This window comes from Calothrix anomala FACHB-343 (genome assembly GCF_014696435.1).
Taxonomy (GTDB): domain Bacteria; phylum Cyanobacteriota; class Cyanobacteriia; order Cyanobacteriales; family Nostocaceae; genus Aulosira; species Aulosira anomala_A.
In genome coordinates this window covers 1-57,671 of record NZ_JACJQG010000043.1, presented here as the reverse complement: position 1 = coordinate 57,671, position 57,671 = coordinate 1, and the positions used below count along the sequence as shown (strand labels likewise).

Below are 57,671 nucleotides of genomic sequence, written 5' to 3'. Positions count from 1 at the left end.
GGTACCATCAAATCGTCTACACTGATAGACACCCCTGCCCTGGTAGCATAGCGAAATCCCAAGTCTTTCAATTTGTCCGCCATGACTGCGGTACGCGCCGTACCATAATTTACAAAGGCCCAAGAAATCAAATTTCTCAATTGACCTTTATCAACTACGCGATTGCGAAAAACTGCCTTTTCGTTAGTCATTAGTCAATAGTCCTTAGTCAATGGTCAATAGTCATTGGTTAGTGGTCAGTAGTCAGTAGTCAGTAGCAAAAAGCAACTGTACGGGCGGGTTCACAAATATCCTCACTGAATCAACGATGATCTAAATAAACCCGCCCCTACTTACAAAGAACAGCTAACTAGCTAGTGCTTCTTGAATTGCCTTGTTGTAAATCACGCGACCTGGTGTCGTGCGGACATACTGAGACAACAAATTCCCTTGGGCGTCTTCTCTGACTCGGCGGTATTTATACAGCAGAGTCCGGGTACCATCGGTGTTTTCTGTAACTTCTAGCGCTTCTGTATCTGGCCCGTCTGATTCGACTTCGCCATCAAACCGCACGTAGATATAAGCGTGTAAGTCAATTTGCTCTTGCTGGAAAGCCATAATTACATCGTCAAGAGAAGCAAAATACCGTCCCGCCCCTTTGGTAGCACCTGGGTTTTCTGCGGTTAGGTAATATGCTCCCAAAACCATGTCTTGGCTGGGTGTGATAATCGGCTTACCTGTAGCTGGCGACAAGATATTATTAGAAGCCAGCATTAATAACCGCGCTTCTGCCTGACTTTCTAAAGACAGGGGAACGTGTACCGCCATTTGGTCGCCGTCAAAGTCAGCGTTAAATGCTGGACAGACTAGGGGATGGAGTTGAATGGCTCTACCTTCTACCAAAATTGGCTCGAATGCCTGAATCCCTAAGCGGTGCAGCGTTGGTGCCCGGTTGAGTAGTACTGGGTGTCCTTCAATCACTTCTTCCAGTACGTCCCACACACTGGGGTCGTTACGGGAGATCAGTTTTTTCGCAGCTTTGATGTTATTCACCATCCCGCTACGAATTAAGCGATTGATCACAAAGGGCTGAAATAGCTCAATCGCCATTTCTCTGGGCAAGCCGCATTGGTGGATATTTAATTTTGGCCCCACCACAATTACAGAACGACCAGAGTAGTCAACCCGCTTACCTAACAAGTTTTGCCGGAAACGTCCTTGCTTACCTTCAATAATGTCCGATAAGGATTTCAGAGGACGGTTATTGGCACCGACTACGGTGCGTCCCCGGCGTCCGTTGTCAATCAAAGCGTCTACTGCTTCTTGCAACATTCGCTTTTCGTTGCGGACAATAATTTCTGGTGCCAAAATTTCTTGTAATCTTGCCAGACGATTATTCCGGTTAATTACTCGACGATACAAATCATTCAAATCGCTGGTAGCAAACCGACCGCCATCCAGCTGCACCATTGGGCGTAAATCAGGGGGAATAACGGGGATTACCGCCATTACCATCCACTCTGGTTTAGAACCAGTAGCGATGAAGTTGTCAATTACCCGTAAGCGTTTAATTAACTTCGCTCGCTTTTGTCCTTTAGCATTGCCAATTTCTTCCCGGAGGCTTTCGGCTTCTTGCTCTAAATTAATATCAGCCAGTAAGTGTAACAGTGCCTCAGCACCAATACCTACTTCAACACCTTGTAGCTGGGAATCTTCACTATAAATTTGGTCTTCAATTTCCAGCCACTGGTCTTCACTCAATAGCTGTTTATAGGTTAAAGTTTCCGCATTACCTGGGCTAAGAACAACATAAGAGTTGAAATAGACAATTTGTTCTACATCCCGCAAAGGCATATCTAGCAGGATGGAAATATAGCTAGGAATCCCCTTGAGATACCAAACGTGAGCTACTGGTGCTGCTAGCTTGATATATCCCATGCGGTGACGCCGCACTCGTGATTCTGTAACTTCTACACCACAGCGTTCGCAAACAATACCTCTGTGGCGCACTCTTTTATATTTACCGCAGTGACATTCCCAGTCTTTTGCTGGGCCAAAAATGCGTTCGCAGAATAAACCGTCCATCTCTGGTTTGAGAGTCCGGTAGTTAATAGTTTCTGGTTTGGTAACTTCACCAACAACTTGACCGTTAGGTAAGGTGCGTTCGCCCCATTGCCGAATGCGTTCTGGTGATGCTAAACCGATTTTTACGTAGTCAAACTGATTGGTTTGGGCGTTTCTCATACTTAAGTGCTGAGTTTTGAGTTATGAGTATATTTAGTTTTTCGGTTGAAAATTGGGCATTGGGCATTGGGGAGCCACTGCGTTGGACGGGTTTCCCGGCTTGAAGCAAGTGGCGTCATTGGGCATTGGTGATTAGTCATGGCTGCCTCCCCTAGCCCCTAGCCCCTAGCCTCTATTCATCATCTTCCAGTGATTCACGGGAAAGAGATTCATAGGTTGGTCGCGGTGGTGTACGTCTGGCTGATTGGTCTGCCATTAAATCGACTTCCACATCTAAGGAACTGCCATCTGCTTGAGTTTCTACTTTGTGGACGGCAATATCTAAACCTAAGGATTGCAGTTCTCGCATCAATACCTTAAAGGATTCTGGCGTTCCTGGTCGAGGAATTGCTTTACCTTTAACAATGGCGTTGAGGGCTTCATTCCGTCCTTGCATATCGTCAGATTTAACTGTCAGCAATTCCTGCAAGGTGTAAGCTGCACCAAAGGCTTCCAATGCCCACACTTCCATTTCTCCGAAGCGCTGACCACCTTGTTGGGCTTTACCACCCAAGGGTTGCTGGGTAACCAAGGAGTAGGGGCCTGTAGACCGGGCGTGAATTTTGTCATCCACCAGATGCACCAGCTTCAGCATATAAGCTACGCCCACTGTTACCGGACGGTCAAAGGGTTCGCCTGTACGACCATCAAATACCATGATTTTGCCGGGGTTATCGGGGTTGTATAACCAATCTTTGCTGGTTTCATCACGTGCTTCTTGCAATTTGCCATGCACAATCCGGCGCGATGACTCTTCCCCATACATTTCGTCAAAGGGAGTAATCTTAAACCGCACGCCCAAGTTTTGACCAGCCCAGCCTAATAAACACTCAAATACTTGTCCGACGTTCATCCGGCTGGGTACGCCTAAGGGGTTGAGAACAATGTCTACTGGAGAACCATCTGGTAAATAGGGCATATCTTCCAACGGCAATATCCGGGAAATAATCCCCTTGTTACCGTGGCGTCCTGCCATTTTGTCGCCGACTTGAATCTTGCGTTTCTGGGCTACGTACACCCGGACTACCATGTTGGCTCCTGGTGGTAGTTCATCCCCTTGTTCGCGGGTAAATAAACGCACATCGACGACGCGACCTTTTTCACCGTTGGGCACTCGCAGGGAGTTATCACGCACATCCCGGGCTTTTTCACCGAAAATCGCCCGCAGTAGTTTTTCTTCTGGGGGTTGGTCAGATTCACCTTTAGGTGTAACTTTACCAACTAAGATATCCCCGGCTTCTACCCATGCACCAATGCGAATGATTCCTTGTTCGTCTAGTTGACGTAAAGCATCTTCCCCAACGTTGGGAATTTCTCGCGTAATTTCTTCAGGGCCTAGTTTTGTTTGTCTAGCCTCAATTTCATATTTTTCAATGTGAATTGAGGTGTAAACATCATCCTGAACTAATCTTTCGGAAATTAAAATCGCGTCTTCGTAGTTGTAGCCTTCCCAAGGCATGTAGGCGACGACGATATTTTGCCCCAGGGCTAATTCTCCGCCTTCTGTGGAGGAACCATCAGCTAATACTTGACCAGCAACTACGCGCTCGCCTATCCGTACTAGAGGTTTTTGGTTGAGGCAAGTATCTTGGTTAGAACGCTGATACTTAGAAAGGGTGTATTTAATTTCAGTTGTTGTGTTCTTAACCCGCACACGGATTTCTGTGGCATCCGCATAAACCACATCGCCATCGGTACGAGAGACGATTACCATCCCGGAGTCTCTTGCACCTTGGGCTTCTAAGCCTGTGCCGACTAAGGGACGTTCTGGCTTGAGCAGGGGTACTGCTTGCCGTTGCATGTTGGAACCCATCAGCGCCCGGTTAGCGTCGTCATGCTCCAGGAAGGGAATCATGCTTGTAGCTACCGATACAATCTGTACTGGTGATACTGCTACATAGTCCACTTGTTCTGGGGTGGTGGTGGAGAATTCCTGGCGATAACGTACTGGTACTTGAGGCCCAATAATCATGCCATTTTCATCAACAGGAATGTCACCGGGAGCAACGCGCAAGTCGTCTTCCTCATCGGCGGTCATGTAAACTGGCTGCAGGTCAAATCTCACCCTGGCATTTTCCACCGGTCTAAAGGGTGTTTCTAAAAAGCCGTATTGGTTTACCCGCGCATGGGTGGCTAGAGAGCCAATCAAACCCGCGTTGGGGCCTTCTGGGGTTTCAATGGGACAAATCCGTCCGTAGTGGCTGGGGTGGATATCCCGGACAGCAAACCCGGCTCTTTCTCTGGTTAAACCGCCAGGGCCTAAGGCTGAGAGACGGCGTTTGTGAGTCAGTTCTGCTAGGGGATTGGTTTGATCCATGAACTGACTTAATTGGCTGGAACCAAAGAATTCTTTAATTGCAGCTACTAGGGGTTTGGGGTTAACTAGGGAAGCTGGGGTGAGAACTTCAGCATCGGATACAGTCATCCGTTCCCGAATGATTCTTTCTAAGCGGTTTAAACCTACCCGGACTTGGTTTTGCAGCAATTCACCGACACTTCGTACTCGGCGATTACCCAGGTGGTCAATGTCATCGATGTTACCGATGTCATATTCTAGGTTAATCAGGTAATCTACCGCAGCCAAGATATCCCCAGGAGTTAAGACGCGCATGGTGTCGGGAACCGACAACCGTAATTTTTTGTTGAGTTTATAACGTCCGACACGCCCTAAATCGTAACGTTTGGGGTCGAAGAATCGCGAATCTAATAGCTGTTGTCCACCTAAGACTGTGGGTGGTTCACCAGGACGCAATTTGCGATATAACTCCATTAGGGCTTCTTCTTCAGAAAATTGCCCTTCTTTTTCAATGGTTTTTTGGAAGTACTCAGGATGGCGTAAGGCGTCAAAGATTTCGTTATCTGATAAACCTAGAGCTTTTAAAAGTACTTGGGCTGAAAGTTTGCGGGTTTTATCAATCCGTACCCACACGAGATCGTTACGGTCTGTTTCAAATTTTAGCCATGCACCCCGGTTAGGAATTAAGCTGGCTGAATAGGTACGGCGACCGTTTTTATCAATTTCTGATTTGTAATAAACTCCAGGCGATCGCACAATTTGGTTGACGATCACTCGCTCGGCTCCGTTAATAATAAAGGTGCCGCGATCGGTCATCAAGGGCAAATCGCCAATAAAGACTTCTTGTTCTTTAATATCCCCGGTTTCTTTGTTGAGTAGCCTTGTGGGAACATACATTTGGACGGCGTATGTACTATCTCGCCGCTTGGCTTCTTCGACACTGTACTTTGGTTCTTTAAGTTTGTAGTTTTGACCCAAAAAGTGCAGTTCTAGTTTGCCGGTGTAATCTGTAATCGGACTAAAGGAGTTAAGTTCTTCTATTAACCCTTCTTCTAAAAACCAACGGAAGCTAGAACGCTGGATTTCAATCAAGTCGGGCAACAGAAAGGCGGGTTCCATATAATTTTCGTTCGTCATGCCTCTACCTTTGTCAACCTGGTTAAACTTACCATTGGACACTGCTTTTTGACGGTTCCCACCGCTAGCCAGTGTCCGTAGCTGTTTGGGAACTTCTCCTTAACGCCACCTGCTATGTGCAGGTACGGGCAAACGCAGAAATTAAAGCTGGAAAGTGCTATCTTGGCAAGCGGGAAACTACTCCACTAAAAGTGACAATTATAACTAATAACCAGCTACTAGGTTGATTGCTCAAAAGTAGATGGTTGAGATAATCTGGAATTAAGTTGGCTTTTGTCACTTCTCCTCCCACAAGCGCGTTAATTAGCCGCCGCAGCTTTTTTCCTGTTGTGTTTTCAATACCCCTCTATATTTAGACTCACGGTGATATCCTAAAACTAAGGAACCGAGTGGCTCTGAATCGACTCTGGATTAGTATGGCTTTATCTTGGTGGGTGATACTCACAAGGCAATTATGTTTAACAGTTTTCTATAGATTAAATACGGAAAAGGTAGTTTTCTCAAAGTGTCTAGCTCAACTCATGATTGTCAGTCTTGGCGATCGCGGCGATTACATCCGCTTGTAGAGATTAGGAGGATGGTCAACCCCGGCAAATAATTAGCTTAGACACCTTAAGGGTGACTGCTTTGCGGGTAGCGATGGTCAAGTTAGTAACTGTGTAAAACCAATCTTAGGAGTTTTAATTTCCTTCCTTTATCATTATGGCGCAAGCAAAATGTTTTGGAGGAAATAATTTTAGCATATTTCCATCCTCCAAGGTGTTTATTTTTTTGTACACAGCCAACTACACTTAAATGTACACCTTATACTACCAGACTAAATAAGTCGCAAGCATTTTGGGTGGTTTGGGCGGCGATCGCTTCTACCGTCTGTTTACGCAGTTCGGCTATACTCTCTGCTACATAACGGACATAAGCTGGTTCATTGCGTCCTGCACCTCGTTTGGGGACGGGAGCCAGGAAAGGACAGTCTGTTTCAATTAGCAAGCGATCGCTCGGTACCATTGCGGCGGTAGCTTGGATTTGCTTGGCATTTTTGAAGGTAACTGTCCCGCTAAAACTTATGTAGAAGCCTAAATCAATGAACCATTGAGCTTCTTCGGGCGTTCCACCCCAACAATGCATTACACCCCGCACTCGTTCGCCTTTTTGTTCTCGCCATTTTTGCAACACTTCTCTTACCTGTGCGGCTGCATCGCGGCAGTGGATAATTACAGGTAAATTCAGTTCATAGGCGATCGCTAATTGCGCTTCAAACACCATGCGCTGTTGCTCATAGTTGTCTGCTTTACAAAAATCCAGTCCCATTTCCCCCATAGCGACTACTTTTGCATCTGATTTCGCCAATGTGAGAATTTCATCGGCTGTTCCATCAGTCCATTGTTTAGCATCTAGAGGATGTAACCCAACGGCAAAGCTGAGTTCGGGAAACTCGCGTGCTATGGCTTGGATACTGGCAAATTCTGCTGGTTCCACGCAGGAATGTATTAAATGCACTACACCTGCTTGTTGCCATCGCGATCGCACTGCTGCTAAATCTTGCTGAAAAACGTCAAAGTTGATGTGAACGTGAGTGTCAATTAGCTGCATTTTTGTTTTAGAGTCATTAGTCATTAGCCATTAGTCATTAGTAGCAGACTAATGACTAAATGATTTGGGACTACTGTGCCGTTTGTGTAAGTGGTTTGAGTTTACGAGCCAATCTTGACTTTTTCCTGGCTCCATTATTGGGATGAAGCACACCTCGCTTAACGGCTTTGTCGATTTTGCTGTAAGCCTCAGCTAATCGCTCCTGTACTTGTTGCTTTAATTCGGGAGTGGGATTAGCAGCATAGACTTCTACTGCATTCACGTACTTCTTCATCAGCGTATTGACAGCTGATTTATATGATTTATTACGCAGCCGATTGCGCTCTGCAATATGGGCGCGTTTGAGAGCAGACTTTGAATTCGCCACAGTCAGTTCCAGAAAGACTATTAATATGTACACACACTACTAGATTTACTAATATAGCATCCATATTGCCAATGTTAAGATTTCCCAAAAAAATATCGTGGGGCATTGGGCATGGGGCATTGGGCATGGGGCATTGGGCATGGGGCATTGGGCATTGGTTCAGTTACTATTTCTCCCCCTGCTCCCTGCCCCCTGCCCCCTGCTCCCTGCCTATCTGCATCAGATAATTGGCAACCTATTAACAACACTGGGAGTATCAAAAAAATCCAGGTTAAGCTAGAGAAGGGAATTAGACTCACCTCGGTACCTGTTTGGGTAAAGAGCAAGATTAATTCTCAGGCGGGAATATTCTAATTTTGGCATTGTGCTTACTCCATGCTGCGAATTATTACTCAGCAGGCAGACGTCAGAGCAGAACTACAACGGATCTGCGATCGCACCCATGACGAACACGTACTTCATAAAGAAGCCACGGTGCGGGAAGTGTTGCAAGCGGTGAAACGCCAAGGCGACAAGGCTGTATTGCATTACACAGATGAATTTGACAACCAAACTCTTAAGCAGGAGGAACTGCGGGTTACAGGCTCAGAATTGGATGCGGCTTATCAGCAGGTGTCTCAGGAGTTGATTGCGGCGATTCGGTTAGCTAGCCAAAAAATCGAAGCATTTCATCGTCAGCGAGTCCCGAAAAACTGGGTTAACTTTGCTGATGATGAGGTGGTATTAGGCAAACGCTACAATCCTGTAGATCGGGCGGGTTTATATGTCCCTGGTGGGCGTGCTGCTTATCCCAGTACTGTACTGATGAATGCCATTCCGGCAAGAGTGGCTGGTGTACCGCGAGTAGTCATGGTGACACCCCCAGGAGCAGGTAAAGCAATTCCTCCGGCTGTGCTAGTAGCCGCTCAAGAAGCTGGGGTACAGGAAATTTACCGAGTCGGGGGAGCGCAAGCGATCGCGGCTTTAGCTTACGGTACGGAAACGATTCCGAAAGTTAATGTCATTGTAGGCCCTGGTAATATTTATGTCACCCTGGCTAAAAAACTTGTCTACGGTAGCGTCGGGATTGACTGCCTATCAGGGCCGAGCGAAGTGCTAATTATTGCCGATGAAACCGCAAATGCCGTACATGTAGCTGCGGATATGCTAGCCAGAGCCGAACACGATCCAATGGCGGCGGCGGTTCTGCTGACTACGGATGCGGCTTTAGCAAAAAATGTCCAAGTAGCTGTGGAACGACAATTAGTAGATCATCCCCGACGCATTGACACCGAAAAAGCGATCGCTCACTATGGGTTGATTGTGATTGTCGAATCTCTCAAAGCAGCTGCAGAATTGACTAACGAATTTGCTCCCCAACATCTGGAATTAGCAATTGCCGAGCCTTGGGAGTTTCTACCACAAATTCGCCATGCTGGGGCAATTTTCTTAGGAGATGCTACACCACCAGCCGTTGGACAATATTTAGCAGGCCCCAACCATACCTTACCGACTTCGGGGGCTGCCCGTTATGCTTCAGCCTTGAGTGTGGAAACTTTTCTTAAACAATCAAGTATTATTCAATACTCCCAAAGTGCATTGCAAAAAGTGGCTGGGACAATTGACATTCTAGCATCAGTAGAGGATTTACCCTCCCATGCCGATTCTGTCAGACGGCGAATTCAGCATGAAGAGTGATTGAGAATGGTGAATTTTTGCTGATGATTTGCGAGAAAATCACCCATTAGATGCAAAATAAAAGCTTGGGAAATTGAGTATGATATAAACTCAATTTACGAATTCTCATGTCTAAAGCTCCCAAATAAAGTTGAGGGAAATTTAGCCACGAGCATTTTTTGATAACATACTCCTAGCGGTAAAACGCTAAAGAGATAAATATTGTTAAATCTGGGCAAAAATTGGTTTAGTTACCAATTAATTAACCAGGTATTTATTTAAGGGGTCTACTCTTGAGGAGACGAGAGCGGTGTTAAAAAATATCTTGGTAGCTCTAGACGGTTCGGAAATTTCAGAGCGAGTAATTGAGACTGTAAAAGAGTTGGTGCTGGCTCCAGATAGTAAAGTTATTCTTTGCCATGTTTTTCCACCGCCAGAGTTAGAGATGGATTTACCAGCAGATCGGCCTCATGCTGATTCACCAACATTGTCTTATTTTTATATTGAAAAACAACTGCAATCTTATCAAGAAAGTTTACCTGTTGCCAGCCAATTAGAATTAGTTACAGGCTATGCTGCAGACGAAATTATTCGCCTGGCTAATATTTATCAGGCTGATTTGATTGTCATTGGTAGTCGCGGGTTAACAGGAATGAAGCGAATTGTTCAAGGTTCTGTTAGTAGTCAAGTGGTTGAAGAAGCTAATTGTTCTGTATTAGTGGTTAAGCCAACTTAAAGTAGCTTGGTGTAATTAAAGATAACTAGTTAAGGTGGTCATTGGTCGTTAGTCATCTGTCATTGGTAAGAGTTGTAATACTAATTTAATATCAAGACGCGCGTAATTATATTGGAAGATATGGAACTGAAAAAACTCTGCGTACCTTTGCCTTCAAGAAAGGTAGAGTTTTGTGCAGCTTCACAAATAAATAGTATGAGAGCCAGCGAATTTAGTCAGAGAAATAACACCAATTTAAATAGTTTTTGCGGCACATCAATATATTCTAGAGGGCATGGCAATGCCCATACGTGTCAACTTAACGTAAAACCCCCATTCCATCTAGCTCCCATGCTCTGCGTGGGAGCTGAGATTTATGAGGCTCTGCCTCAATTTATTAGAAGACGAGGCGGCAGCCCACGAATACGCATTTCCAGCCTCCGGCTGGAAACGAGATAGAGAAGGGTTCTGAGCTTAAGTTGACACCAATGGGCAATGCCATACCCCTACGGTCGCATTCTTTTTTAAAATTGGTATAAGTTGGTGTAAATAAACCCAAATATGTTACTAAACATAACTAGGGTAGAAACGCTTACCAATGACCAATGACCAATGACAATCCCTACCGATTATATCTAATTGCACCAACCTACTTATTCTCAGATTTGTGACTTGCTAGAAACTGGCGCAAGCTTAATAGACTGAAAGTTTGTCCTATATTTAATGGTAATAGGGAGACTCCTTCTAGGCGTGACTGTACCCAACCTTCTCCCCAATACCATTCATGAAATCCATCAATTCCACCGCTAAGTAATAAGCGCAAACAGTTAGCTTTTGCCACCTTTACTTGATGATGAATTGCCACTGGGCCAGTCCAGGTGGTGAATTGAAAACCTGCTTGTAGTTCTTCTGGCATTCCTGGTGCGAAACGTTGTCCAATGAGCCATTTTTGTAATTGCGCTGGACGTAGCAGGCTATCGTGAATTGCACTGGCTGAAGCTTCGATTTCGATTCTGAGTTGGCTTTGTTGAAAAGTACCTAGCATTTTTTTAGATGATAATTATTGTAGGTTTGTTATAATTTTATTATGGCAAATATTCAGTTACTAAGTAGGGCGGTGAAATTAAATATGACTGGTGAGGGCTGTCATTTGTCATTTGTCATTGGTAAGGGTTTCAAGACAGTTTGCGTTTCGTAATATAGGTTGTTTTTTTCCCCAGACTTACTTATTTTTAAATAGTAATTAACAGACAGAATAATTAATCATTGATTTTTTCCTAATATTTACAGGGTATTTGTGAACGCTGCTGCCACTAGCACTGCGACAAAAAATATAAGTCCTAGCAATTGTCTGGGAAGATGTAGTTGATTTTGAAAATCAGCCTCCCAGTACACATGAGACTCGCAGCAGCTTTGTGCAGGATATGATGCCAACAAGAAAGTTAGAAGAGTCATTTAATTACTTTGTGCAGGTTTATACAAAATCGAGATGAGAGAAATTGGCAGTCTAGGAAATGGTTAAGTTTAGTTGAGATATACTAAGTTATACTAAATAAGGCTTTAATTTGCGACCCTCACAGCAGGGGCATTTAATAACATATTATTTGGTAAGGTTTTCATGGCGGATCAATTAATTCGCGCCACAGCAGCCGACGGTGGGATTCGAGCCGTAGGTTTAATTACTACGCGCCTCACTGAAGAAGCTAGACAGCGCCACAAACTTTCTTATGTAGCTACAGCTGCACTAGGACGGACAATGGCGGCTGGGTTGTTGATGGCTTCTAGTATGAAGCGAACTGGCTCTAGGGTCAATGTCCGTGTTAAGGGTGATGGGCCATTGGGCGGCATTTTAGTAGATGCGGGATTAGACGGTACGGTAAGGGGCTATGTTGGCAATTCATCTGTAGAATTACCACCCAATGCCAAAGGTAAGCTTGATGTTGGCGGTGCAGTGGGTAAGGGATTCCTTTACGTTGTGCGCGATATTGGTTATGGTTACCCTTACTCTAGTACTGTGGAACTAGTTTCGGGTGAAATTGGTGATGATGTGGCAAATTACCTGGTGAGTTCCGAACAAACGCCTTCGGCTGTAGTTTTAGGCGTATTTGTGGGCGCAGGTGGGGTAACGGCTGCTGGGGGTTTATTGGTACAGGTGTTACCGAAAGCGGCTAGAGATGAAGCTTTAGTAGCCACTTTAGAATCAAGGGTAGCTAGCCTGGCTGGATTTACGCCGTTATTGCAAGCTGGTAAGACTTTACCGACAATTTTGACAGATTTGTTGGGGGATATGGGGCTGACAATTTTCCCGGAAAACCAAATATTGCGCTTTCACTGTGGCTGTTCCTTTGACCGCATGTTGGGCGCATTAAAAATGTTGGGAGAAGCGGAACTACAAGATATGATCGTTAAAGATGATGGCGCTGAGGCAACTTGTGACTTTTGTGGTCAAGTTTACCAGGCCAGCAGCGATCAACTGGCTCAGCTGATTGTCGATTTGCAAACTGAATCTTCTGCTTCAGGATAAGAGTATAAAAGGGCACTAAAATTTTGCGTCTACTAGTGTATCTATGGAGATGATAAAAAAAGTAGCTTTTTAATGATGAGAAAGTTACTATGGCAACAATAGAATTATCGATCTATACAGATCGCTATTCAACTATTTTTTGGTGTGAGAGATGACAGAGCGGGATATTACAGACAGTTGGTCCCGAGGCAGAGCCAGAGATCAGGATGAAAGTCAGGGATTATCCGAAGCACAGCAATTCGGAGAAGCTCATTTATTTAATATTCCAGCGACTGGTTCTAACTCTAAGTCAGTGAAGCGGCAAACAGATCATAATTCCGAAGAATTACCTTTTAATAGTCAGTCTCAAAAAACTATTTCCCCCAATTTGATTCTCAGTAAATTACCTCGCTGGATGCAAAATTGGGTGTTGTGGTTAGTAATATTAACGTTAGTTCCTGGGGGAATAGCTTTTTTGGCAACAGCGATGCTTTTAAAGTTGCCAGCTGCCCCCAATTGTCCAAAAATTTTCTGGCCTTTGGCGAGTGAGTCGGTGCGGCTACATTGTGCGCAGTTGGCGGCTTCTAAGCAAACTGTCACCGATTTGCTGCAAGCGATTAATTTGGTGAAGCAGCTGGGTAAAAACCACCCGTTACGTGGCGAAGCCGATCGCTTTATTGAAAGATGGTCGAAGGATATCTTACAATTAGCCGATCAAAGTTTTCAAGCCGGAAACTTAGAGGAGGCGATCGCTACTGCGCAGAAAATACCTAGCGATGTACCTGTTTATAACAATGTAGAAGAACAAGTAGCAAAATGGCAATCAATTTGGTCAAAGGCTGAGGGAATTTATCAAGAAGCCGAAGCTGAATTGCGGCAAAGAAATTGGCAGTCAGCTTTTATGCTGTCTGCTAAATTGCTACGTGTGGATAATAAATATTGGGCGACTACTAAATACGATGAATTGAATCGGACAATTGCTACGGCTAGGGAAGATGGCGAGAAGTTAGCAAAAGCTGATAATTTAGCTGAGAGTGGCGTTGCTGAGAAAATCCTCGAAGCTATCAAACTAGCGGAATCAATTGGTCAAAATAGTTACCTGTATCAAAAAGCTCAAGAGTTAATTCCGGCTTATGGGCGCAAAATGCTGGATTTAGCCCAGGCGAAATTAGATAAACGGGATGCAGATACAGCTTTAGATATAGTTAGACAAATTCCCGAAAATACCAAGCTGCAAACCGAGGTTGAAGACTTTATCAGCTTGGCTGAAGCCCAAAGAAGTGCTTGGATCGGGACGATTGATTCTTTACAAACAGCAATTTCCCAAGCGCAACAAATTGACCCGTCGAGGGCTGTGTATAACAAAGCACAACAGTTGATTGCTCGCTGGCAGTTAGAAATTGAAGATGTTGCTCATTTAGAAAAAGCGCGAACATTAGCTAGTCAAGGATCAGTCACCGATTTAACAGCTGCGATCGCTCAAACTCAGCTGATTCCCAGAGGTAACCCCCGTGCTAGTGAAGCGAGACAAGAGGCGGGACGCTGGCAAGCGCAAGTTGAGACGATCCAAGATAGACCTTTCTTAGATCGGGCTGAACAGATAGCATATCTAGAAGATATCAATTCTTTACAAGCGGCGATCGCTGAAGCCAGTCAAATCCGTAGTGGTAGAGCATTATATTCTGAAGCACGGAGAAAAATTCAGAATTGGACAGCGAAGATCCAGCGCATTCAAGATCAGCCTTATTTAGATCAGGCGCGAGAACTAGCAGCTAGTGGTAATTTAGCGGGTGCGATTAGTGCGGCACAAAACATAGCTTCTTCGGGAAGGGCACTTTCTGGCGAAGCTCAAGAAGCGATCAATGATTGGCGAGAGCAAATTCGCGCGCGAGATAACTGGCAAAAAGCAAGAACCGCAGCGCTGACGGGTACGCCGGATGCGTTGGTAGAAGCAATCCGCCTAGCTCAACAGGTTCCCAGGCGTAATGCCTTGCGGATGGATGCGAATGTTGCCATCGATCAGTGGAGTCAGCAATTGTTAGATATTGCCCGCACTCAAGGACAATCTGATATCTATAAAGGTATTGAGATTGCCAAGTTGGTTCCTAGAGGTAGTTCTGCTTATAGTGCTGCACAACAACAGATTCAGACTTGGCGAGAATTTCTCAATCCCGAACCTCAGCCAGCAACTCCGCCAACTTTGTCACCGTCACCTAGTAGCACTGAAACGCCAAATTGACCGTTGGAACAACTCAATATATTCTCTGGGGACACAATATTTTGTGTCCCTATTTTTTGTAATTATTTGTAGAGGAGTGGGGGACAAGGAGGACAAGGGGGACAAGAAATTTTAGATTTGAGATTTGCGATAGCGCAGCGTAAAGCCTTCTCCTATCAAAGACGCTACGCGAACGGGAACGACTTCGTCGAACGAGAACGCCTACCCTGCGGGAAGGGCTTCGCCCAACGGCGAACGCTTAGAGCGAGTCATCGAGCGTCTTTTGGATTTCAATCTAAAATCTAAAATCCAAAATCCAAAATTGTTTCAATGCCCAATGCCCAATGCCCCATGCCCAATTAGCTATTCAAGATTTGCCGCACTACAGTTAAGGCTGAGTAACTGACGCCGGCTGTTCCTTCGCCGGGGTGGGTGGAGTCGCCAACTAGCCAGAGATGGTTGATGGGCGTGCGATTGGCAAAACCAAAGGGGCCGAAGGTGGGGATGCGTTGTCCGATACCGCCAACGATACCGCGATCGCGTGCTGTGAAATTGGCAAAGGTGCGGGGTGTGGCGGCTTCTTGGTGGATGATGGTTTCGGGTTTGAGGTAGAAGTATTGCCCTAAACGGGCGATCGCTTGTTCTGTATACTGCTGCTTGAGTTCAGCGTAATTTTCTGTGCGCCACCATCTCCGGGTATCTACGAAGGAAGAAGCAATAATTGTAGCTTTACCTTCGGGTGCGCGTCCATCGCCGGGATGGCTGACGGAGACAAATAGGGAATTATTCTCGCCAATCGGCCCTTCGGCATTGTATAAAAATTGCAGGTGAGGCGGACAATCAGCAGGAATGGCGCTGGCGTCTACGCCTAAATACACAACAAATGCACCGGAGGCTGGGGGTAATTTTTCTACGCGCTGTTTATAACCTGCTGGTGCTTGTTCGCCTAAAAGCTGTACGAGGTTTTGCACTGTGACATTGGCAACTATACGATCGGCGGTTTCTGTCCAAACTTCGCCGCTTTGCTGGTTGCGAATGGTGACGGATTTGGCTTGATGATTTTCGACGGTAATTTTTTCGACGGTGTGGCGTAGTAATAGTTTACCGCCATCTCTTTCTAAGGATTCTACCAGGCGATCGCTTAAGACTTGCATACTACCTTGGAGGTGAAATAAGCCTTGGGGTAGTTGGGATACACTTAACGCCGTAGCTGCATAAAGTAAGGCTGTTTCTTCGGCGTTGACTTGGGAATACAGCTTGAGTTGTAAATCTAAGAAAGTTCGTAAGCGATGGTCATTACCTAATCCATATAACCGTAAAGCATCGCCCACAGTAAATAAAGTAAACGGGACAGTAATTAATGTACTGGGGCGTACCGCTTGAGTTAGCTGCCACAAATCCCATAAACTGCGTGGTGGTAGCACCGGATCGCGTCCTTGGAATTCCCAACTAGCTTGAAATAAAGTTGCTAACAACTGCCAAAATGGTTCGCTACCAGGAAATTGTTTTTGTCGTTCTTCTCGCCATTTTTCGCGATCGCGCCAGACGTTGATCGGTGTGGATTCGCCAGGAAGATAAACAGCGCAAGCCGGATCGCAAGGTGTAGCTTCCGGTAAATCTATGCCCAATTCTGAGAAAATTCGGTGATGAATTCCCCCAGGTTCTAAGCCGGCGACTTGGGTTGCGCCGACATCAAAGGTAAATCCTCGGCGTTTAAAGGTGGAAGCACAACCCCCAGGAACCAAGGCTTGATCGACAATTAAAACGCTGTAACCTTTATGGGCTAATAATGCGCCAGCAGTTAGCCCGCCTATTCCCGCACCGACGACGATGACACGAGGCTGATTTTTGTTAACAGTTACACTGGGCATTGTTACTTTACTTTATATTTCTTAATATTATTCTTAATTTTAACAAAAGCCGGACTGACTGAAAAAGGTGAGGCGGAAATGCGATCGCGTCACCGTAAAGCATTAAAAATGTTTAGTGGTGTGTTTCACCGCATGGAAGTCAAAAGTCACAAAAGTCAGGAATCGGAACTTTGTCAGAAAGATCAATTTAATTACAACCGACCTACTGATAAGTATTTCAAAACTATGTAACCTAAAAAACAAATGATTTACTGCTGAGGCTGGGCTAAAATAGTAACTCCTGATACATACACTTGTAAAATCCGCAAGTACTATTAAAAAAAACTTCACTCTCAATCAAGGGAGAGGCGTGTAGGTTGGTTGACTCTATTTTTTTATCCTCCGGTTGGGTTCCGTGAGGTCAAATGTTTGTGGGTAATTATCTGCTCTCAAGCAGTACGAGATTTGAAAGTGAACTCAAATAAGTAACAAAAATTATCCCACAAGGGTGAGGCTGATATTGACAAAAATGTGCCAATATGCAATATATGCTTAACGCAAAGGAGTTTACCATGCAGCGACAAATGTGCTGGTTATCTGGTTTAGGTGATGATGGGGAAAAGATTTTGCATTTGCAAACTGCACCCGGCCAACCGTGGCGTCCTTATACAGCTTGTAGAGAATATGCAGTTCCTGATTATAAAATACCAGGTGGTTCAAAAGGTTGGGCAACTTATCAAAAATTACTCAAAGCAGGTTGGACTCTGATTCCTAGCTCTCGTGCCAATGAATTTGTTAACAATTTTTCAGACTCAATAATTCAAAATCAATAAGTCCACAGCGATTGAAAAATACTGTGGGCTTATATTTATAAATAGCTCAAAAACCGATTGGGGAACCTTCGCCCCGAGGATCGGCTGCTCCCTCTAAAGTCTTATCTGCTGTCACAACGATCGCATTTGCATTCCCCCAAGGAGTCGTCTCCTTGATGTTGTGTCCCCGGCGACGCAACTGTTGTAAAGTGACAGCATCAAAACCCCAAGGTTCAACTCGCAACTCATCGGGAAGCCACTGGTGATGTATGCGTGGCGCAGAAACAGCTGCACCAGCATCCATGCCATATACTAAAACGTTGAGAATAACTTGTAAAACTTGGGTAATAATTGTACTCCCGCCAGGGGCACCCACTACCATGCGTAAGTGACCGTTTTCGGTAACAATTGTTGGTGTCATGCTGGATAGAGGCGTTTTACGAGGTGCGATCGCATTCGCTTCAGTACCAACTAAACCAAAAAAGTTAGGTACTCCCGGTGCAGCAGCAAAATCATCCATTTCGTTGTTCAGCACAATTCCTGTTCCTGGTGTCACCACACCAGCACCAAAACCAAGGTTAATTGTAAAAGTTAGACTGACGGCATTGTGCTGCCCATCGACAACTACCAAATGGCTGGTTTCTGATGACTCGGACAATTTTGGATTTTGAATTTTGAATTTTGAATTTTGAATTGTTTCTAGCCCTGGCTTTACCTCTGTGGAAGGTGTAGCTTGTTCCATATTGATTTGTTGACGGCGCAATTTAGCGTAGGCTGGGCTGATTAGTTGCGTTGTGGGAACTTTGACAAAATCGGGATCGCCTAAATATTTTGCGCGATCGCTGTATGCAATCTTCATCGCCTCGGCAATTAAATGTAAACTATCAGGGTGATGCCATCCCCAAGATTTTAAATCGGTGTCCCCAATGATGTTTAAAATCTGCAATAGATGTACCCCTCCCGATGAAGGTGGTGGCATAGAGCAGATTTTAGCTTGACGAAAATCGCCACATACAGGAGTGCGCCAGATTGGTTTGTAAGCTTTTAAATCTGCCAGAGTAATTAAACCGCCGTTTTTTGCCATATCTGCAGCGATCGCTTGGGCAATGTTTCCGGTATAAAAACTTTGGGGATTCTGCGCGATCGCTTCTAGTGTCTGAGCTAAATCGCGCTGTACTAATTTTTCTCCTGATTGGTAATATTCGCCATTGCGAGTGAAAATTTCTCGCGCTGCTGGATTGCTGAGAATTATCGGTTTGCGATCTTCGTAAGCTGGTAAAGAACGGTAGGTGACTACCCGACTGAGAGTGAAGCCATTTTTTGCTAATGCGATCGCAGGTTTTACTAACTCCCGCCAAGGCAATTTACCATAACGACGATGCACTTCATACATCCCCGCCACTGTTCCTGGCGTAGCTACAGCTAAATAACCATTCACACTTGCATTCGGACGCACTTTACCTTGTGCATCTAAGTACATATTTCTGGTAGCTTTGAGTGGTGCGCGTTCCCGAAAATCCAGCGCTTTCATTTCGCCAGTTGTTTGCGAATACATCAACAAAAACCCACCGCCGCCAATTCCTGCCGAAAAAGGTTCTACCACAGAAATTGCAAAAGTTGTGGCAACTGCCGCATCAACTGCATTACCACCCTTACGTAATATAGATATACCCGCCTCACTCGCTAAGGGATGTGCTGATACCACCATCCCTTTTTTGCTGCGTAACGGTATAGTAAAAGCGGCTGATACAACTTGACTATGGAAAAATACGCCCAGAGAAAAGACTGCGATGCCTACGGCAACCCCTTTGGGGAACGCTACTCGTTGATATTTAGTAATAATTTTCATTTTGCTGTAACTTTAATGATGTATTTTTCAGCGTAGCTTTGGCAGTAAATTTTCTTATCATCTGTTATGTATGACAACGAGGTACGCGCTACTTTGACGCAACAGGATTTACCAAAATTACACTAGAATAATTCAGTTTGAATTTAGAAATTTGCAACCTTTACCAATGATAAATGACAGCTATATTTTACAAATATACACTTAATATTTATCGTACATAAAAGGGTTTAAGACCCCTACGTCTATACGTAGTATCATTTTCAGGCTGGGTTTAAATCCCCGTCTGAAAATGTCTTTAATTTTGAATTTTGAATTTTGAATTTTGAATTGTTAATGATTTATTGCTTACTTACAAATACAAAACCGCGAGTTTTACCTGAAGTAATATCATGTGTCGCCATTGCTTTCCATAACTCTTCTGCTTTCACCCAAACAGGCGGATATTTGTAACGAGAAACATCCAAAATTAAAAATCTATCTGTTTGTTGATTATATGCAGCTACAGGCGAAATATGACCGCCTCTTTCTTGCCCAATTGTTTTGCGTAAATAATTAACAATAATAAAATTACCCGGTTGTTGTAAATTCTCTGCCGCTAGTTTACGAAAGTTATCTAAACTAATATCAGCCCCATGATAAACTCTGACTTTGACACCATAACTTTCTAATAACCCACCTAATTGTTCTAAAGTTATACCTTTACGCGCCACATCTTCAGCCGAAATTACTTCCTTGGTTTTCTCATTGCTAAAAAAGTTTTCTTGGGTAAATACTCGATATGGTTTATATTGGGGGACTTCTGGTGCAGGAATTCCTAAACTGTTCAGCACCATTACCATACTAGCTACGCCACAATAGGCTTGATTGTTTTGAGTAATAAACTGACTGCTGAGGGGAAAAAAATCTTCTCGCGCTTGGCTTTCAATTAATAATTTTTCTCCTTCCTTAGAATTGAAATTAATTAGATTAGGTGACAATGTAAGAGTCTGAGCTAATACAGTACTGCCACTCAAGCAAATACTTAGTAAAAGAAATTTAATAAATGATTTTAGTATCATATTTTTAGCTTCACTCATCTGAGATTAAAGTGCATATTTAAGATGTTTAAAATGAAAAATTTTACCTAATTTATGAATAAATATAAAATAATTTATCATTCAAGATAGCAAAAGGTATGATACTTGCGAGAAATAAAATTAATTATAATTTATAGAATGTTGCAAAATTCGCGTTTCAAAATCTTTTTTGCTGTCAGTGCGATCGCATTAATCTTTCAGCCCATCACACCACTTTTAGCTGCACCGCCACAACCAAATAATTCTCAACCTGCTACCGCTAGCCCTAATACAGTAAATCAAGCTAAATTAAAAGTCTATGGTGCGCCAAGAACGCGCGTGTCAATTGTGCAGTGGTATTTAGCAGAATTAAACATTCCTTATGACTATATTTCACTCAATTTCAGTGCTAACGAACACAAGCAGCCTGAGTTTTTAGCCATTAATCCTATGGGGAAAGTGCCTGCTATAGTTGATGGCAACCTGAAATTATGGGAATCAGGGGCAATTTTGCTCTATTTAGCCGATAAATATAATCAAATGCCTAATTCCCTAGAAGAACGCGCCAAAATTACCCAGTGGGTGATTTTTGCTAATGCTACCTTGGGGCCTGGGTTATTTTTAGCAGATAGGCGAGAAAAAGAAATGCCAACTTTACTCGCGCCACTGAATCAAATTTTGCAGACACAGCCTTTTATCGCCAGTAATAAATTTACTGTGGCAGATATTGCAGTTGCTTCCTACTTGCACTACGCTAAATTGCTTTTATCATTAGACTTTAGTAAATATCCTGCGGTTGTCGCTTATCTTGATAGAGTTAGTGCTAGACAACCATTTAAAGATACTCTGGGTAAACGTTAATTTTTGATTTTACAATCAAGAATGGCGATCGCAGGGCACAATAAAAACAAACCACAGCGATTTTTTACGCTACCATGAGCTACTGCCTTAATCCCCATTGCCCAAAACCAGAAAATGCTAATGATGTTAAGTTTTGTCTAACTTGCGGTTCTAAGTTACTCCTCAAAGAACGTTACCGCGCAATTAAACCCATAGGACAAGGTGGTTTTGGGCGTACTTTCTTGGCGGTGGATGAAGATAAACCCTCAAAACCACGTTGTGTAATTAAGCAATTTTACCCCCAAGCCCAAGGCACGAATAATGTGCAAAAAGCTGTGGAGTTATTTAACCAGGAAGCTGTGCAATTAGATGAATTAGGACAGCATCCACAAATTCCTTCATTACTGGCATATTTTACCCAAGAAGATAGACAGTATCTTGTCCAAGAATTTATTGATGGGAGAAATTTAGCACAGGAATTAGTCGAACAAGGCGCTTTTAATGAAGTGCAAATTCGCCAGTTACTTAACGATTTATTGCCAGTATTGCAATTTTGTCATGCTAGACAAGTAATTCACCGCGATATTAAACCAGAAAATATTATTTTACGCAGTAGCGATCGCAAATTAGTTTTAGTAGATTTTGGGGCTTCTAAATCTGCTACCAGTACCGCCCTCAACCGCACAGGTACAAGTATAGGTAGTCCCGAATATGTTGCCCCAGAACAAATTAGAGGACGGGCGATTTTCGCCAGCGATATTTATAGTTTAGGTGCAACTTGTGTGCGACTATTAACAGAGCGATCGCCTTTTGATTCTTATGATGTGAATAGCGATACTTGGAATTGGCAGCAATATTTGAAAACTCCTGTGAGTCACGAATTAAGCCTCATTCTCAATAAAATGTTAGCCAGTATCCCTGTCAAACGCTATCAAACAGCAGATGAAGTTCTCAACGATTTGCAAAAGTTACCATTAAACGCCACACCAGCAACATCAGTTAAAGCTGTTACTATTTCACCATCTACACCTCAACCTGCGATTCCTCCGAAAAGTAACAGTCAAATTGATAAAGAATTAGAAGAAATGAAAACATTATTTTTAGGTGGCAATAAACCGCAAAAAAATTCAGTCAATCCACCAAATCCTAATCCTCAGTCTACTACTAAAAGTATCATTGATGATGAATTAGAAGAATTAAAAAATAAATATTTAGGTCAAAATAATATCTAAGAGTGTTTGCGGCACATCAATATAATTTAGAGGGCATGGCAGTGCCAGTGACCCTACCATTTATCGCATTCTATTTTCAAATTGGTATTATAAAAACCATAATAAAATTTAGAAACCCAACTTTTCAAATAAGTCGGGTTTCTGGAAAAAGTGAATTGACCGAGGCTTAAATAAACTCACCAATTAGATGTGTTTGTCTCATCCCAAATTTGCAAAGATAACTCTTTAAGATAATTTAATCCGCTTTGAATTTGGGCATCTGTTCCTTGCAATTCTAAGTCAAACCAACCATCACCAACAGCATTAGCTCCCAAAATTGCCGCAGTAATATTCACTACTAAACCATAATCAGAAACTAATTTAGAAATTACAGGTTCTTGGTGATAGTCTTTAGGAATTCTTAATCTGATTCGTTTATTGGTCATTAGTCATTAGTCATTGGTCATTGGTCATTTGTCATTTGTTAGTTATTATTTCTCCGCATCCCTAATTTCTACTCACTCGACATCTTTAATGCGGGTTTTGCGCTCTAAAATTTCTTTTAATACCAGGGTAACGACTGCTAGCAGCGCTAACAATACAGCAGCAGAGAAGGCGGCTTCGGTTTCATACTGTTTGTAAGCATCTTCAACAAACAGTGGTAAACTTTGGGTTTTATCGGCAATATTGCCAGATACAACGGAAACTGCGCCAAATTCACCCATTGCTCTCGCATTGGTTAAAATTAAGCCGTAGAGTAAACCCCAGCGAATACTGGGTAGGGTGACGCGCCAAAAAGTTTGCCATTCATTTGCGCCAAGTGTTCTGGCTGCTTCTTCTTGATCCTTACCAAATTCTTCTAAGACAGGAATGACTTCTCTGGCGACAAAGGGCATACTAACGAAGGCTGTAGCCAGTACCATTCCCGGAAAGGCGAAAATAATTTGGATATCATTTGCTTGTAGCCAAGGCCCAAACCAGCCATTTCGCCCGTAGAGGAGGACAATCATCAATCCGGCGACTACGGGGGAGATGGAGAAGGGAAGGTCAATAATACTTAAGACTACAGCTTTACCAGGGAAATTATGACGCGCGATCGCCCAAGCTGCACAAAGTCCAAAAACTGCATTGATGGGGACAGATATCAGCGCTAGTAATAATGTCAGCCAAGCTGCATGGAGAAACGCCGGTTTGGCTAAGTTGGCGAAGAAAGGGCCTACACCTTTAGCGAAAGCTTGGACAAATACATTGATTGCTGGGATATACTGCACCAAAGCTAAATAAGCGATCGCGATCGCAATTAATAGTGTCGGTACCCAACTTTTAGTTTGTTTCGGCTTGATTGTACTTTTCTCTGACTTAGAGGAGTGAAGACTTGGCTCATTTACTGTCATATCTTCTTGACCAGGCTTGTAAGAAATTAATCGCTAGCAGTAGCACTAAAGAAATTGCTAATAACACTACACCAATTACAGTTGCACCAGAATAGTCATACTGTTCTAGGCGTTGGAAAATTAATACAGGTGCAATTAAATCTTGGAAAGGTGTATTAGACGAGATAATGACGGTAGAGCCATATTCCCCAACTGCACGGGAAAAACCCAATGCTACACCAGTTAAAATTGTCGGGAATAAAGGCGGTAAAATCACTTTCCAAAAAGTCTGCCATTGAGAAGCACCTAAAGACCAAGCGGCTTCTTCTGTTTCATGTTCCATTTCTTGCAGTACAGGTTGCACTGTGCGCACCACAAACGGAAGGGAAATAAAAATCATCGCTACCCAAACACCCAAACGGGTAAAAGATACCTTAATTCCCAAGGGTGCTAATAGCGAACCAATCCAGCCATTATTACTGTACACCGTTGCCAGTGTTAAACCTGCTACTGATGTAGGTAAGGCAAATGGTAAATCTACGGTAGCGTCAATAATCCGCTTGAGGGGGAAATCATAGCGCACCAACACCCAAGCAATGAGTGTACCAAATACGCCATTGAGCAAAGCAGCAGATAGTGAAGTAACGAATGTGACATTGTATGTTGCTAAAGCAATATCGCTAGTAGCGATCGCCCAAAATTTCGCTGGCGGTTCCGTACTCGCTTTGAGAAACATCGCCGCGATAGGGATGAACAACATCAATGTCAGATATACCAAAGTAATGCGCCAAGTCCAGGGAATCCGACCCAATTTTTCGAGGAATTCCTTCCAAACGGGAGTTTTACTGTCAGCTTCTACAGAAGGGGATAGAGTCATAGTTAAGAGTCAAAAGTCAAAAGTCAAAAGTCAACAGTCAACAGTCAACAGTCAACCACTGACCATTGACCATTGACTAATTATCTATTTCTTTGCGGCTTGAATCTTATCGAAAATTCCGCCATCAGCGAAAAATTTCTTATCGATTTCTCCCCAACCACCAAAGTCTTGGACTGTACCTAAAGTTTTGACTGTGGGGAATTTATCGGCAATTTCTTTAGTGTTGGCTACTGTCTCATCTACAGGACGGAATCCCAATTTGGCAAACTCTTGTTGTGCTTCGGGAGTATACAGGTATTTTACAAAAGCTTCTGCAACTTCACGATTACCGTGTTTATCAACGTTTTTATCTACTACGGCGATGGGATTATCAATAGAGATATTCACATCAGGAATTATAGATGTGACTTTCTCACCCTTTTGTGATGCTAAAATAATTTCGTTTTCGTAATTGATTAAAACATCACCTTGACCTTGTTTAAAGAAAGCATCCGTAGCTTCACGAGCATCTCTAGCTAGAATAGGCACATTATTATAAACCTTCGTCACATAATCAAGTGCTTTAGCCTCATCTCCACCTGTTTTAATCACAGAATTCCACAGTGCCAAGAAATTCCAACGTGCTACCCCTGAGGTTTTGGGATCTGCGGTAATGAGTTTGACATCGTCTTTTGCTAAATCAGCCCAAGTTTTAATCCCTTTAGGATTATCTGGACGAGTTACTAATGCAGCTACTGATTTAGAGACAATGGCATTATTGGGGGCTTCTTTTTCCCATCCAGGTTCAATTAGTCCAGCCTTTTGAATTTTTTCTGTATCTCCAGCCAAGGCTAAATGAACAATGTCTGCTTCTAAACCATCAATTACAGCACGAGTTTGCGAACCAGAACCGCCATAGCTTTGTTTAAAGCTAACAGTTTGGTTGTGTTCTTGTTTCCATTTTTCAACAAATTTAGGAATAATAGCTTCGTGAGCTGCTTTGGTAACAGCAAAAGATACAAGCGTTAATTCTACATTTTGTTTATTGGCTGCAACAGGGCTAGCTGCTGGGTTTTCACTTGCAGAATTACCGCTATTTCCACCACCACAAGCAGCAAGGGTGACACTCAAGAATGTCCCCACCAAAAACATTGATACAAAGCCTTTGAGGGAATTTAACCTAAAGGGAGTGATAATTCGTTTAATACTCAGTTGCGATCGCTTTAGCTGGCGTGGCCACAGACTCATGACACATTCTCCTCTATAATTAGTATCTACGGTTATTCTCTAGAAATACCGTATACGCAGATGGTATATAAGATAATGGCAGGTATTCCCGATAAAAAGCAAGAGGAAAAACTACATATTCCTATCGGGAATATGGTGATTTTACCAGTTTCATTGGCAACTTCACTACAAAGAGTCAACTCGATCTGCCTTGCGAGGATACAGATTACATCTGTGAACATGAGGCGAGAAATCTCCAAGCAAAGACGCGCAAAGGATTGGCGACAAATTAATGAAATGCTGTACTCAGCAATTGTCACTTTCTCCAGTTATCTAGAATTGCATCGTTCTACTTATAACTTTTAACTCTCGGTAAAAGAAATTTTCTTGTGTTTCTTGTGCCCATTTTTTGTATCTGTCTTTGGTAGGCTGTAATCTTAAACTACTTTTATCTGAACCGACCCGTATATCTGCTAATTTGATAGAATCCTTGCTACTCTTATGTTTTTGAGTGCATAGTAAATTTCTAGTAAAAATACCAATTTAATAAATGAAGCTTACTAGAATAGTTGATTTGACATCGTTTGATGACAGCAGGAATGGGGTTGTTGAAATGGTCGAGCCATACAGCCAAACGCAGCAGACGCAGCAAGTTGTCTACCGCATTTTAGATGCTAATTTAGATCGCGCTCGTGAGGGTTTGCGAATTATTGAAGAATGGTGTCGCTTTGGGTTAAACAATTCTCAGTTTACCAACGAATGCAAGCGTCTGCGACAAGAGATAGCCCATTGGCATACGGCGGAACTCCGGGCGGCGCGGGATACTCCCGGTGACGCTGGAACTGAGTTAAGCCATCCCCAAGAGGAACAACGTACTAGTATCAAAGCTTTATTGCAAGCTAACTTTTGTCGCGTGCAAGAAGCAATGCGGGTGCTGGAAGAATACGGTAAACTGCATCATCCCCAGATGGGTAAAACTTTTAAGCAGATGCGGTATCAAATGTATACCCTAGAAAGTAATTTATTAGGTCATCAACGCCATCAACTGCTGTGGCGATCGCATTTGTATTTAGTTACCTCACCATCAGAAAATTTATTGACAACGGTGGAAGCTGCACTCAAAGGTGGATTGACTTTGTTACAATACCGTGACAAAACTGCCGATGATACTATTCGTCTCGAACAAGCGAAAAAACTGCGACAGTTATGTCACCTCTACGGCGCTCTGTTTATTATCAATGACCGTGTAGACTTAGCTTTAGCTGTAGATGCCGATGGGGTGCATCTAGGACAGCAAGATATGCCTATTGATCTGGCGAGACAGTTACTTGGTTCCCAGAGGATTATTGGTCGTTCTACCACAAATTTGGAAGAAATGCAAAGGGCAATTGCAGAAGGTGCTGATTATATTGGTGTGGGGCCAGTATATGAAACACCAACAAAAGCAGGTAAACCGGCGGCTGGCTTAGAATATGTCAGCTATGCGGCTAGAAACTGCTCGATTCCCTGGTTTGCGATTGGCGGCATAGATGCAAATAATATCAATGATGTAATTGATGCAGGTGCAGAACGTGTAGCTGTAGTGCGATCGCTCATGCAAGCAGAACAACCTACCCTGGTGGCGCAATATTTGCTTTCCCAGTTACATCGGATACAACCAGAACCTTGAATAATTCAAAATTCAAAATTCAAAATGTCTGAGTAGTAGTCTTTGCTACTCAGAATTTTTTCTACTTGCTGATGAATTTGTGAAAGCTGATGTCGAATGAAATTACACTCCAAGTCAATGGAGAAAACCACAGATGTTCATCCCAAACGCCGTTACCCGAACTCCTGCAACAACTAGGCTTTAATCCGCGTTTGGTAGCAGTCGAATATAACGGTGAGATTTTACACCGCCAGTTTTGGACAGAAACAAAAGTACAACCAGGCGATCGCTTGGAAGTTGTCACAATTGTCGGTGGGGGCTGAAGAGAGAGGCGATGAATCATTAATCGAGATCACAGACGCGATGAATCATCCATCGAGATCACAGACGCGATGAATCATCCATCGAGATCACAGACGCGATGAATCATCCATCGAGATCACAGACGCGATGAATCGCGTCTCTACAATTCCTCCAACCTGTATAATGAACGGTGAAAGGTCTTACGCTGGGCTAGTTCTTTACCTTTACGACCAAGTTTTTCTCGTAGTGCTTGGTCTTGGCATAAGCGAGTGAAGGCTTGAAATACTTCATAGCCAGATTTGGGGTTAACTAAGATACCGTTTTCTTCATGGTGAATGGTATCGATGACGCTACCTAAACGAGAGGCGATTACAGGTTTGCCAAAGTAACTCGCCTCTAGGTAGACAATACCAAAACCTTCTATATTCCTAGTTTGAGTATCCAAGAGATTGAGCATGGCAAATATATCACAGGCGGCATAATAACCAGCCAATTCGCGATCGCTCACATCTGCTGCAAAATGTACTCTTTGATCTACTCGTAAGCGTTGGGCGAGAGATTTCAGTTCTGCTTCACAAGGGCCTTGACCGCAGATTATATAATGTACATCTACCCCAATAGTCAGCAGCAGGGGTAAGTTATCAATCACGCGGTTAAAGCTTTTATTTTTGACTAGCTGTCCCACCGATAAAATAACTATTGCTGTCTCCGGAATGTTGTACATTTGGCGGACATCTGCGCGTAACTCACTCAAGTTACTAGGATTTGCGAGTTGAGTAAATTTTTCTGCTCTCACGCTGGGGTTAATAACGTGGGTAGGGGTTTTGAGTCGCAGCTTTGTACTTAAGTAATCTTTCGTAAACGAACTATTACAAACGATACCTTCAGCCCGTTTGAGAGTTAATTTAAAGAGCGATCGCCATAAAGGATTGCGTAAGCCACAAACAATATCATTACCGTGAAGATAGATAAAAAAGCGAATTGGCAAGAAATAGCTTAACAGTAAAAGCGATGGAAATTCATAGCCGTGACCCCATTCAATGTAGCGATAGTGATAGCGAAAATATAGCTTGATGGCTAATACAAATGAATATATAAGGTTAAATAAAGGATGTAAAAAACTCCAATTTCTCGGACTTGGCCAGCGATATATAGGGAATTTTTGTGTTTGGTCAAATACTTTATCGCCTGAACAACTGGCAGCTAGAACTATTACCCGTTCTGGATCTTGCAGGCAACGACTATAAATATATTCGCTCAGTACAGTCTCTTTTGGCAAGAAACTGCGAGATATTACCAGAATATCGGGCAGTGCAGTTGTTTCTCTAACATTTGCCCCAAGTTGTGAAATATGTTCCATAATAGATTTTCTGACTATACTGCTAATAAATGTTAAGTTTTGAGATGATTCATTTTCGTTAATGAATCAAAGTCAATTTTCTGCTGTTCTTGAGTTTAGTCATTTCAAATTCTCCACAATTTGTTAGAGACAAGTAGTAACTTTGCTATTTAGGGAAATTGCCTAAAAAACTCAGGGACTTCTGTAGTTACTAGTAATCTAGACATCTGCCACCGAGAGACAGTCAAACTGGATTTTGAATCAAAATTTGTTTCTGTAATTTCCAGAATAAATTTATCAGAACTGTATATAATTTTCTCCGGTTTTGTCATCAGCGCCAACAGCTAACCTACAGAACCCTGTAATTTTAAGATTTTTTTATCGTTTGATGTAAGTATCAGTATTTATCTTCAAAATTTTAATAAGATTTATACCGATGTTTGACGTTTTGTAATACATAGGCTGTAGCAACATCATTCTCAATCCTTGTTTTAGCGATTGGAGTATAAAAATTTCAGCCAGAGTTGAAAACAGTATTTGGCAAAATTTCGGTTTAAATATTGTTAATTTATATTTCTAGGCAATTTCTCACCACAGAAATTTGTCTACCTGATTAACAAGCATAAAAATTTAGTACTGCCGGCTAAATCAATTGTTCATAGACGACTGTGGTCATTGCTAAAGAGAGTTTCTATCCTTAGCCTATCCTGAAAAACTGGAAAATATTGCCAAAATGCCAAAATGGGGCATTGGGCATTGGGCACAGACGCGATGAATCGCGTCTCTACAATTGTCTTCCTTCCTAGCCCCTAGCCCCTAGCCCCTAATGATTAATTGATCCCAAAATTCCGGCGATCGCGAAAAGATTTAAGGTACGGTAATCTACTCAAGAAATCCCCCCTAAGCGTGCTGTCTAGGCCAAATCAGACGCGGTACATTAAATATGTAGCCGACTCAGATATCAGTCACAGAGAGCTACTGCTAATCAAAAATTCGCTTGCTTGCTACGGGAGCAGCGTTAGTGACCAAGCATGACTCTCAAGCACAGCTTTGGGAGAAATCATCACCAATAATGTTTTTCAAGTGACTGTATTATGCATCAAAAACTAAAACTAGCCATTAAACCACTGTTAAAAACTGTCTTTATCCTCAGCCTGGTGTTAACTTTAGCACTTGGTCACGCTGATAACGCATTAGCGGCTCGTAGCGGCGGACGCATCGGTGGTGGTTCCTTTAGAGTACCTTCTAGTCGCACTTACACGCCTCGCACTTACGCACCTCCTGGTGGTGGATATTATCCCGGTGGTGGTGGCTTTGGATTTCCTTTCCTGATTCCTTTTTGGGGAATTGGTGGCGGATTTGGCGGTTTGTTTAGCATCTTAATCTTTATTGCGATCGCTAATTTCTTATTCCAAACCTTCCGCCGTGTTACCGGTGGCGAAACTGTCACCGAAGAAGGTTATAGCAGCAACCCCAATGTATCTGTCACTCGTTTACAAGTGGGTTTATTAGCTCAAGCGCGCGATTTACAGCCAGAATTAGATCGCATCGCCGAAACTGCTGATACCAACTCCCCACAGGGAAGAGCAGAAATTTTACAAGAAACCAGCCTCGCTTTGCTGCGCCATCCTGAATATTGGGTATATGTCGGTGGTGGTACACAGCAAGCTAAATTAAATTCTGCTGAAGCTCAATTTAACCGTCTCTCTTTGGCGGAACGCAGCAAATTTAGCGAAGAAACCCTATCTAACGTTAATAACCAACTTAAAGCTGCACTGGCGAAAGAAGCGCTACCTGGTAGCTCAAATCCAGAAAATCCTACCGATTTAATTACCTCTGGCCCTGGTGAATATATTATCGTTACCTTGCTGGTGGCGACTCTCGGTAAGTATGGAATTCCCGCACTCAACAGTACTGAGGATTTGCGTCAAGCTTTACGTCAAATCGGCGGTATTCCTAGCGAGCAAATTCTCGCCATCGAAGTACTTTGGACTCCCCAAGCTGAAGGCGATACTCTCACTTCTGATGATTTATTGGCTGAGTATCCCGACTTGAAGCTGGTTTAATTATCAAGTTGCGATAAAAATATAAAAACCGCTCGCCTTACAGCAAGCGGTTTTTAGTTTCCGTATAACATGCTTAACATATTTGGTTCCGTATCGCCAGGATTATAGCAAGCTTGGTTTATAGTGTCAAATATTTTTTTAGGGTCATTTGTCAGAGACGCGATTCATCGCGTCTGTACAATTGTCATTTGTCATACCGATTTAAAAAAGGAATGCGACTGTAGGGGAATGGCAATGCCTATTGGTGTCAAGTTAACGTGAAACCCTTATCTGGACTTGATTTTGCATCAAATCGTTTACCATCAAGATCCGCGTTACCCCACCCCAGTTTTGTCTAAAGCCAAAACTTCCCCTCCCCGTTTACGGGGAGGGGTTAGGGGAGGGGTAAAAGGCTTGTGGGGTAAGCGTTTGGACTTAAGTTGACATGTATGGGCATTGCCATGCCCTATAAAATATATTGATGTGCCGCAAAAATTATTGAAATTGGTATCATTTGTCAACTGTCAACCGTCAACTGTCATCGGTCAACCATCAACACTATTCTTCAGCTAGTTTACAAATTTAGAGAATTGCCCGATCATAACCACATTAGCAAAATGTGCCCAAAAACACTGTTTTTTTCACAAAAACAATGCAGACAGCACAATTTGAGTCGTGAATTTTCTAAACAATCACCATGAGTAGAGTTTCTACGATAAAAAAACAGCTATCGAATTGCGTCCCCATACTTAATGATTGCAGTTCGCAAACCCTGCTCAAGTATTTTGAAAATGCTTGGGAACTTGAGGAAAAATTAATGAAATCTCTGGTGAGTGATGACATTTTTTACCTCAGTCCCGATCCTTTAAGAAACCGTCTGATTTTTTATCTTGGACACTCACCTGTTTTTTATATCAATAAATTAATCTGCGTTGGGTTACTGGAAAAGCGGATTAATGCACATTTTGAAGCTTTATTTGAGGTAGGAGTAGATCCAGAAACACCAGCAGAACTTGATGCGGCTATGCAACATATTAGCTGGCCGGAAGTCGCAAAAGTTTGGCAATATCGAGAACAGGCGAAAGATGCGATCGCGAATATGATTGCAAATACGCCTCTCAATCTCCCAATTCACCAACAGCACCCGTTTTGGGCGTTGTTGATGGGGATAGAACATAGCCGGGTTCACTTTGAAACCTCTTCGATGTTGCTGCGTCAATTACCTGTTGATTGTCTCCAACGTCCTTCAGATTGGGATTACGCACCTAGTAATGGAGATATTCCAGAGAATGAAATGCGCTTGATTCCTGGTGGTGTGGTGAAATTAGGAAAACCCCAAAATGATCATACTTTTGGTTGGGATAGCGAATATGGCGATCGCACTGTGGAAGTAAAACCATTTTTGGCGAGTAAGTACCTCATCAGCAATGGCGAATTTCTGGAGTTTGTCCAAGATGGGGGTTATGAAACTCCAGAATATTGGAATGATGAAGCTAGTAACTGGAAGCAACTCTACAACGTCCAGCACCCGAAATTTTGGCTACCTAGCGCCAATGGTTATCGCTATCGCACAGTATTTGAGGAAATTGACTTACCCTTAGATTGGCCTGTAGAAGTCAACTATTACGAAGCGATCGCATTTTGTCGGTGGAAAGGGGAAAATATTCGCTTGATGAGTGAAGCTGAATGGAATCAAGCTTTAATTTATTCGGAAAGCGATGGCAATTCAACTAATCATAATTTGAATTTACAATTCATCTCTCCTAATCCCGTCAATATGTTTCCACCAGCTAACAGTGCGGGAATTCATGACTTAAGGGGGAATGTTTGGGAATGGTTAAGCGATACTCTCAACCCTTTACCCGGATTTCAACCCCATCCCCTGTATCTCGATCAATCTGCACCTTTCTTTGATGGCAAACATCAGATGCTGCTTGGTGGTTCTTGGGCTACTAACGGTTCGATGGCGTTACCAACCTATCGTAACTGGTTCCGTCCTTACTTTTATCAGCACTCTGGTTTGAGAATTGCGCAAGATTTCTCAGCTTAAAATTTCTCAGTTTGTTCATGGCATTTACATATCCTGCCTTAAGCATTCTTTAATCAATTCATCCCAAAATTTTATAGCACCCCATAGCAAATAAAAGAGAAGAGAACATGGTAATAGATCCGTTATTAATTCTGGATAATCACTATCAAGATTTAAATAATGATGGTGAAGATATCATCCAAGGATTAAGCCAGACTCCCAAAACCTTACCTGCTAAATATTTCTACGACGATCGGGGTTCGCAATTATTTGAAGAAATTTGTCAGTTACCAGAATATTATCCCACCCGCACAGAAGCAGCAATTTTGAGTCAATATGCTGCGGAAATTGCCCAAAGTACAGGTAACTGCGAACTCGTAGAATTAGGTAGCGGTAGTTCAACAAAAACGCGCCTATTATTGGATGCTTATCGCCAAATATCAGATGATTGTCGTTATTTTCCCATTGATATTAGTGGCGGAATTCTCAAAAATAGCGTTCTAGAATTACAACAAGCATATCCAGAATTTTTTATTCAGGGATTGCTGGGAACTTACGAACAAGCTTTAGCTCATCTAGCTGCACATCCCTGGCGGCGATCGCGCCTGATTTTCTTCTTAGGAAGTTCTCTAGGAAATTTTACACCGCAAGAGTCTGAGCAGTTCTTTAAGCAAATTGCTGACGCTTTAAAACCAGGAGATTACTTTTTACTAGGTATTGATTTACAAAAACCCAAAAACATTTTAGAAGCCGCTTATAACGACAGCCAAGGAGTAACAGCAGCTTTTAATTTGAATATGCTTTCGCATTTAAATTGGCGGTTTCAAGGTAATTTTGACTTGAATTTATTTCGACATCAAGCGATTTATAATGTAGCAGATACACAAATTGAAATGTATCTCCATTGTCAAGCAAGTCATGATGTTACCTTAGAAACTCTCAATTTAAATGTTGGGTTTGCGGCTGGTGAAAGCATTCTCACAGAAATTTCTCGCAAGTTTGATTTAGTTGATATGCAACAACAATTGACAGTTCAAGGAATGAAGACATTAAAAACTTGGACAGATCCCCAGCAATGGTTTGGCTTAATTCTTTGTCAAAGACAAGAAATAGCATTAACAATTCAAAATTCAAAATTCAAAATTCAAAATTAAAGACATTTTCAGACGGGGATTTAAACCCCGTCTGAAAATGATACTACGTATAGACGTAGGGGTCTTAAACCCTTTTATGTACGATAATCCGATGACTATTGACTATTGACTGTTGACTGTTGACTGTCAACAACCCTAGATGTAAGATTTCACAAATCCTCAACCCATTCTATATATTTAAGAGGGCATGGCATTGCCATGCCCCTACAATCTATCGCATTATTTTTTTGATTAATATTCACCAAACGCAGATATGCTTGAGCGATCGCTGCTAATGCTCAGATTTTCTGCGCCAACGCTTAAATGTATTTATAAATACAATTTATGCGCTGTTTTTGCTCTTAAATACAAAATATAACTTTAAAAAACCTATATCTTTAGTATGAAAAGCTGTCTACCTAAAGACATAAAAAGTTGCGATAAAATTAATTTCATCTTATAAATGGATAATTTATTCCCCGACAAGCAATAGTTTGTCTGAATATAGTGGATTTACTGAGGGTATATGTGCAATTTACATTGGGGAATTACTTAGCAAAGTTGGCTGACGACGCATGAATCCACCTTTTTCCTCAACAAGAGAATCGCTTCAACTGGAAAACTAAATGAAATACTGGATTGGGAAATTATTCATCTGTGTCTTGTTAATTTATAGCTGGTTAATAGGAACTAATTCCGCAGTCGCCAACCAACTTGCAAATATTGATATGTCCCAGCTGCCTACACATCCGGTATGGGAAAATATGTTTATTGACAATAGAAAGGAAGATTTGCGACTATTTCGGGAGATAGTTAGGGGAACTGAGAAATTACCGGGACTTTTTACCCTCTATCGTCATCATGAAGATGGCAGTATTTATTTAGAATTGACACCAGAACAACTTAATAAAAATTACTTAGCGACAGTAACATTAGAATCGGGATTGGGGGAGAGTGGAATTTATAGCGGATTACCCCTGTCCGATTTTCTGTTTTATTTTCGGCGCGTCAATAATAATTTGCACTTTGTCATCCGCAATGTGAAATTCCGGACAGATCCAGGCGAACCAGAACAGCGATCGCTTGCTCGTTCTTTTAGCGATTCAGTTCTCTATGCTATAGAAATAGATACTATCAATCCCCATAGTAAAAATATCTTGATTCGGCTGGATCGTTTACTGATGCAGGATTTACCCGGTTTAACACCCCTATTAAAATACTCTCTACAAGCAGATTATCGTTTAGAACTAAGTAAGTCTTATTTTGATGATGTTAAAAGCTTCCCCGAAAATCTAGAAATAGATTCTATTTACGGATTTTACTCATATGACGGGTCAAATTTAGTTACCTTACCTGATAGTCGGGCACTTTCGTTAAAAGTCCACTATAGCTTTTCTCAACTACAAGAACATAACGGTTATATCCCCAGAATTGCGGATGACAGAGTGGGATATTTTATTACAGCATTCCAAGATTTTTCTAGCGATCGCCATTCAGAACCATTTGTACGTTACATCAATCGTTGGCATCTAGAACCAACCGATCCAACTGCACCTTTATCGCCACCCAAACAGCCGATTGTATTTTGGATTGAAAACGCCGTACCATTAGAATACCGCGACGCCATTCGTGAAGGCGCGCTGATGTGGAATAAAGCCTTTGCTAAAGCGGGATTTAGCAATGCTATTGAAGTACGACAAATGCCAGATGATGCTGATTGGCACCCCGCAGATGTGCGTTACAATACTATTCGCTGGTTCAATTCCCTCGATGCAGGTTTCGCTAAAGGGCCGATGCGCGTTAACCCCTTCACCGGGGAAATATTAGATGCAGATATTATTGTTGATGCAGGTATGGTACGTTCCATTCAACAAGAATATCTCACCTTAATGGATGGAAATGCTAGTCAAAACCCATGTGGAGATATAGGGGAGAAGGCAGGAGGAAAGAATGCTATAATTATGCCTCCTTCCGAAATCTGCTATGGCAAGGATTCTCTAGATCAAGCAGCTATGGGGGCGTTGGCGTTATCGCTGTTGCAAAATAATACACCCAATAGCGAAGCGATGAAAGAATATGTACATCAATACTTGCGTTCTGTCATTGCCCATGAAGTTGGACATACTCTGGGTTTACGCCATAATTTTCATGGCAGCACCATGTTAGCACCCCAGGAATTAAATAACACAGAAATTACCCACACCAAGGGTTTAGTCGGTTCGGTGATGGATTATTTACCCGTCAACATCGCTCCCCAAGGAGAACAGCAAGGAGATTATTTTCCTGGGGTTGTCGGGCCTTATGATGAATGGGCTATAGAATATGGTTATAAAAGAAGCCCGCAACCAGAAGCAGAAAAAAGCTTTTTAGAACAGATAGCTTTAGCATCGCCCCAGCCAGAATTATCTTACGCCACTGACGAAGATATTTGGGATATCAACCCCCTAGCAAATCTCTGGGATATGAGCAGCGATGTATTAATGTATTCTCAATGGCAAATGGATAATGCTCGCTTAATGTGGGAACGCTTGGATCGGCGTTATCTCCCCAAAGGAGAAAGCTATAGCAATTTGCGCGTTTTATTTAATCGAGTCTTCAGATACTATTTTCGCAACGCTACTTTAGTTTCTCAATATATTGGCGGACAATCCTTCCGCCGGGTTCACGCTGGAAATGATACATCTTGGGCTTTTGTCCCAGTTTCCCTAGAAAAACAGCGTCAAGCATTGACAAATTTACAAGATTATGTGTTTGCGGCAGATGCTTTGAAGTTTTCACCCCAATTATTAAACCAGCTAGCACCGTCACGTTGGCAACATTGGGGTAATCCCATCCCTAACGATCGCTTAGATTATCCCCTACACGATCGCATTTTTCGCTTCCAAAGTCGAATATTGCGATCGCTATTGAGCAGCGATCGCTTGAATCGCCTACAAGATATAGAATTAAAAACACCACCAGGAGAAGCTTTAACCATCCCCGAACTGTTTGACACCTTACAAAAAGGTATTTGGACAGAAATTTTCACACCAGACAAAGCACAGCCAATTTCCAGTATTCGCCGTTCCTTACAACGGGAACACCTGAATATTTTGCTAGAAATGATGTTACAACATACTCACGCCACTGAAGATGGTAGAACATTGGCTTGGTATGAATTGCGTCAACTGCAAACAGCCATTGACAAGCAACTCCAGCAAAAGAGCGAAAACCTGGATATTTCCACAGTAGCGCACTTGGAACTTTCACGCGATCGCATCAATAAAGCCTTCAACGCACAATTACTATCTAATTAAGTTAGTCATTGGTCAATAGTTAAGAAATTCTCAACTATTGACTATTGACTATTGACTATTGACTATTGACTATTGACTCATAACTATATTGTCAATCTTTGTTGCAAGTTGCCATTAGTTTATGAAAATCTCGCTAACTTGTATATAACTCTGTACTGAAATTAAATCGGGGGAGTTATTAGCCATGACAGGAATAATTCTAGTTTCGATTTTCTTATTACTTTGGCTGGTTGGTTTTACACTTTTAGCGGAAGCTTGGTTTTTTGAAGAAGAACAACAATAAACTCGTAATGTTTAGACAAGCTAGTAGTATTCTAGATGTAGGTTGGGTTGAGGCTTTGCGAAACCCAACATCTGCTTAACAATTCAAAACTCAAAACTTGTACTGAAGCTCACTCGAAGTATTTGCGCGTGAAAGACATTTTCAATTGGAGATTTAAACCTCCACTGAAAATCTACTACTTGTAGACGAAGGGGTCTTAGGTAACTCCAAAAAATACAGCACATTGTCATCTGGTGATGTACAGATGATTGTTGATTGTAGGGGCACTGGCACTGCCATGCCCCCAAGCGCGTACCTCATTTACCTGAAATATGCTGTAAATTATGCCAAATTGTAGGGGCGGGGTAACCCCGCCCCTACGAGTTGCGGGTTTGGTAAGTTAATGATTGGAATATTTTTTATTTGGAAGTTCCTTATCCCTTGAATGTACGATAAATGTTGGGTTTCGTTCCTCAACCCAACCTACACCTTTTGATTAAAATATTCTCTAATTACCTGAATGTTTTTCTCAATTTCTCTTTGAGGATAGCGAGGATAGGTAGGTAAATACAATAGTTCTTGTTCAACTTTTTTTGAGTTGGGACAATCTCGATAAAACTCTTGATATTGAGGTGCATTAGCAGTACTAGTAAAATGACCAGCAGCTATATCTCGATGACGATTGTACATAAACCGCAACAATTCATCCCGACGAGAATATTGCACTGGAAACCACAGGTAAGTATGAGAGCCATCAGTTCGCAGAGGCGGTAAAATTAACTCATCAATATCTTTCAATCCTTCATAATAAATTAGGGCATTATCAATCCTCTTCTTAATATGACGATTGATATGTTTAAGCTGTGATAATCCCAGGCGAGCTTGAAATGTTGTGTACCGTGACTTATATACATCAGGTAAATGTGTTGCTGGTTGGCTTTCTTGGGGTTTTCTGCGAACTGCTTCGTTGACAACTTTAATCTGCTTCAGATAGCTATATCGAAGTATGGGGTAGGTAAATAGCTGAAAAATTCCAGGTAAGCTGGCAATATCTTGAATTAATCCTGACTTAACTTTACCTGTAATTCGCGGTAGTGGCGGATAGATAAAACTCTCAATTTCCGTGCGAAATTTTTCTACTAGATCTGTGCGGTTGGTAATTACTGCGCCTCCCAGCCAGGTAGTTAAATTCTTATGCATTTCAAAGCTGAAGACACCCACATCACCAATTGTGGCGACTGCTTTACCTTGTTCGTATGCACCGAAAGACTGAGCGCAATCTTCAATTATGGGGATGTGAAAGCGATCGCAAATTTCTTTAATTCGGTGCGCTTCAGCCGCAAGTCCATGTAAATGAGTAATTAATACTGCACCTGTATTCTGATTAATCAGCCGTTCTACTTCTCCAGGTGAGATATTGCAACTTTGGCGATCCACATCTGCAAATACCGGACGCCCTCCCGCAAAAATCACCATATTAACTACATCCGCGATTGTATAAGGAGACAAAATCACTTCTTGTCCCGGCTTAATTAAAGCTTTAACAGCAAGATATATCCCCACTCGACATTGATATACGCAAATAGCATGTTTAGCCCCAAACCGTTCGCATAGCGCCTTTTCAAATAACTCAATATCTTTTCTCTCTTGCTGAAATCGCCCCCCTAGAACATAACCCAAATACAACAGGTAACTGTTCAGATTGGTATACAAACGATTCTTAGGATGAGTCCCAAAATTTCGCATATTCTTATCTTTGCCTCTCAAACTTGAGTTATCAAAATTTGGCGATGCTTTCCATAGATTTGGTAGTTGTCAAACAAAATGCTGATATGATTTGTCACCAGTTTAATACAGGTAACCGGAAAATACTGTGGTTTTCTCTGCTTTTATTGATTTCTTCATCTAAACTTTATTTTTAATGCAGTAAAATTACTGAATATTAGTTATATTTAGTGACTTTAGTTAATAATATTTAGAATTAAGCTGCTTAGTATCCAGCAAAAATGCAGCTATATTAAATCTAACTTTAACGTTATTTTATATAAAGTCCAAATCAAGTAAGAGAAGAAGATGGTACCAGATTCAGAACATACCTTAAAAATTGCCCAGCAAGCATTTGTGCATTTTCAGCATGGTTTAGCAACTACCCAATGGCAAGGGTTTTTAGATATGCTGACTGAAGATTTTACCTTTTGGTTTCCCATCGGTAAATTTCAAGGTTGGAATCAGGGACAAGAGCGAGCTAAAGAGTTTTTTCAATATGTTTCTGCTGCTTTTAATCAAGGTATACAGTTAACTTCTTTAGACAGAATTACCAGTAACCAAACAACAGTTGTCTTTGAATTTAAAGATGAAGGGCTATTATTAGGACAACCTTATAAAAATCGGGTAGCTGTCTTTTTTGAAGTGCGTGGAGACAAGATTTGCACTTATCGGGAATATTTTGGTAGCGATGGTAAATCTTAGAGATTCTAAAATTGCTAGAGCCGCAACTTCTTCAAGAAGTCGCGGTTCTAAGTAGCCTGGCGATTTCACTTCATTCAGTTATGTATTAATTCCACATACTGATTGAATCTTGTGCATACAAGCAAAAATCATTGGTGTTAACGAAAATAAATTTCTCTTTTACATCATAGTGTGGCAACTTTATTTGACATTTGAGTTTAGTTTGTATCTTTGCTAGCTTCTTCCAAGCTGTATTAATTCTTTCAATGGTTTGTAATTCATTAATTTTCCCTGTATTGTATAATTTATAAATATAAGCCTGGTGTCGAAAAAAGGCTTGTAAATAAGCTTGAAAAACCGCATTATCTACATTAAATACATCAGCTTCGTAGATAGAAAATGCCAGAAAATTTTGTGATTCCATAAATGTTGTATCTCTACTTAATACTAGTTGGTGAAATGTGTTACTTTGGAAATTTCTTTTTATGAAGGTAATTTTAGGTATCAAGTCTCATCAACAGATAAATTTAGTTTTCATAAAACTAGTAAAGTCCGTGTATAAATAAACCACCAATGAGAAATGTCTAATACCATTTTGCATTCCATGAAAAGTCTCGCCAACAACTTACCAGAATCACCCATTTCCAAAAAGCATTGTGTCGCCTGACTATGGAATATGCTGACGTGGATTGTCACTTTATCAATAGATTTTAGTTTGGGAATTGTCTGGGAAATCTCGCTTATATAAATATATCTGTCGCCCTTCGCGTCAAATTGGTATAAAACCTTTTCTAATTAGGTAATTAGAAATTAAGCACAGCATTACTAGAAATCGCAATTAATACTGGTTGATAGCTTGAATTATACAACCAAAAATTCAGTTAATTCCAGCCTAAAATACATGCTACTTGGTCGGCTAATTTTAAGGGGTCAAAAGGTTTACTAATTACCCCGGCAATACCTAATTCGTCATATTGGTTATGCTTTGTAGGTTCGACTTTAGCAGTAATTAACATGACAGGAATAGCTTGAGTCAATGGATTTTTTTTCAGTTCTTGTAAGACGGTAAATCCATCTACATCGGGCATCATAACATCAAGCAAAATAGCATTCAGCTTTTCAGTTTGAGCTTTGATTAAACCTTCCTTACCAGATTCGGCTTTAAGTACTGTCCAATCTGCTAAGTTTTCCAGACAAGCTTGAATGACTGTGGCTAGAGATTTTTCATCATCTATCAAGAGAATACGCTTTTTGGACATAGAAAAGTTCCAATTTTGAGTATCTAAACACCATATACATTGTTTGTGATGTAGAAAGGAAGAACAATCGTCAGCCAAACTATTCCCTGATATCTGGAGTACGGTTCGGTTAATCAAATATATATTGTTGACGGGCAATAATTAAGCCAAATCTTCTACATCTTTATTAATTCTCTTGCCCAGTTTGACAATTTTTTATCCCAACCGTATTACTTGCTACCCTGTTTTCCAACTGTTTCCCAACTAACTTGAAGTTAATAGTAAAGAATAATTATGAGGAAAATCTGAAGATATTATTTAATTTATCAATTTTTCAGAGCGATCGCTAACAACTTAATCTCAAAGAATAGAGATGTGACTGTGACTTTTAGTTTATTTGGACTACATCATCAATCAAGCTTTACAATACTGAAGATCGACGTTTGAAGGCCAATAGCTAATTATCGTGCAACCAGTAGATTATACGACTCTCTCAGCTGCTTGTAGCGAACTCCGCGCTCACTGGCTACCATCCCGGATGGAACAGGTTTTTCAGCGCGATCGCTATACAATTTCCATAGCATTACGTACTCTCAAACAACGGGGTTGGCTAGAGATATCTTGGCATCCCCAAGCCGCACGCCTGTGCATTGGTAATCCCCCACCACGCACGCCGGATACTTTTACTTTTAGTCAACAACTCATACATCAGTTAGGTGGTTTGGCTTTAATCGCCATTGAAGCGATCGCACCTTGGGAACGTGTGGTAGATTTACAATTTGCCCGTCGTCCGGGAGAAAGCCCTTTATATCACGTTTACGTGGAAATTATGGGCAAATACAGCAATGTCATTCTTACCGATGCCAGTAACTTAATTATCACTGCCGCTCATCAAGTCAGTCAACAACAATCTAGCGTCCGTCCCATTCTCACCGGACAAGTTTACGAAACACCACCGAAACTCACAGGCCCGGTTCCCAGTATCAACGAATCGCTACAACGTTGGCAAGAGCGAGTGAGTTTAGTCCCCGGTGCGATTAAGCGTCAGTTACTCAAAAGTTATAGTGGTTTGAGTGCATCATTAGTAGATTCAATGGTGCGAGCGGCAAATTTAGCACCAGACGCCAATACTGATGAGTTAACTGTACAAGATTGGCAAGAATTATTTGCTAAATGGCAAGAATGGTTACAAGCTTTACAAGCGAAAAAATTTCACCCTGCTTGGACTGCGGATGGTTATACTGTCATGGGTTGGGGTGGAGTGGAACCAGCGAAGGATATCCAAGAGTTACTTAACCGTTATTATAGCGATCGCCTGAACGAGCAATTATTTGCGCAACTGCGCCATCAACTTAGTCAAAAGCTGAGTAATATTTTAGCAAAATTACGCCTAAAAGCTAACACCTTTAGCGATCGCTTACAGCAATCGGATCGAGCTGATGAATATCGCCAAAAAGCCGATTTATTAATGGCGCATCTGCAAAACTGGGAACCAGGGATGAAAGAAATTATGCTCCCAGATTTTGAGACAGGTGCGCCAATTGCGATCGCTTTACAACCAGATAAAAATGCTGTACAAAATGCCCAAGGCTTATATAAGCAACATCAAAAGCTCAAACGGGCGCGGGCGGCTGTAGAACCCTTACTAGCAGAAGTAAATAGCGAAATTGAATATTTAGAACAAGTAGAAGACGCGATCGCCCAAATTGACAAATACCAGATAGCAGAAGACTTACAAGCCCTAGAAGAAATTCGCGACGAACTTATTGGACAAAAGTATCTTGAAGATCCAGAATACCGCGATCGCAGTAACAATGAAACCAAAAGCAATTTTCATCGTTATCGTACCCCCAATGGTTTTGAAATCTTAATCGGTCGTAATAATCGCCAAAATGACCAATTAACCTTTAGAGTAGCTGGGGATTATGATTTATGGTTTCACGCCCAAGAAATTCCTGGTAGTCATGTATTACTGCGCCTAGAACCCGGTGCTGTTGCTGAAGAAACTGATTTACAATTTACCGCTAACTTAGCCGCTTACTACAGCCGCGCTCGTCAAAGTGACCAAGTACCAGTAGTCTATACACAGCCCAAGTATGTCTACAAACCCAAAGGCGCGAAACCAGGAATTGCTATTTACAAACAAGAACGCATTCTTTGGGGTAAACCACAGAATGGTCAATAGTCAGTTGTCAGTTGTCAGTTGTCAGTTGTTCTCCTTATCCTCTCATTTTGATAAAAATGTACTAAATTCTGCTGATAGATAGAGGTAAGAAATTGAAGCGGGTATCTTTTTTTTGTAAATTTTTACGAAAAAACTGTGTTGACTGCTACAATATTGTTAAGAAAAGTTGCCCGTCATATTTTGGGAACGCGCAACTTGGTTTTAACTCTATTGAGAAGACAACGCGGAAAATATTTGTTAGACCAGCTGTGGGAGGCTGGTCATTTTTTTTGACTGATATTGAGCGATAATATTCACTTGCTACTAACGATACTATTCTTATTAGTTACTGTAGCGTCTGCTTACTGGAGTAGCTATCACAGACTATTGCTATAACTACCGCAATACAACAGATACCGAAAATAATCAACTTCCTACTAAGGCTTATTGCATCATCCACTATCAGTATTTTCCGCAAATTTTTTCTACTATCTCAGTTAAATTTACTAGATGATATATATCAAGTTTTGCTGAGAAGTTCTAGCCCTACTAGATTTTACTGAAATATTAGTTAAATGATAAATAAATGAATACAGTTTATTGTTTTATCTGCATATAAACACTGAATAAAATCAAATAGTTATACAAGGAAAAATCTTTTCCAATAAAAGCTTGATTTTATCTTTAGAGTCATTCCCAAAAAATATTTTTTTAGTTAAAAATATTGCTTTACTCTACACAATTCTTAGTTTTATATGCCATCCTATACATAAGAAACGGGCGAAATCAAGCTCTGTCTAAACTTTTTAATAGCAACAGACACATGAGGTGAGATGAAGCCTTGAGATTAAAAGATAAACAACGGTAATTTGGGGTAACAAAACAAACCCAGCCACAAAGGCTGGGTTTTACTTTAGGAAGCTCATGTTTATACTAAACTGCAATCTAAAACGTAACATTGAAACCTACACAAGAGCGAGGAAACCCATATGTGTTAACTTAAGCTAAAAATCGCCTCTGTCTTAGCTTTGTCGCCCGCCTGAGAATTAATTCTCAGGCTAATAGCCCAAGTCTACTGAAGTAGACTCAAGATTTTGAGAATATTTAGGAATCTGACGATGACTTTGGCTATTAGCAAGGAACTTCAGTTCCTTGCGGTAAATGGGTTTTGCGTTAAGTTGACACCAATGGGGGAAACCCCAGGGAGCATCCCAAATGTGCAAAAACGCCCTCACCCTATAAGGGTGGGGCTAGAAATACGAAGCCTGCCTTCGCAGGCTAAAAGTTTGATAGCCTGCGAAGGCAGGCTTTGTTGGGATAGCAATACCCTTCTAGGGTATTGCGTCAAAATTGGGATGCTCCCAAACCCCACCCCTACCAAAATCTTAATTACGTATTAGGGAACTCCAAAAAATAAATTATGCCAAATTGTAGGGGCGGGGTTACCCCGCCCCTACGAGTTACGGGTTTGGTAAGTTAATGATTGGAATATTTTTTTATTTGGAAGTCCCTTAGAACGCGGATTGGTATTAGTCTATTGACTGTTGACTGTGGTTAAAAACTAAATGTAGTTCTTAAAGCACCAATAACAACATCATCATTGTTTTCGTTGTGATCTGGTGCTGTTAACCAAATTACTCCAGGTGTAATGGTGATATTGTCGCTTAATTTGTACTGGTAGAATGCTTCAATGTGATAGGAAGTATCTTGGTCTTTAGGAAGTTGGCTAATGCTGGAACTGGTAACTTTCGGTTCCATACCCAATATAATACCTGCTAAGTTACCTGGTTTGCCTAAGTCGGGGAAGCCAAGAGTAACAGCATAATTCCAAATGTCAACATCGCCAGTATCAACTAAGCCATCAGCGCTGGATAAGCTCCGAACGTTACTGTATCCTACCCAACCACCAAGGACAAATTTCTCGCTAATTGCAAAGGATGCTTGGATACCGTAGGAATTACTAGAAGTAGGTACGGTAACAGGCTCGTCACCCGCCTCACCTCCCAACAATCCTCCCAGAAAGGAGCCGACATTTTTTGCTCTGTTGCTACCTGTAGCCAATTCCTGATTGTAAGCATTAATGTATGTGAAGGCAACTTTTAAGCGATCGCTTGGTTTAAAGGTAAGCTGTGCCAAAGCACCATACCCACCATTAAACAAACCATTCCCCGCACTAGGATCGTTACTGGAATTAGCCAAATATCCCAAACTCAGCGCCAATTTGTCGCTAAAATCATAATTGACGCCTAAACCAGCACCATCCATCTGATAATAAATCGGGTTGCGCGTCCCAAAGGTAGACAAAGCGCCAAAGCTACCATCCCCATCAAACAAGTTTACTGTATCTGTAATATCATCTGCTGCACCAGCATTAGCCAGAGCAATTACTTGGAGTTTTTCACCAACCGGGAATTGATAATATAGTGCATCAATAGATGCTTCATTGGTACCATCTTCGCCAGCAAAGAATAAGTTACCTTCATATGTGCCAATGTTGGGGCTAAGGATATTATTCATTTGGATTCTGGTGAATAATGTATCTTTACCCGTGAAACTGGTGACTAATTCAACTCTTGCCCTTGCTCCAAGCGTGGTATTCTTGTCTGTAATTTCCGCACCGTTAACTTGTTTGCCTGAGAAAACATCGCTGATGACGGCGACAACTTCACCTTGCAGTTTGGTTGTGGTAGAAAATTGATTAGCTTCTAACTCTGCTGTTTTTGCTTCTAAACCATCGACTCGTCCCCGTAATGTCGCCAATTCTGCTGCGAAACTTTCTTGTAATCTTTGCAGTGTGGCTAAATCTTCTTTGGTAACTAAGTCAGCTGTTGCAGTTGCAATCAGTTCGTTGACACGATTGAGACAAGCATTCAACCCAGCTGCAAATTCATATCTTGTCATGGCGCGATTACCCCGGAATGTTCCACTGGGATAACCCGCAATACAGCCATAACGCTCTACCAAGGATTGCAATGCTTGAAACGCCCAATCTGTAGGCTGTACATCTGATAGTTGAGATACGGAGGTAACCTGAGACATTACCTGTTGTTGAGTAGTATTCTCAGTTTCTTGTTCCCCATTAGCTGCAACAATTGTTTGATTAATTTCTCCGGCAATTGCTGCTGTGGTTAAAAACAGCATTGCACTGCTAACTGCGGAACTAGTCAGCAGCGACTTCCATAATTTACGCATCTTTTATCCTCACACCTAATGAGAGTAACTCTCTATACTACCTAGCCCTTAAACCAAACTTATTAAAAACTATTGTCAAATATCTTATCAGGAGCCAAGCTTTTTTTTGAAGAAGATTCAGTCAGGAAATCATCATCGATCAAATTACACACATACAATAATTGCATGAGAATGAGAATTATTATAATATAGAATTCATAATGGATATCATTGTCAATCGTTGTCAAAAAATGTTTGACGAAGACAGCGCCAGACAAATCTGGAGGGGAAAAAACTGTGGTTCGCACTGGTATAGAACCGAAAAAGGGCAGGAGAAGAAGTGGTATTCTGCCTTTAATTGCACTGCTGATATTATCAAGTTTTGGTTGTAACCAATCGCCCACAGATAAAAAAGCAGTATCTCAAGAACAACCATCGGCGAAAAAAACCAAAATAGTAACGACATTTTTACCGATTTATTGGTTTACAAAAGCAGTAGCTGGGGATGTAGCAGAAGTAGAAATTTTAGTACCGCCGGGTACGGAGGTACACGAGTATCAAGCCAAACCAGAAAATGTAAAAGCGATCGCCACTGCGAATATACTGGTAAAAAACGGTTTGGGTTTGGAAGAATTTCTTGAAGAAACCGTAAAAAATGCCCAAAATCCCAAACTCACAGAAATCGATACCAGTAAAGGTATTAAACCAGTGAAAGAAATTTCACCAATTGTCAAAACTAGTAAAGAAGATAAAGACCACGACCACGATCACGAACATACTAGCGGTAATCCGCACATTTGGCTCGATCCTTTAATGGCGAAACAACAGGTAATCAATATCCGTGACGGATTGATAGCAGCCGATCCGCAAAATAAAGCTACCTATGAAGCTAATAGTGCAGCTTATATTCAAAAATTAGATCAATTAAATAGCGAATTTCAGCAGACTTTGCAGAAATATCCTAACTGCACCTTTGTCACCTTTCATGATGCTTATCCCTACCTAGCTCAACGTTATAAACTCAAGCAAGTTGCTGTAGTAGAGATTCCTGAAGATCAACTCTCACCAACCGATGTGCAAAATGCAGTCAACGCGGTGAAGAAATATCAAGTAAAAGCTTTGTTTACCGAACCAGGAACAGATAATAAATTGCTCAAAAGTCTCTCCCAAGATTTAAAGTTAAATTTGCAAACATTAGATTCCTTGGAAAATGGCGAAACAGATCCGCAGCATTATTTCCAAGCGATGAAAGCAAATTTGCAAACCTTGGAAGCCGCTTGCAAGTAACTATAAATAGCCAATTGTCAAGATGCAAAAGTCAATAAGCAATAGATGACAAAAATCATCTTGACTTATTTATGAAGTTCGCTTAATTGCTGGTGTATCCCTATTTAGCAATTATCTATTGTCACTGTCAATATTTTCAACAACCAAGAAATTAAATTAAATAACCAATATGATTAATGAGCAAAAAATGAATTTACCTATTTTAAAAGTAGAAGGATTAACCGTATATCAAGGAAATTACCTAGCACTACGAGATGTTTCTTTTGAATTATTACCAGGAACAGATACAGCTATAGTAGGGCCGAATGGAGCAGGTAAAAGTACTTTAGTCAAAGCTATTTTAGAATTAATTCCTCACAATAGCGGCAAAATTGAAATATTTGGCAGAAAAGTAAAAAAATTAGGTAATTTACGCCATTTATTGGGTTATATGCCCCAAAATTTTATTTTTGACCGTAGTTTTCCCATTTCAGTTAAAGAACTAGTAGGGCTAGGATGGGAGAAAATTACTAATAAAAACCAATCTAGAGGTTCTTTCTGGAAAAATTTATTCAGACAAGACAGGGAAAAATCACTAGCAGTAGAGCAAGCTTTAGTCAGATGTGACGCTTATCATTTAAGAAATCAAGCTATTGGCACTCTTAGTGGTGGTCAACTTAAGCGGGTATTATTAGCTTACTGTTTGGTTACACCACGCAAACTTTTGGTATTAGATGAAGCCTTTGCAGGGGTAGATATGCAAGGTGCTGCTGATTTTTATCAGTTGTTAAACGAGTTAAAGCAACAGGAAGGGTGGACAATATTGCAGGTTTCCCATGATATTGATATGGTAAGCCATCATTGCGATCGCGTTCTTTGTCTCAACCAAACCGTTGTATGTACTGGTAACCCAGAAATAGCGCTTTCACCACAAAACTTATTAGCAACCTATGGGCCTGGTTTTAGCCGTTACCAACATCATCATTAAGCAATTCAAAATTCAAAATTCAAAATTCAAAAAATGCAAAAATAAATTACCTAAATTATAGATAGGAGACTGTAACAGGTTGTAAAGTACCTTATGCCTGTGCGAATTTTAATTTATTTTGGTTGGGCTAGTTAATTTCCGAGAAAATTATCTAACAATTTGTGATAAATAAAAAGCTAATCAGTTAAAAAGCTTACACATGAATTTATTCACTGATTGCCAGATAATTGAGTTAGCTGTCGTTAACGTTCAAGATTTACTGAAGTTATTAGAATTTCCCTTTATGCAGCGCGCGATCGCAGGTGCTGTATTAATGGGAATCTTAGGCGGTTTGTTAGGCTGTTTTGTCACCTTACGCCAATTATCTTTTTTTAGCCATGCTGTAGGTCACGCAGCCTTAGTTGGTGTAGCTTTAGGCGTACTACTACAGTTAAATCCTACATGGATGTTGTTGCCATTTAGCTTAGTTTTTGGTGTAATTGTCCTTTACTTAATCGACAAAACAGATTTAGCCAGTGATAGCGTACTGAGTATAGTACTCTCCGGAGCCTTAGCGATCGGCATTATTCTTGCCAGCCTCATTAAAGGTTATCGCGGTAACTTGATGGGAGTACTGTTTGGGGATATTCTCGCCATTGACAATACAGATTTAATCTTGACACTGCTAGTGTTGCTCAGTAGTAGCCTATTCTTACTATCAACCTTAAGACAACAAATTTTATTGACCCTGAATGCAGATGTAGCGCAGGTACAAGGTATCCCCGTCCAATTGTATCGCTATGGGTTTGTAGTATTGCTGTCACTAGCTGTAGCTGTTGCCATTAAAGCTGTCGGCGTTTTGCTAGTCAACGCTTTTTTAGTCATTCCCGCCGCCACCGCCAAATTAATTAGTCATCATTTTACCCGCTTTCTCATTCTCTCAGTGATTATCGGTTCTATTAGCAGCTTTGTTGGCATGATGGTTTCCGGTTTGTTTAACTTAGCCTCTGGCCCTAGTATTGTTCTAGTTCAGTTTCTCTTATTTGTAGCTGTGTTCATCTGGCTCAAGTTGATTGGGAAAGCAGCATAAAAAATTTTTTCCTCATCCCCTTGCGCAATCCTGATAACTTTGCTAAATTTAGTAATCGTGGCAAAGAAAACGTCCCCGCCGGGATAGCTCAGTCGGTAGAGCAGAGGACTGAAAATCCTCGTGTCACCAGTTCAAGTCTGGTTCCTGGCATACATTACAGCCAAACGTCCTCTTTTAATATAAGGCATAACTGGCATATATCTGGCATAAGGGTAAAACCTTGTGCCAGTAATTGTATATAGGGGTAATGCCTGCCAAATTTGGGTGTAACCGGGTGCAAGGATTGGGTGTAATTGGGTGTAAATGTCCTTGTACTGGTTTTGTACTAGCGGGCTATCCCTGGCATAATCTGACATCTTTATGCCAGGGGACAGGGTGTAAAGTATACTTGCATGGTGACAAGTTTTCTTGCACCTTAAGCCATGAGAAAACTTTTTGCGATCGCTTACGAGTCTACCTCATCAAGGTATTTTTTCGCTGTACAGATTTCCTTGCCATCTGGCAACATCACCCACACCTGCTTGGCACCATCTTCCTTGATGATGGTCACTCACTTACCGACATGTTTTGGGTAGTCTGGGTCGTGAATAACGGCAAAAAGTGTAACAGGGTTAGGCTGTAACGGGGCTGTTACGGGGCTGTTACAAGGCTGTAACGCTTGCTGTGTATGGGCGGAAGTCGATTTTGTAACTCGATTGCCTTCCAAAAACTTTTTAGTGAAATTATCAGAGCAATGGTCAGTATCTTGTGCTGTGTTTTGTGAAAAAGTTTCCAGAGGCGTTACGCTGTTACAAATGGGGTTTAATCCTTGCCCAGTAGGCGTTACAGCCTTGTAACAGGGGTGTAACTCGTTGGAGGCTGTTACATCAGGTTTTCGTCTCCAAACCCTCTGAGGCTTACCCTGATATCGCTCTGGCTTGCCAGCCTCATAACCTAGCGCTGTCAGTGCCTCCTGTATCGGGAAAAGGTCTTTGCGGTCTGGTGTTTTTGTTTCATTGGGGAAAATACCTTGCCAAACTTCCAACGTTGTGAGTGCAGGACGCCAGCCATCAGATAGTGAGCAATAATCTCTCACCATGTCCGCTAGTAGGTCAACGGGCTTGTATCTCTCGTTGTTGGCGTCAGATTGCGACTGTTCGTCATCAGTAAGCCACCAAGGTTCATCAGCCTCATAGAGTGCGTTAGCTAGTGCCCACAGTTCAGAACGATATTGACGCGCCTTATGGATATCTACTTTCTGATGGATTGCTACCACCCAGAAACGCCTATTCCCCGTACTGTCCCTCAAAATGTCCTGTCTGTTAGTGCTAGCCACCAAAATACAGCGCCTTGCTGCACGAGAAACGCTGTTTTTGTACAAAGGTCTAATCATATCTATCTGAGTGTCCAGATAGGTCTTAAAGCTTTCCTGGTCGGTCTTAGTGAAGATTCTTGCTAGCTCCGCAAATTCATGTATCCATGCAGAGTGCAGTTTTCTCATCTCGTTGTCATCCTTGACCCCAGTAAGCGATGTCCCGAAATAGTCGTCACCTGCTAACACGCGCCAAAATGTACTTTTCAGGAATCCTTGTGCCCCATATAAGACACACATAGTATCGACCTTTTCACCTGGATTCTTAGCACGCGCTACGGCGCTAATCATTGTACGCATCATCATCACGGCTGCTAGGTCTTCATGCAGTCCCAAGATTTCGCTCAACAACACCTTGATGCGTGCCCTGAGTGCATCTGGTGTCATCTCAAAAATTTGGCTGTGGACACTCTTTAGCTCATCTAGGTATTCCGCTATGGGGTTATATTCGTTCGCCTCTGCTATATCTAAGATGGCATCAATAGCAAGTGCTTTCGGTACATCTAGACCCAAGTGTCGCGATATATCAAAGTACGCTCTCTCGTAGCTATCCCATCGCTTCCCGTCTAGCTCGACAGTACCGTGTATTATTACGTTCAGTCTTACTCTATCTTTGTACATATCTGCGATAGCATCACGCGCCTCTGCATGTTTGCCTTTAGCTGATGACTTTTTGCTTTCTTCCTTGACGCCATTTGATGACATCCCCTCGTCATATTTCTCCAGTACTGCCATCATCTGTTGTTCAATGACTGACATGTAGTCGTAGTCATCGCCGTTGTCATTGACCCAGTCACTAAAGTCATATCCCTTCGTCATATTGCCGTACACACCAGAAGCATCAAGAACTATCGCCATGATGCCACACTCTCTCGCGAGGCTTGCACGTTCAGACGCTTGTTTTAGTCCAGGGTCGTCATTGTCGGGTAGAAAAACAATGCACTCCAATCCGCGCTCTTTCGCCTCAGTGATGTGAGCTTTAAAAGCTTCCTTGTCGCCCGGATTCTTAAAGTCAATAGCAGGGATACCTCTTCTTAGAGCGTTTATTGTATCCTTCTGCCCTTCGCACCCGATGACTGTGTCACACCTATGTGATAGACATATCTGTAAACCTATGACATCGGGTGTATATCCACCGTACCCCTTCTTCCATTCATTGCCATTGCGATGTTCCCAGCCAATGAATTTTTTGGGGTTAACCTGCTTTACAGCACGTAAGTTATAGCCGTGATGCCAGCAAATGATGTTCCCTTCTCTTCTCTCGCATGAGTCGATGTTTATGTTGTCTTCAAATGACAAATCGATGCGCTTAAGCTTAGGCTTCACCGATGTCGCTGGCATGGGTTTATTTTTGGGTGATGGGATTACTTTGTCATTGGTACGGCTTGACGGTTTCTGTGCTGGTGATAATGCGTTACGGATGTCTTTGCATTCACACCCATTCCAGCACTGATATTTACCTGTCTTGTCGTCAACTGTCAGGTTATTCCCTTCACACACTGGGCAAATGTAGCGCCCTTTCTCTTTGGCTGATGACAGTTTATCTACATGTGCTAATATTGAAAAAGTCATTTGTTATGCTCCTATGCAATAGCGAATGATAAAAACCATTTGTCATGCTCCTGTGCAGTGATAGATGAACATACAAGTCATCCTTTTGTTTTCTTCCCTGGTAGTACTCTAATACTGCTGGGGAAATTGCTTTTTTACGTATATGCGAGACGGAAAATCGCCGCAATCTTTACGAGTGACGGGTATTAGTCATTCCCCGCAATAGACTTGATATCAATACCCAGTGCTGAGATTTTCTCCCTGATAGACCCTGCTAGCTCTTTGGCTTTGCTGTAGCGTGGGTTTTTAGCGATATCCTTGCCGTTGATTTCCTCTTCCCACTGCTGAATCTCTGTGTCCAGTTCAGCCAGGAATAGGTATAAGTCATCGAGTTTTGGGGCGATGCTGGCGGGTACGCGAACCTGTACCGTATCTTCCCCGTACTTTTTAGGTCTGCCACCGCCTGAGGCACGCTTGCCACTTGCGGGAACGCCTCTGGGCATACTTGTTACTCCACATCTTGAAACGTCAAATAAATGCGAGACTCTTTCTGGTTTGGCGGTCGGCATGGATACGGCTCTGATTTTTCAACAAATCTCAGCCCGTTGTCCTCAGCCGTTTCTATGAAAACCTCAGCCGATTGCCTTACTTTGTCTGATGCAGCCCAAACCCTCAGCCTTATAAGCTTTGTCGCTTCCTTGGCTGGTGTGTCATCGCGATACCATCCCTTCTTATTACTGTCCCAAAACCAACCCAGCCTATTAAGTTCGGCGTAAAGTTCATCCTGGGTCACATGGGGAAAGGTCAGTAATTGGCAGGCTTTAGAATACTTCTGTGTTTGTCTCATTTTGCGATCGCATTTTTGGGAAACTATGGTTAAAACTTCAAAACCCTTATCCCGCTTGCTCATTCTTATTATCGTTACAAAATAAGAGAGTGTCAAGGGAGATACATAGCTGATGTGCATAGGGTAGCCTTACTCATACTAATAAGACTTATTCAGACTTTAAAAAGACTCTCTCAGAAAGCGAGAGAGAGAATTTTTTAGAATTTGGTCACAAGAAAGCAGCCCAGTTACCAAAACCGCCACAGTTACCCCTTAAATGGATTGAGGCACATTTTGAAGAGTTGCGATCGCAGTGGGAGAAATCTGAGGAGAGAACGGACGCAGTTCAAGAACAGAAATGGGAAAATCACCCGCTCCGCGTTGAGTGGTTAGAGAAGATACGCCTTCTTGGGCCCGTTGGTTTTCAGGCTGAAGATATGCCCAATCAAAAATTGCGGCGCTCATTTTATCTGTGGGCTGAGGAAAACAAACTGATTTGGGGGCAGATGGAATCATGATTGATGACTTACCCCAGTTGGAGCCATTACCTGTAATTGAGCCGCAGCCTGAAGAAGAAAGAGAGGTTTTTTACCCCAGATGGCATTGTTTCTGTTGCCAAGATTCAGGGCTAGTTAGGTCAATGCTAGTAAAACTTGTAATGCCCAACTATGACGATAACCGCGATAAATGGGTGGCTTGCCAAAATCTAAGTTATAACAAGTTTAATCAACGTTGGTCAGGAGTGCCACTGCATAATTTTGATACTCGGTTTTTACCAACAATTTGTCAAAAACTGGATTTGAAAAATCGTGAAGACTGGCGCAAAACTGTACAGCACCAAGTTGATATTCGCGCTCTTTCTTTGAAATTGGCAATGTCTGGGACAAAGGAGCGCACTGAAAATGATCAGCGCGAGGTGCAACAGCGCAAAACTGAAGTTGAGGCAATTAGCCATGAGCATTGGATGGCAATGAACGATGCATATTTAGGGGAATCAGCATGAAAGTATTGAATTCCCCTAGCACCCAACGCAAACATGTCTCCGGTAGCGGTAATCTCTTCTCGGGTTACGCAAATGCAAATAAAACAAAGAAAAAGACCATCAAACAGCTTTATTTTGAATGGGGGTATCAGATATTTTCTATGTATACTACACAAAATATATTGTGATTTTTTTTGATAAATATTCCGATTAAATACTTAAATAGGAACAATTTTTGTATTTATAAACACTTTGTATTTTGCTATTTTCATATTTATACACATACAATTAGTAATTAATAAAACCCATCTTTCAGATACTTTAATCGGATAAAAATCTGAGTTAAAAATACTACAATTGGTTGATGTAAAATCAATAAATCGAGAGTTAATTATGGAATAAAGAAAACGTTGGTTTGATTTCTATGCTCTCGAAATCGGACAAATATGTAGACTCGCGTCAAGAAAATTATGCTCGGTTATCTCCGTTAATGCTGATAGCAAATACCACAGCAATCCTGGATGTAATTATTAACCCAAGTTGGGGAGGAATCACGATATTTGGGATTTCAGCATTAGGTACGCTCTCAATATTTTGGCGGCGGGAGTTGTCTGGTTTCTTGAACACCACTGCCAAATTTTCTCGCCGATACAAAATAACTTCATCCGCATTAACAGTTTTAGGTGCATTCTTACTTCTAGATGCTCTTTCTACAACCGCACAAGCACAATTTTTCCAAAATGCAGAAACTTGGATGACAGGGCAATTTACAGGTGCCCAAGAAGCAATTACTTTATCGTTTAACGTCCTACGAGGATTATTCATACTGTACTTGGGAATTTCTTTAGTACGTGTTGTCCAAGCAGCTCGTCAGGATGAAGATTGGCAAAATTTAGCCCGGACACCGATGATTATTTTGATTGCGGTGACAATGGGTGATATTCTGGCAAATTTAATTATTGGAGGTGGTACTGGAACTAAGACTTAGGGAGTAGGGAGTTGTAAGTGAGCAAATTAAAGTGAACTATTTTGAATGCAATAACTTGTTTTTTATATTACTCCTATTCATCATTAACTACTCACTACTTACAAAATAAAACGATGGAGGAAAAATCAAAATACCGTAAAGTTAATGGCACAGTGGGAAAAGTACCAAATATCGGACTATTCCCCGCAGATCAATTAATCCCTTGGGCAATAATTTGTGGACTTTCTTACTACTTGGCACATGGTTTATTTCGACTAAATTGGGTTTGGACTTGTGCAGCAGCAGCTTGGGGAATAGCAACTTGGTGGATACTTACAGCCAATGGTGCTTGGCATATTTTATCTAAATTTGTTGCAACTCCTCATTGGACGCGAGTGCGTGTGAGATATCAGAAAATATTGGATATAAAGGAGTACTCAACAAAATCAGACGGTAGAAAATAATGATGGATAAAGTTGGTAAACGTATACTTAGATTAACACCTCTTGAAGATTCATTTTCACTAGTTACAATGTTGCAAATAAATCTCCAAGGGCGTTCAATTGGTGCTTATCTTCTACGCAAAGGTGTTGATAACTTTTTGATTCAATTTGGATTTGAATGTACAGGGATTCATTCCACACTACGCAGCGAACAAATTGATCCAGTTTTCGATGCAATTGAATCGGGATTGAAAGATTTACCATCCTCTGAACGTTTAACCATCCATCTTAGTTCGTTTACCAACGACACATCACGACAGCAACAACTGAAGAATTTGAGCGATATTGCTCCTAACAAAGAACTGCAATATCTCTTGATGGGAGAACGATGCCGGACACAACAATTAACAATTCAAGGAGTTCGTAAACCGAAAAAACTACGTCTTTATTGCACCTACACAGTTGAAACCAACAGCACTGGTACAACCGATGCATTGGAAAAAGCTCTATCGAAATTAGAGCGTTCTTGGAAATCATTTACAGGAGAAATCAACGAACTACAATTTATTGCCATCGAACGCCTATTACACGCATCTTTTACCGATGGATTCCAATTATGGGAGCAATTACTATCAAACAAAATGGGGCTAGATATCCGCCCAATAAATGCCGATAAACTTTGGTCAGAACTTTGGCAGCGATTTAACAATACACCACCCCGTCCGATTCCCCAACTTTTAATTCTCGATGAAAACGGACTGCGAGAGGAAATTTATTCAGATGTCGCCCCCACATCTTTCCTTATGGAGTCCGAATCCTGCATCCCCATTGCAGATAGACGTTGGGTGCATCTCAAAGAAAAATACATTGCAGCCCTTACTTTTGTAAATAAACCTGGTGGTTGGGTGGATAAAGAACGACAGCTTCGCTATTTATGGGAGGTTTTATCAAGAGAAAGAGTTTATGACACCGAGATTTACTGTCAGTTGATGCGAGCTTCGGAAACGTTGGTGAAAACTAATATGCAGCGTTTGACGAAACAGGCAAACACATCAGCCGCACTTGCACAGAATAAAAACTCAGTTGATGTAAAATCGCTACTTAACATCAAAAAATCTGTTGCTGCACAAGAGGAACTTTATGAAGGTGCTGTTCCCATTCACGTAGCGACAGTATTTTTGGTATACCGCAAAACCCGCGAACAATTAGACGAAGCTTGCCGTTACTTGGGGAAGAGCTGGCGAAGCTGTCACCAAGTGCAAACTAAACAGTTTAGTTTAGAGAGCAGTCTGGAAATCAAGGGATGAAACTTTGTTAGCACCCTTTGTTAGCACC

At 41.7% G+C, this 57,671-nt stretch carries 47 protein-coding genes, 1 tRNA gene and 1 pseudogene (1 of these 49 running past the window's edge); 26 read left to right on the top strand and 23 right to left on the bottom strand.

Annotation, left to right across the window (positions count from 1 at the left end; genetic code table 11):
* The 4 genes from H6G08_RS22845 to H6G08_RS38260 form a co-directional block, all read right to left on the bottom strand.
* On the bottom strand, positions 1-191 hold the 5' end (the start) of the coding sequence (locus H6G08_RS22845) for a DNA-directed RNA polymerase subunit beta'' (RefSeq protein WP_190547057.1). Its footprint begins 3,865 nt before the window's first position; only the first 191 of its 4,056 coding nucleotides appear in the window; the start codon lies at positions 189-191; its stop codon lies off the left edge, out of view.
* 154 nt (positions 192-345) lie between these two features.
* Entirely contained in the window at positions 346-2,223 is a 1,878-nt protein-coding gene (locus H6G08_RS22840) for a DNA-directed RNA polymerase subunit gamma (protein ID WP_190547055.1), read from the bottom strand.
* A gap of 172 nt (positions 2,224-2,395) precedes the next feature.
* The gene (gene rpoB / locus H6G08_RS22835) at positions 2,396-5,695 is read right to left on the bottom strand and encodes a DNA-directed RNA polymerase subunit beta (RefSeq protein WP_190547054.1); all 3,300 of its coding nucleotides are present in this window, start codon (positions 5,693-5,695) and stop codon (positions 2,396-2,398) included.
* A 157-nt stretch (positions 5,696-5,852) separates the two neighbouring features.
* Complete coding sequence (locus H6G08_RS38260; RefSeq protein WP_277877873.1) at positions 5,853-5,975, bottom strand: hypothetical protein; 123 nt, start codon at positions 5,973-5,975, stop codon at positions 5,853-5,855.
* A gap of 109 nt (positions 5,976-6,084) precedes the next feature.
* Between H6G08_RS38260 and H6G08_RS22830 the strand changes: the two genes are divergently transcribed.
* Positions 6,085-6,261, top strand: a complete 177-nt coding sequence (locus H6G08_RS22830) for a hypothetical protein (protein ID WP_190547052.1) — start codon at positions 6,085-6,087, stop codon at positions 6,259-6,261.
* A 238-nt stretch (positions 6,262-6,499) separates the two neighbouring features.
* Here the strand turns inward: H6G08_RS22830 and H6G08_RS22825 are convergent, their stop codons facing one another.
* Together H6G08_RS22825 and rpsT are read right to left on the bottom strand one after the other, a co-directional pair.
* Positions 6,500-7,285 carry a TatD family hydrolase gene (locus H6G08_RS22825; protein ID WP_190547074.1) on the bottom strand — a complete coding sequence of 262 codons (786 nt, stop codon included), beginning with the start codon at positions 7,283-7,285 and terminating at the stop codon, positions 6,500-6,502.
* Between the two features lie 70 nt (positions 7,286-7,355).
* Positions 7,356-7,652 (bottom strand): 30S ribosomal protein S20, encoded by a 297-nt coding sequence (rpsT, locus tag H6G08_RS22820; RefSeq protein WP_190547050.1) that lies wholly within the window; start codon positions 7,650-7,652, stop codon positions 7,356-7,358.
* Positions 7,653-8,027: 375 nt separating this feature from the next.
* On the opposite strand from rpsT, the gene hisD reads away from it, so the two are divergent.
* Both hisD and H6G08_RS22810 read left to right on the top strand, forming a co-directional pair.
* Positions 8,028-9,329 (top strand): histidinol dehydrogenase, encoded by a 1,302-nt coding sequence (hisD, locus tag H6G08_RS22815; RefSeq protein ID WP_190547048.1) that lies wholly within the window; start codon positions 8,028-8,030, stop codon positions 9,327-9,329.
* A 289-nt stretch (positions 9,330-9,618) separates the two neighbouring features.
* Positions 9,619-10,044, top strand: coding sequence for a universal stress protein (locus H6G08_RS22810; RefSeq protein WP_190547046.1), 426 nt, complete (start codon positions 9,619-9,621; stop codon positions 10,042-10,044).
* Positions 10,045-10,672: 628 nt separating this feature from the next.
* Here the strand turns inward: H6G08_RS22810 and H6G08_RS22805 are convergent.
* Positions 10,673-11,068, bottom strand: a complete 396-nt coding sequence (locus H6G08_RS22805; RefSeq protein WP_190547044.1) for a hypothetical protein — start codon at positions 11,066-11,068, stop codon at positions 10,673-10,675.
* A gap of 573 nt (positions 11,069-11,641) precedes the next feature.
* Between H6G08_RS22805 and hslO the strand changes: the two genes are divergently transcribed.
* Positions 11,642-12,547: an Hsp33 family molecular chaperone HslO gene (gene hslO, locus H6G08_RS22800; protein ID WP_190547042.1), complete on the top strand. Its 906-nt coding sequence runs from the start codon at positions 11,642-11,644 to the stop codon at positions 12,545-12,547.
* 151 nt (positions 12,548-12,698) lie between these two features.
* Positions 12,699-14,765 (top strand): coiled-coil domain-containing protein, encoded by a 2,067-nt coding sequence (locus tag H6G08_RS22795; protein ID WP_190547040.1) that lies wholly within the window; start codon positions 12,699-12,701, stop codon positions 14,763-14,765.
* A 338-nt stretch (positions 14,766-15,103) separates the two neighbouring features.
* On the opposite strand, the gene crtD is transcribed toward H6G08_RS22795, so the two are convergent.
* Complete coding sequence (gene crtD, locus H6G08_RS22790) at positions 15,104-16,615, bottom strand: C-3',4' desaturase CrtD (RefSeq protein WP_190547038.1); 1,512 nt, start codon at positions 16,613-16,615, stop codon at positions 15,104-15,106.
* Positions 16,616-16,693: 78 nt separating this feature from the next.
* Here crtD and H6G08_RS22785 point away from each other — a divergent pair, with 78 nt between their 5' ends.
* Together H6G08_RS22785 and H6G08_RS22780 are read left to right on the top strand one after the other, a co-directional pair.
* Positions 16,694-16,846, top strand: a complete 153-nt coding sequence (locus tag H6G08_RS22785; protein WP_190547036.1) for a hypothetical protein — start codon at positions 16,694-16,696, stop codon at positions 16,844-16,846.
* A 320-nt stretch (positions 16,847-17,166) separates the two neighbouring features.
* Positions 17,167-17,427, top strand: a complete 261-nt coding sequence (locus H6G08_RS22780; protein WP_190547034.1) for a hypothetical protein — start codon at positions 17,167-17,169, stop codon at positions 17,425-17,427.
* Positions 17,428-17,473: 46 nt separating this feature from the next.
* On the opposite strand, the gene ggt is transcribed toward H6G08_RS22780, so the two are convergent.
* Together ggt and H6G08_RS22770 are read right to left on the bottom strand one after the other, a co-directional pair.
* Positions 17,474-19,255, bottom strand: coding sequence for a gamma-glutamyltransferase (ggt, locus tag H6G08_RS22775; protein ID WP_190547032.1), 1,782 nt, complete (start codon positions 19,253-19,255; stop codon positions 17,474-17,476).
* Between the two features lie 338 nt (positions 19,256-19,593).
* Complete coding sequence (locus H6G08_RS22770) at positions 19,594-20,313, bottom strand: phytochelatin synthase family protein (protein ID WP_242046238.1); 720 nt, start codon at positions 20,311-20,313, stop codon at positions 19,594-19,596.
* A 156-nt stretch (positions 20,314-20,469) separates the two neighbouring features.
* Between H6G08_RS22770 and H6G08_RS22765 the strand changes: the two genes are divergently transcribed.
* Together H6G08_RS22765 and H6G08_RS22760 are read left to right on the top strand one after the other, a co-directional pair.
* Positions 20,470-21,171 carry a glutathione S-transferase family protein gene (locus H6G08_RS22765; protein WP_190547028.1) on the top strand — a complete coding sequence of 234 codons (702 nt, stop codon included), beginning with the start codon at positions 20,470-20,472 and terminating at the stop codon, positions 21,169-21,171.
* Positions 21,172-21,245: 74 nt separating this feature from the next.
* Complete coding sequence (locus tag H6G08_RS22760) at positions 21,246-22,382, top strand: serine/threonine-protein kinase (protein ID WP_190547026.1); 1,137 nt, start codon at positions 21,246-21,248, stop codon at positions 22,380-22,382.
* A 176-nt stretch (positions 22,383-22,558) separates the two neighbouring features.
* Here H6G08_RS22760 and H6G08_RS22755 read toward each other — a convergent pair whose 3' ends face one another.
* From H6G08_RS22755 to H6G08_RS22740, 4 genes are all read right to left on the bottom strand, one after another.
* Positions 22,559-22,807 (bottom strand): NIL domain-containing protein, encoded by a 249-nt coding sequence (locus H6G08_RS22755; RefSeq protein ID WP_096646959.1) that lies wholly within the window; start codon positions 22,805-22,807, stop codon positions 22,559-22,561.
* A gap of 72 nt (positions 22,808-22,879) precedes the next feature.
* Entirely contained in the window at positions 22,880-23,755 is an 876-nt protein-coding gene (gene cysW / locus H6G08_RS22750) for a sulfate ABC transporter permease subunit CysW (RefSeq protein ID WP_190547025.1), read from the bottom strand.
* On the bottom strand, positions 23,742-24,611 hold the full coding sequence (cysT, locus tag H6G08_RS22745; protein ID WP_190547023.1) for a sulfate ABC transporter permease subunit CysT: 870 nt from the start codon (positions 24,609-24,611) through the stop codon (positions 23,742-23,744). Before cysT ends, cysW begins: the two co-directional genes overlap by 14 nt.
* Before the next feature lie 84 nt (positions 24,612-24,695).
* A complete protein-coding gene (locus H6G08_RS22740; protein ID WP_190547020.1) occupies positions 24,696-25,838 on the bottom strand; it encodes a sulfate ABC transporter substrate-binding protein in 1,143 nt (380 codons plus the stop codon).
* A gap of 60 nt (positions 25,839-25,898) precedes the next feature.
* On the opposite strand from H6G08_RS22740, the gene H6G08_RS22735 reads away from it, so the two are divergent.
* The 3 genes from H6G08_RS22735 to thiS all read left to right on the top strand — a co-directional run bounded on the left by H6G08_RS22735 (position 25,899) and on the right by thiS (position 27,788).
* The gene (locus H6G08_RS22735; RefSeq protein ID WP_190547018.1) at positions 25,899-26,183 is read left to right on the top strand and encodes a hypothetical protein; all 285 of its coding nucleotides are present in this window, start codon (positions 25,899-25,901) and stop codon (positions 26,181-26,183) included.
* Positions 26,184-26,430: 247 nt separating this feature from the next.
* Positions 26,431-27,486 (top strand): thiamine phosphate synthase, encoded by a 1,056-nt coding sequence (locus H6G08_RS22730; RefSeq protein ID WP_190547016.1) that lies wholly within the window; start codon positions 26,431-26,433, stop codon positions 27,484-27,486.
* Between the two features lie 89 nt (positions 27,487-27,575).
* Positions 27,576-27,788: a sulfur carrier protein ThiS gene (gene thiS / locus H6G08_RS22725; protein ID WP_190547014.1), complete on the top strand. Its 213-nt coding sequence runs from the start codon at positions 27,576-27,578 to the stop codon at positions 27,786-27,788.
* Between the two features lie 140 nt (positions 27,789-27,928).
* Here thiS and H6G08_RS22720 read toward each other — a convergent pair whose 3' ends face one another.
* The gene (locus tag H6G08_RS22720; protein ID WP_190547013.1) at positions 27,929-29,128 is read right to left on the bottom strand and encodes a glycosyltransferase family 4 protein; all 1,200 of its coding nucleotides are present in this window, start codon (positions 29,126-29,128) and stop codon (positions 27,929-27,931) included.
* Positions 29,129-30,201: 1,073 nt separating this feature from the next.
* Here H6G08_RS22720 and H6G08_RS22715 point away from each other — a divergent pair.
* The 4 genes from H6G08_RS22715 to H6G08_RS22700 all read left to right on the top strand — a co-directional run bounded on the left by H6G08_RS22715 (position 30,202) and on the right by H6G08_RS22700 (position 37,610).
* Positions 30,202-31,173 carry a DUF1517 domain-containing protein gene (locus H6G08_RS22715; RefSeq protein WP_190547011.1) on the top strand — a complete coding sequence of 324 codons (972 nt, stop codon included), beginning with the start codon at positions 30,202-30,204 and terminating at the stop codon, positions 31,171-31,173.
* 676 nt (positions 31,174-31,849) lie between these two features.
* The gene (gene ovoA / locus H6G08_RS22710; RefSeq protein WP_190547008.1) at positions 31,850-33,202 is read left to right on the top strand and encodes a 5-histidylcysteine sulfoxide synthase; all 1,353 of its coding nucleotides are present in this window, start codon (positions 31,850-31,852) and stop codon (positions 33,200-33,202) included.
* Between the two features lie 107 nt (positions 33,203-33,309).
* A complete protein-coding gene (egtD, locus tag H6G08_RS22705) occupies positions 33,310-34,335 on the top strand; it encodes an L-histidine N(alpha)-methyltransferase (RefSeq protein WP_190547006.1) in 1,026 nt (341 codons plus the stop codon).
* A gap of 605 nt (positions 34,336-34,940) precedes the next feature.
* Entirely contained in the window at positions 34,941-37,610 is a 2,670-nt protein-coding gene (locus H6G08_RS22700) for a zinc-dependent metalloprotease (RefSeq protein WP_190547004.1), read from the top strand.
* Positions 37,611-38,355: 745 nt separating this feature from the next.
* Here the strand turns inward: H6G08_RS22700 and H6G08_RS22695 are convergent.
* Positions 38,356-39,618: a DegT/DnrJ/EryC1/StrS family aminotransferase gene (locus H6G08_RS22695; RefSeq protein ID WP_190547002.1), complete on the bottom strand. Its 1,263-nt coding sequence runs from the start codon at positions 39,616-39,618 to the stop codon at positions 38,356-38,358.
* 327 nt (positions 39,619-39,945) lie between these two features.
* Here H6G08_RS22695 and H6G08_RS22690 point away from each other — a divergent pair, with 327 nt between their 5' ends.
* Positions 39,946-40,341 (top strand): nuclear transport factor 2 family protein, encoded by a 396-nt coding sequence (locus tag H6G08_RS22690; protein WP_190547000.1) that lies wholly within the window; start codon positions 39,946-39,948, stop codon positions 40,339-40,341.
* An 85-nt stretch (positions 40,342-40,426) separates the two neighbouring features.
* Here H6G08_RS22690 and H6G08_RS22685 read toward each other — a convergent pair whose 3' ends face one another.
* Together H6G08_RS22685 and H6G08_RS22680 are read right to left on the bottom strand one after the other, a co-directional pair.
* Positions 40,427-40,744 carry a DUF7219 family protein gene (locus tag H6G08_RS22685; protein ID WP_190546998.1) on the bottom strand — a complete coding sequence of 106 codons (318 nt, stop codon included), beginning with the start codon at positions 40,742-40,744 and terminating at the stop codon, positions 40,427-40,429.
* 457 nt (positions 40,745-41,201) lie between these two features.
* Positions 41,202-41,579: a response regulator gene (locus H6G08_RS22680; protein ID WP_096646975.1), complete on the bottom strand. Its 378-nt coding sequence runs from the start codon at positions 41,577-41,579 to the stop codon at positions 41,202-41,204.
* A 445-nt stretch (positions 41,580-42,024) separates the two neighbouring features.
* Between H6G08_RS22680 and H6G08_RS22675 the strand changes: the two genes are divergently transcribed.
* Entirely contained in the window at positions 42,025-43,743 is a 1,719-nt protein-coding gene (locus H6G08_RS22675; protein WP_190546996.1) for an Rqc2 family fibronectin-binding protein, read from the top strand.
* Positions 43,744-45,276: 1,533 nt separating this feature from the next.
* Here the strand turns inward: H6G08_RS22675 and H6G08_RS22670 are convergent.
* Complete coding sequence (locus tag H6G08_RS22670) at positions 45,277-46,914, bottom strand: iron uptake porin (protein WP_190546994.1); 1,638 nt, start codon at positions 46,912-46,914, stop codon at positions 45,277-45,279.
* Between the two features lie 276 nt (positions 46,915-47,190).
* Here H6G08_RS22670 and H6G08_RS22665 point away from each other — a divergent pair, with 276 nt between their 5' ends.
* The 4 genes from H6G08_RS22665 (at position 47,191) to H6G08_RS22650 (ending at position 50,366) form a co-directional block, all read left to right on the top strand.
* Positions 47,191-48,180: a metal ABC transporter solute-binding protein, Zn/Mn family gene (locus H6G08_RS22665; protein ID WP_190546992.1), complete on the top strand. Its 990-nt coding sequence runs from the start codon at positions 47,191-47,193 to the stop codon at positions 48,178-48,180.
* A 187-nt stretch (positions 48,181-48,367) separates the two neighbouring features.
* A complete protein-coding gene (locus tag H6G08_RS22660) occupies positions 48,368-49,147 on the top strand; it encodes a metal ABC transporter ATP-binding protein (RefSeq protein ID WP_190547072.1) in 780 nt (259 codons plus the stop codon).
* Between the two features lie 199 nt (positions 49,148-49,346).
* Positions 49,347-50,216 (top strand): metal ABC transporter permease, encoded by an 870-nt coding sequence (locus H6G08_RS22655; RefSeq protein ID WP_190546990.1) that lies wholly within the window; start codon positions 49,347-49,349, stop codon positions 50,214-50,216.
* 77 nt (positions 50,217-50,293) lie between these two features.
* Positions 50,294-50,366 (top strand) — tRNA-Phe (locus H6G08_RS22650).
* A 400-nt stretch (positions 50,367-50,766) separates the two neighbouring features.
* Here H6G08_RS22650 and H6G08_RS22645 read toward each other — a convergent pair.
* The 4 genes from H6G08_RS22645 to H6G08_RS22630 form a co-directional block, all read right to left on the bottom strand.
* Positions 50,767-53,139: a VapE domain-containing protein gene (locus H6G08_RS22645; protein ID WP_190546988.1), complete on the bottom strand. Its 2,373-nt coding sequence runs from the start codon at positions 53,137-53,139 to the stop codon at positions 50,767-50,769.
* 185 nt (positions 53,140-53,324) lie between these two features.
* Positions 53,325-53,621 carry a hypothetical protein gene (locus H6G08_RS22640; protein WP_190546986.1) on the bottom strand — a complete coding sequence of 99 codons (297 nt, stop codon included), beginning with the start codon at positions 53,619-53,621 and terminating at the stop codon, positions 53,325-53,327.
* 5 nt (positions 53,622-53,626) lie between these two features.
* A complete protein-coding gene (locus H6G08_RS22635; protein ID WP_190546984.1) occupies positions 53,627-54,028 on the bottom strand; it encodes a hypothetical protein in 402 nt (133 codons plus the stop codon).
* Positions 54,029-54,217: 189 nt separating this feature from the next.
* Positions 54,218-54,460 carry a hypothetical protein gene (locus H6G08_RS22630; protein WP_190546982.1) on the bottom strand — a complete coding sequence of 81 codons (243 nt, stop codon included), beginning with the start codon at positions 54,458-54,460 and terminating at the stop codon, positions 54,218-54,220.
* On the opposite strand from H6G08_RS22630, the gene H6G08_RS22625 reads away from it, so the two are divergent.
* From H6G08_RS22625 to H6G08_RS22610, 4 genes and pseudogenes are all read left to right on the top strand, one after another.
* Positions 54,459-54,947, top strand: a complete 489-nt coding sequence (locus H6G08_RS22625) for a hypothetical protein (protein ID WP_190546979.1) — start codon at positions 54,459-54,461, stop codon at positions 54,945-54,947. The two genes, H6G08_RS22630 and H6G08_RS22625, sit on opposite strands and share 2 nt — an antisense overlap.
* 403 nt (positions 54,948-55,350) lie before the next feature.
* A complete protein-coding gene (locus tag H6G08_RS22620; RefSeq protein WP_190546977.1) occupies positions 55,351-55,914 on the top strand; it encodes a hypothetical protein in 564 nt (187 codons plus the stop codon).
* Positions 55,915-56,027: 113 nt separating this feature from the next.
* Entirely contained in the window at positions 56,028-56,357 is a 330-nt protein-coding gene (locus H6G08_RS22615; RefSeq protein ID WP_190546975.1) for a hypothetical protein, read from the top strand.
* Positions 56,357-57,565: pseudogene (locus H6G08_RS22610) on the top strand (hypothetical protein); the annotation flags it as partial. The gene H6G08_RS22615 and the pseudogene H6G08_RS22610, both read left to right, overlap by 1 nt.
* Positions 57,566-57,671 lie beyond the last annotated feature (106 nt).

Bases quoted from the DNA above. Each gene is read 5' to 3' on its own strand.
- H6G08_RS22840 (WP_190547055.1), bottom strand. From the start codon at position 2,223: ATGAGAAACGCCCAAACCAATCAGTTTGACTACGTAAAAATCGGTTTA.
- rpoB (WP_190547054.1), bottom strand. From the start codon at position 5,695: ATGACGAACGAAAATTATATGGAACCCGCCTTTCTGTTGCCCGACTTG.
- H6G08_RS22825 (WP_190547074.1), bottom strand. From the start codon at position 7,285: ATGCAGCTAATTGACACTCACGTTCACATCAACTTTGACGTTTTTCAG.
- hisD (WP_190547048.1), top strand. From the start codon at position 8,028: ATGCTGCGAATTATTACTCAGCAGGCAGACGTCAGAGCAGAACTACAA.
- H6G08_RS22805 (WP_190547044.1), bottom strand. From the start codon at position 11,068: ATGCTAGGTACTTTTCAACAAAGCCAACTCAGAATCGAAATCGAAGCT.
- hslO (WP_190547042.1), top strand. From the start codon at position 11,642: ATGGCGGATCAATTAATTCGCGCCACAGCAGCCGACGGTGGGATTCGA.
- H6G08_RS22795 (WP_190547040.1), top strand. From the start codon at position 12,699: ATGACAGAGCGGGATATTACAGACAGTTGGTCCCGAGGCAGAGCCAGA.
- crtD (WP_190547038.1), bottom strand. From the start codon at position 16,615: ATGCCCAGTGTAACTGTTAACAAAAATCAGCCTCGTGTCATCGTCGTC.
- H6G08_RS22785 (WP_190547036.1), top strand. From the start codon at position 16,694: ATGCGATCGCGTCACCGTAAAGCATTAAAAATGTTTAGTGGTGTGTTT.
- H6G08_RS22780 (WP_190547034.1), top strand. From the start codon at position 17,167: ATGCAGCGACAAATGTGCTGGTTATCTGGTTTAGGTGATGATGGGGAA.
- ggt (WP_190547032.1), bottom strand. From the start codon at position 19,255: ATGAAAATTATTACTAAATATCAACGAGTAGCGTTCCCCAAAGGGGTT.
- H6G08_RS22770 (WP_242046238.1), bottom strand. From the start codon at position 20,313: ATGATACTAAAATCATTTATTAAATTTCTTTTACTAAGTATTTGCTTG.
- H6G08_RS22765 (WP_190547028.1), top strand. From the start codon at position 20,470: ATGTTGCAAAATTCGCGTTTCAAAATCTTTTTTGCTGTCAGTGCGATC.
- H6G08_RS22760 (WP_190547026.1), top strand. From the start codon at position 21,246: ATGAGCTACTGCCTTAATCCCCATTGCCCAAAACCAGAAAATGCTAAT.
- H6G08_RS22755 (WP_096646959.1), bottom strand. From the start codon at position 22,807: ATGACCAATAAACGAATCAGATTAAGAATTCCTAAAGACTATCACCAA.
- cysW (WP_190547025.1), bottom strand. From the start codon at position 23,755: ATGACAGTAAATGAGCCAAGTCTTCACTCCTCTAAGTCAGAGAAAAGT.
- cysT (WP_190547023.1), bottom strand. From the start codon at position 24,611: ATGACTCTATCCCCTTCTGTAGAAGCTGACAGTAAAACTCCCGTTTGG.
- H6G08_RS22740 (WP_190547020.1), bottom strand. From the start codon at position 25,838: ATGAGTCTGTGGCCACGCCAGCTAAAGCGATCGCAACTGAGTATTAAA.
- H6G08_RS22735 (WP_190547018.1), top strand. From the start codon at position 25,899: ATGGTATATAAGATAATGGCAGGTATTCCCGATAAAAAGCAAGAGGAA.
- H6G08_RS22730 (WP_190547016.1), top strand. From the start codon at position 26,431: ATGGTCGAGCCATACAGCCAAACGCAGCAGACGCAGCAAGTTGTCTAC.
- thiS (WP_190547014.1), top strand. From the start codon at position 27,576: ATGTCGAATGAAATTACACTCCAAGTCAATGGAGAAAACCACAGATGT.
- H6G08_RS22720 (WP_190547013.1), bottom strand. From the start codon at position 29,128: ATGGAACATATTTCACAACTTGGGGCAAATGTTAGAGAAACAACTGCA.
- H6G08_RS22715 (WP_190547011.1), top strand. From the start codon at position 30,202: ATGCATCAAAAACTAAAACTAGCCATTAAACCACTGTTAAAAACTGTC.
- ovoA (WP_190547008.1), top strand. From the start codon at position 31,850: ATGAGTAGAGTTTCTACGATAAAAAAACAGCTATCGAATTGCGTCCCC.
- egtD (WP_190547006.1), top strand. From the start codon at position 33,310: ATGGTAATAGATCCGTTATTAATTCTGGATAATCACTATCAAGATTTA.
- H6G08_RS22700 (WP_190547004.1), top strand. From the start codon at position 34,941: ATGAAATACTGGATTGGGAAATTATTCATCTGTGTCTTGTTAATTTAT.
- H6G08_RS22695 (WP_190547002.1), bottom strand. From the start codon at position 39,618: ATGCGAAATTTTGGGACTCATCCTAAGAATCGTTTGTATACCAATCTG.
- H6G08_RS22690 (WP_190547000.1), top strand. From the start codon at position 39,946: ATGGTACCAGATTCAGAACATACCTTAAAAATTGCCCAGCAAGCATTT.
- H6G08_RS22685 (WP_190546998.1), bottom strand. From the start codon at position 40,744: ATGGAATCACAAAATTTTCTGGCATTTTCTATCTACGAAGCTGATGTA.
- H6G08_RS22680 (WP_096646975.1), bottom strand. From the start codon at position 41,579: ATGTCCAAAAAGCGTATTCTCTTGATAGATGATGAAAAATCTCTAGCC.
- H6G08_RS22670 (WP_190546994.1), bottom strand. From the start codon at position 46,914: ATGCGTAAATTATGGAAGTCGCTGCTGACTAGTTCCGCAGTTAGCAGT.
- H6G08_RS22660 (WP_190547072.1), top strand. From the start codon at position 48,368: ATGAATTTACCTATTTTAAAAGTAGAAGGATTAACCGTATATCAAGGA.
- H6G08_RS22655 (WP_190546990.1), top strand. From the start codon at position 49,347: ATGAATTTATTCACTGATTGCCAGATAATTGAGTTAGCTGTCGTTAAC.
- H6G08_RS22645 (WP_190546988.1), bottom strand. From the start codon at position 53,139: ATGACTTTTTCAATATTAGCACATGTAGATAAACTGTCATCAGCCAAA.
- H6G08_RS22640 (WP_190546986.1), bottom strand. From the start codon at position 53,621: ATGCCCAGAGGCGTTCCCGCAAGTGGCAAGCGTGCCTCAGGCGGTGGC.
- H6G08_RS22635 (WP_190546984.1), bottom strand. From the start codon at position 54,028: ATGAGCAAGCGGGATAAGGGTTTTGAAGTTTTAACCATAGTTTCCCAA.
- H6G08_RS22625 (WP_190546979.1), top strand. From the start codon at position 54,459: ATGATTGATGACTTACCCCAGTTGGAGCCATTACCTGTAATTGAGCCG.
- H6G08_RS22630 (WP_190546982.1), bottom strand. From the start codon at position 54,460: ATGATTCCATCTGCCCCCAAATCAGTTTGTTTTCCTCAGCCCACAGAT.
- H6G08_RS22620 (WP_190546977.1), top strand. From the start codon at position 55,351: ATGCTCTCGAAATCGGACAAATATGTAGACTCGCGTCAAGAAAATTAT.
- H6G08_RS22615 (WP_190546975.1), top strand. From the start codon at position 56,028: ATGGAGGAAAAATCAAAATACCGTAAAGTTAATGGCACAGTGGGAAAA.